Source organism: Gracilimonas sp., from assembly GCF_014762685.1.
GTDB lineage: Bacteria > Bacteroidota > Rhodothermia > Balneolales > Balneolaceae > Gracilimonas.
The window spans coordinates 288,358-345,835 of the sequence record NZ_JABURM010000006.1 but is presented as its reverse complement, the minus strand read 5'-3'; the positions used below and the strand labels follow the sequence as shown (position 1 = coordinate 345,835).

Sequence of the window (57,478 nt, the reverse complement as noted above, 5' to 3'; positions counted from 1 at the left end):
CGAACTCACCAATACGACCAGCCGGTACCTTAACGATCCTCTGATTATTGCATCTAACATAATTTAATTCCTTTCCTGATGATTAATGAGAGTGTCCGTGTGCAGGCGCTTCAGAGGACAATGAAGCCAATTTCACCTGGTACGCATTGGTTGTAACTACATGCTCGCCTTCTTCCAGGCCGGATGTCACTTCCACCCAGCCACGGTTTCTAATGCCCGTGGTTATTGCTCTTTTTTCGAACGATTCCCCGGCCACATGTATATACACCACAAAATTACCTTCCTCTTCAATCAGGGCTGTTTCCGGGATGGCGATCACGTTTTCTTTTTGATCGGTATCGATCTCGGCGGCAACAAAGAGTCCGCTATGCAAGCCTTCCTTATTGTCGATCTCATAAATCATAGAAATCGTTCGTGTTTCAGGATCTACTTGTTTTCCGACGCTCAGTAAGCGGCCATTAACCTCATCCATGCCATACATTTTCTCATTTCCCTGCACGTAAAAAACAGCCGCTCCGGGATTTTGAATAGCTATTCGTTCAGCTGCGGGAACGTGTACGCTCAGCCACATTTTTCTCATATTGGCAATACGCAGCAGCGGCTCACCGACTTTCACCTGCATACCCGGCTGTATATAAGATTCTACCACGGTTCCGGAGATCGGGGCTTTCATTTCAAAACGGTAGGATGATTCTGTGTCTCCATAGACATCTACGGATGAGGTGTCAATTTGAGCGATTTCATTAATCGTCTGAAATTGAGTGAGCGCCTGACGGTATTCAATCCGTGCTTTTTCCAGTTCTACTTCCGGAATCGCCTCTTTTTCAAACAATCGTTTCGATCGTTCTAAATTCTTTTTAGCCAAAGACAACTGAGACTGCGCATTGATAAACTGCTGGGCATAGTTTTCTCCATCCGCTGATTGAATGGAAGGATTCAGCTGTACCAGCGAAGTACCTTTACTGATATCCTGTCCTTCAACCGGCAGGCTTTGATTAGCACTGCTCAGTATGATCCCGGAAAAGGGTGCTGATACAATAACTTCTCTGCTTTGAACCGGCTTGAGCTCACCATGCGCATCTACCGTTTCTGATAGCGTATGTTGGCCGACTTTCTGCGTAGCAAAAGGGATCTTCCACTGCTGTTCTTTCAGAAAGGAAATCAAATTGGGATCTTCTTCCTCGTGAGCTGTTGGGACGTCTTCCGTGGAACTGTAAACCGGGATTCCGTTAACCTGGAGCGTATCATCAACCATCCCCTGAATGATAATCGTGAGATCATAACGTCCTGCACGTTCAAAGATAACATCCGGTCCGTAAATGCCCGGAATTTGAACTTCCGTTTCGGTGAGGGAGCCTTCATTACCCCGCTCAGAGCTGAACACAAACTGTACTTCGGATTCAGAAATGGGTTTGAAATCCGAAAGCCGGGTCAGGTGAACCGCAAAGGTGGCTTCCTGCCCTACGATCAGTTCCGGATACTCCATGAACAGTTCGGTTTTATCCGTCCATTGCGTGATCACTCCGGCTCCTTCCAGTTGGGAATCCTCTCCGTGACTATGGGTGTCTTCTCCCTCATGGGAATGGCTATCATCTTCCTGTGCTTGCTGAGCAGGTTGCTCGTGGGTATGGTCACCGTCTTCGCCATGGCTGTGGCTTTCATCACCGCCACCGCCGCACCCCATCATCAACAGGGATGTACTTAGAATTAGTAATGGTATTAGCTGTTTCATTGCTTCAAAATTTGATCATGATAAGTTTGTTGATTGGCTACGAATTAGTGACTGTGTTCTTCATCCCCATGAGAATGCGTCGAATCATCATCATGGCTGTGACTCTCTTCATTATCATGGGCATGGGTAGAATCGCCTTCTGTTGAATGGTCACCGCCTCCAATACGAACAGCATCGCTGTCCTCTGATGTGGATGCTTGGGCCGGTGCTTCATGGGTGTGATCTCCGTCTTCGCCATGACTATGCGTTTCCTGATCTGAGCCGCAACCGGCGATAATAAATGCAAGGCTTACAAAGAGTACTGTGAATAAATTTTTCATTGTTTTGAAGTGTTTTGAGTTGAGAATATTTTTCCTGAAGTGATGGTATCGAGTGTGAAAAGTGCTTGTTGGTAATCAGCGGTAATACGATGCTGAAGACTACGACCATCGACGTAAGCCTTGGTGGCATCCAGCAGTTCAACCAGCGAATAACGTCCTTCCTGATAAGCAGATCGTGATGTTTCCAACATTTCTGCAGAAAGTGGATTTTGTTGCATCTCTTGCCACTGAGCATACAAATTTTGAACACGACGGTAGCCTACACCCACCTGATTGCGAATGGTTCGCCTTTGGAGCTGCAATGATGTTTCCACACTGCGATATTCGGCTTCAGCCATGGTGATGCTTCCGCTGTTTCGATTGAAAATGGGCAGTTGTATGCCCCCGCCAATTACAAAACCTTCCGAGCCGTCCGACTGATTTTTATACCCAAAATTCACCTTTAAGTCTGGCATACGATCTCTTTTTTCGACTTTGTATTTGAGTCCGAGGGCCTCCGTTTCCAGTTCCATTGCCCGCAAATCAGCCCGGTGCTTCAGGGCATACTCTTGAAGCGTTTCTGAATCTTCCATGATCGGTTCTACCGGCAAATCAGCTTCCACCTTAAATTCAAAACCGGTTTCTTCGGAAGAAGTGATCATGGAGGCCAGTTGCTTGCCAACCTGCATCATTTTTAGTTCTACTTCATTTCTCTCGCGTAAGTAGCGGCTCTTTTCCACTGTAAAACGCTGCACTTGAAGTCCCGACTCTGTGCCTTCCGTTTGGCGAGCTTTGGCAGATGCCAACACCTGGTTAATAACTTCAAGCGCTTGGTCGTACACCTCCAGTTTATGCTGTAAAAACCAATATTCGGCATACAAACTTTTTACCTGTTGGATGAGCACCGAGCGATCGTACTGATAGCTCAATTCCGCTGCTTCACTGCTTTTATTAGCGCTCTTATTTCGGAGGAAGGGTTGTCCCAGCAGTTCAATAGGCTGCGAGATCTGATAGGTGGTTTCGTCATAATTGAGCGTACCGGCATTAAGCTGCTCGCTGAAGATGCTCACCTCGGGATTCATGTACGATTTATACTGTTGAGCCGCTCCCTGTTTTCGGAGCTTGTCAAGTTCTGCCAGCTCCTGTTGGAGGCTGTGTTGCTTGAACCGCTCAACAACCTCCTCTAAGGAAAGGGTTTGGGCGTGAATCTGAAATGGTACCCATAGGATTACCAAAAACAAGATCCAACACTTGGATGAATTCATAAATAGAATGTATTAATGGTTATAGAATGCTATTGAGATAGCGGATTAGAGATGCTATCTGGCAAAGGGATAGATTTATCCCAAGGGTGGGCCGCGAAGAGAATAAGAAGAGAAAGGATTGGACTGATATAGATGATCCGGCGGCGGCAGATCTAAATAAAGCAGGATCGGAGTTTGAGAGATCGAATAGTTGCTCAAAATCTCTGGAGAAGAAAATAGATCAGATTTTGTGGAAGCTTTATTTGTAGTCTTCTGAGTTAGTGTTCCTGTCAGGTCAATGGTAGCCGTTGGATGTTGGTGTGCGTCCTTATCGTCAACTGCTTCCGCGTGACTGTGGTTTTGATCCTGATCATCTGAATGGGAATGCACAAAGGCATGGACATCGCCATGGTCAAACACGTGATCAAATAGGCCATGAACATGGACACCATTTCCAAATAAAACGCACAGTACGCTGGCCACGATCAGTAGCCTGGCTGTTTGTTTAAATGCGAAATTTCGAAGTAAATTTATCACATATTTAAAATAGGCGCTGAACGGCTAAAACCAAAGCTTTTATTGTATCTGATTTGAAAGAGTAATTTTTGAGAGGAAAATAACGGACAACTAATTGGGTATTAATGGACATGTTGGATTTAGTAACTATCTGCTAATGTAAACCAATTATCGGCAAACAAATCTTTCATTTCCCTTCCCCGTATGTACTTTTAAGCCAATGGTTATTAACTGGTGGCTTTTTTTCTGTTGGTCTCTACATCTACTGACACACTCTCTGCTCTTTCCGTGTCAAAATATTTTGACCTCATTCCGCTTCATACTACGTAGTATAAACTGAGAGTATAACTATAAGGAAACATATTTCATCAAGACCACTGAATTTTCGGGGCTTTATTGAATAGTCCTATAGGCCTTCTCAAGTCAAATTAAATCAAAACTAATCCAGAGTATGAAGTATAGAATCGTTACAGCGTATTTATTTTTAATGACCATATTAATCTTTAATGGCTGCAGCAATAGCGGTACGGGAGCCAATAACAATAATACACCCCCTACCTTGGATGCCGTAATATCCCATTCACCGCAATCCCCTGAAACAGGAGAGCAGGTTACATTAGATGCCTCTAACTCTGTAGATAACCAAAATATTGGCTACGATGTCGATTGGTCATTTACCAATAAACCCTCAAACAGTACTGCTGCCATCCTGTCCTCAACTCAGATGACTACAACATTCACTCCTGATGTGGCAGGCGATTATGAGGTTTCATTGGAGGTCAGTAATTCTTCGGAATCAGTAAGCGACAATGATCAAATAACGATATCAGTAACAGCGGCAGCAAGTCAGGGGCCAAAGGAATTAAGTGGTTCCATCAATCAGGATTCAACGCTAACGGATATTTTTTCTGATCCTTCAGAACCGGATTACCTGGTGGTTGGAGATGTTGATGTAAGTGCACAATTAACAATAGATCCCAATGTTGTTATTCATTTTCAAGAAAACACGGGTCTGACTATTAATGGTGATGGCATCTTAGTGGCTGATGGCGAGGCGAATGGGAAGATTGTATTTACTGGCGAAAACCAAACGGTTAATGGTTTTTGGAGAGGAATCAATATCAATTCGAATTCTGTTGTAAATAGCATTAGTCATGCTGAGATCCGTTATGGTGGCAGCGCACCGGCCGGCACTTATTTTGATCCGGCTAACCTGACGATTGATCAGGCCAAAGTTCAGTTGTCAAATGTAGTTATTTCAAACAGCGGGCATTACGGAATACAAACCAGGAGAAGCGGTTCGGAATTTCCTATGCAAAGTATCCAGTTTGAGAATAATGATGACATGCATGCGTACGTACATATAAGCCAAATAGGATATTTTGATTCTCAAAGTGCTTTTGATGGGGGATATGTAACGGCATTCGGTGGGAGCACGACCGGTGATATGGTTATATCCGCGCTAAATGGGGCAAAATATCAAATCGTGGATAACGTGGAGTTTGCAAATGTTATTACGATAGACGCAGGCGCTAACTTTGAATTCGGTCCAGATGCAGGGATCAAAATACAAAGCAGTGCCGTAGTTAAAGCTGAGGGCACAGCCAGTAACAAAATTATATTTACCGGCGTGAGTAAAACCCCGGGTGCCTGGAGAGGTATTTTTGTAGGCTCATCTTCTGTAGAAAATATCTTTAAGCATGTGGAGATAAGTTATGGTGGAAGTATCAACATGGCTACGTACTTTGATAAAACGAATATGGTTATTGATCAGGCCAAAATAATATTAGATCATGTTTCTTTTACCGGAAGTGCGGGTTATGGAATACAGACCAGAAGAAACGGTTCGGAATTTAGCATAATAAACAGTGAGTTTAATAATAATGCCGACTCCCATATGCTTATTCATGCCACTCAAATTGATTTCGTTGACAATCTAACGAATTTTAATGGCGGTGATGTTGAAGTGTACCGAAGCAATACCGAAGCCAGCGGTTCTGAAACCTGGAGTAACTTGAATAACGGGACCTTCTATTTCGCCGGTTCTGTTACCATTGAAAAAGAAGTAACAATTGAGCAAGGAGCTCTTTTTGAAATGGGGACAGACGTGAAAATTATTGTAGCGACAAACACAGGACCGGGCATAATTAAAGCACTTGGAAGCAGTACCGAGCCCATCGTATTTACCGGTCGGTCTAAAGTTAAAGGGGCTTGGGGTGGAATTATTGTTATGACGGGTTCTGTTGAAAATGTAATGGATTACGTTGAAATAGAATATGGAGGAGGTACAGATTTAGACATCTATATGGCCGCAGGAAATTTAGGAGTACATAGCGATTCTTATCTTTCCATCTCAAATTCTACCATCGAGAACAGTGCTAATTATGGGTTAATTGTCAGAGAAAGCAGAAATGCGATCATAAACATAAGTAACGTAACCTATGCCAATAACGACAACACCGATTATTACACGTACTAGACCAACGGTCTGATACAATATTACGCAGCCTTTGATAGTGTTAAAAGCCCAGTAAGTTGTTTTGCTTACAGGGCTTTTTCTTTTCTACTGGTTGCAAACATTTTCGGAAAGCTGTGATTATTACATTTTATTTTTGTTAAAACTTATTTTTGCACATCTTAACACATATACTGAAGTGAATAGTAAGTTATGGGTAAGATCAAAAGCGTTACTTGTAAAGCATTAACGTTATATAGTGGAGTATTTGTGCTTTTGCTCGTCTGCAGCACGTGGCGGGGATATGCCTTTCCAGGACAATACTCAGCCGCTAAGGAAACCATAGATAAACAGGAACAGCCTTACTTTCATAAAGGAGATCCAATTTATGCAGATATTGATACTGCGAATCGAAGAGTATATGTGTTGCTGAAGGAGGGATTGTGGTGTTATGAGCTCGGATCGAAACAGTGGGCCTTGCTTGCTCACTATGATTCATACCCAGAGTCAATGTTTAATCTGGAGTTTGGTTTTGACCCTTTTAAAAATCGTCTTTTACTATGGTCGCGGGGAGTGGGAACAATGTATGAAATCAATATGGAGGACTATAATCTGGAAAGGATAGATCGCTCTTTCCCTCATAAGAACCAATTTGGGCATTTCCCCTTTTTCCATGATGGAGAGTTACATGCCTTTGGCGGCTATGGCTTTTGGGAAAATAAGGAGATCATCACTTTTTTTAATTCTTCCATAAAGGAATGGAATATTGTTACCGCATCAAAGAGTTCGGATTTCCCATATGAAAGACAACCGTTTACCGGAACTTATCTGTCTGATAAAGAAGAATTTTATTTTTTTGGCGGATCGTTATTCAAAGGTGGTCGCCCGGATGATAAAAATGTTATCAGAACTGCCAAAAATGATATCTGGAGGTTTAGCTTTCGAACGGCCACTTGGGAAAAAGTAGATGACCTTGATGGTAAATCCTGGAAATACTATCGAGCGGCAAGCTCCGGTAGATTTGGAAGGGTTAATTCTATTTCCGGATCTTTTTATAGTGATGAAACGGGAAACTGGTATTTACCGGTGGAATTAGAAGACAGCCCTTCCGGTATTTATTTCCTTATGCCATATAACATTAAACAACAAGCGGAATATAAACCGCTCGAGATTCCATTAGGAGACAGTAGGGAATTTATCATCTCCAATTACCTGTTTGATGACAAGAACAATCGCGTAGTACTCGTTGGCCTTGATCATCTTACAAATACCAGAACTTTACCGGTTCGTATCGTGACCTTAGCTGAGGATTCGTTGCTTACCAATTTGATAACCGATTCGGAAGAAAATATAACCTTTGTAATAGGATCCCTTTTTGCAGTGGGAGGTATTTTTTTTATTGCAATTTTGATTCTGAAAAGCCGGCCTTGGGAGCAACTTAAAAAAGAAAATAACCATGTTGATAAAGATAAGCTGCTCAGGCAAGACTGGTTGAATGGAACAGAACGAAAGCTTATAGAAGTACTTTGGAATGAGGGTACATTTTTAGAAACGTCCGAGTTGGAAGAGATGGTGTGGTCTGAAATTGAAAATTATGATTATAGAAGGAAGCTGAGAAATGAAACCATTAAATCTATTAATGAAAAGTTTAGCATGGAGTTTTCAGCGGAAGGCAAACTCATTCTTCGTAAAACCGATTCTGAAGATCAACGCCGTTTTCGGTATGGATTAAATGAAAAGGTTATAGGGAAACAGTTGTTTGACAAGAACATTTAGGAAGTAATGGTCTAACTTGATTATTTTATACCATCACTGCTTACATCATAAGTTTGTTCTAACATAAACTCTACAGCTCATTAATTACATTCCCTTATTCAATGTTGAACTAAATGACTAAGAAGATTTTGTTAATGAATGTTGATAACATTACCTCCGAAGCTGCTGTTAAAAAATTATTAAAGACCCAATCATCCCTTTTTTATGAAATCTCAAATTTAAACGAGAACGCTCACTCTATTGAGGGTTTGGCACAAAAAGCTGCAGATTTAATTGCTGATGTATGGGAGTTTCAGGGAGCGGTTTCAGCAGTTATCAGAATTGCAGGACAATCTTTTAAAAATACTGATTTTTCAGAATCTGAATGGTTTATTGAAACCTCTTCAGAATTGAGTAATGGAGAGTCTCTTTATTTACGCATATACAGCGAGGAAAAACGCTCTTTTATTGAAGAAGAGAAGGAACTTCTGACAGTAGTAGCACATAACCTTAGCGCCAAAGCAGAGCGCATTTATGCCCGGATTAAATTACAAGAAGAACAAGATCTGTTAGATAAAGCCTACAAACTTGCTCATATTGGAACTTGGGAATATGATATGATCAATGATAAGTTATATTGGTCAGAGGTTACAAAGGAAGTACATGGGTTCGGGAAAGATTATGAGCCAGATGTAGAAAGCACAATTGAGCTGTTTAAAGAAGGGTTCCATCGGGATACTTTTGCCAAGGCTGCTGAAGATGCCATCGAAAAGGAAATCCCTTTTGATCTTGAGCTTAAGATAATAAGCGGAAAAGGAGATGAGCGATGGATCAGGGCTACGGGAGAACCGGAATATAAGAATGGAGAATGCATTCGGTTTTATGGAATCAGTCAAAATGTAACTGAGCGCAGAAAAGCAGAAGAGGAAGTGGCGCTAAATGACCGAAGGTTTCGTGCAATGGTGAGGCACGGAATGGACCTGATAGCCATTTTAGATGAAGAGGCGAATTATAAATTTGCAAGCCCTACTTCAATGAAGGTTCTTGGTTTTCCACCGGAGTATTTTCTGGAAAAAAATGCCTTTGATTTTATTCACAGGGATGATAAAGAAAGAATACAAAAACAATTTTCTGAATTAGCTCCGCAGCAAAGCACCCAGTTAGCACCATTCCGGTTTTTAGATGGGGATGATCAGTGGCGATGGCTGGAAGCAACTATCACAAACATGATGAACGATCCCGCAGTTCAGGGCTATGTTTCAAATTCCCGGGATGTTACCGAGCGCCAAATTAAGCAGGAACAGATTATAGATTCTCTTAAAGAGAAAGAAACCCTGTTGGCAGAAGTTCATCACCGGGTAAAAAATAACCTTTCGGTACTCATGGGCCTGCTTCAGTTACAGGCAGCTGATGAGGAGAATGAAGAAGTATTGGCGCGCTTATTTGATAGTGTTGCACGGATTCATACTATGGCAAGTATTCATGAACAGCTCTATCAAACCAGTAATTTTTCCAGTATAGAATTGGGAGAACGTATTAAGCTTTTGGTGCTGGATATTCAGAAAAGTTTTCAATCAAAAACCAAGGTTGAAATAGATTTTCAATGTGAGCCGGTTGAACTTGAGGTGAGCCGGGCCCTTCCGTGTTCGTTAGTTGTAAATGAAGTAATTACCAATATTTTTAAGCATGCTTTTAAGGGTAAGGATAAAGGGAAAATTAAAATTGAGCTTTCACGCACCGATGTAAGTGATTTTATGAGGTTAGCTATTTCTGACAATGGAAGCGGGCTTCCTGAGAATTTCAATCCCGAAGAAAGTAATTCATTGGGCCTACGGCTTATTGATATGCTTTCAGAACAAATGAAATCAGAATATTACTTTGAAAACCTTAAAGAAGGAACTGCTTTTACCTTATTGTTCAAAACCATGTAGCAATTTCCAGGGGAGAAGGATTAAGGTATGAATATATGATCAACTGGCCCACAGACCAGCTGATTTAATGATTAAGCCAGTTTTTTGTCGAGAGAGTATTTGCCGCCACCGGTTAAAGCGATAACCACAAACAGCAGTAAAAATAAAAGACCCTTTTCCTTTGTGCCGAAAGGATCAGCAGCGTGGGCAAAGAAAACCACAACAAACATATTAATAGATAAAACGATAGAAGCCAGTCTGGTTCCAAGACCTATAGTGACTAAAAAACCACAGATACCTTCAGCAAATGCAGCCAATATCAGTGAAGCAGCAGCCCCAATGCCAATAGGGTCACCAAATGAAAAATCACCGGCAAATACCTTTAACAGCTTTGGCCAGCCATGAGTCAGGATCAAGAGACCTGCACCGACACGAAGAATAAATATGCTGAGATTAGTATTAATGAGGGCACTTATATCGGTAGAGAGTAACTTTTTCAACATAATCGATAATTAGGTTTTAGGGTTAATGGAAGAATACAAATTATTTGGTATAAACCATGTTTTAAAATGTCCGAATTATTGGAGGGGATAACGTAATTGCTTCAATAGGAATTATCTATTGCGGGAGGAAGAGTAAAGTTGTTATATTTAGTTTAACATTAAATTATTTAATATTAATCAATCATATTTATTATTATGGCAACCTGGAACATAGACCCCACACACTCTGAAATACAGTTCAAAGTAAAGCACTTGGTAATTTCAACAGTTACCGGATATTTTCGTTCGTTTAACGGTTCGATAGAAACTGATGGCGATTCCTTTGAGGGTGCAAAAGTCACTTTTGAAGCAGACATAGACAGTGTTGATACCAACAATGGTGATCGCGATACGCATTTAAAGTCAGATGATTTTTTCAATACGGAAAAATTCCCAAAAATGACATTTAAGTCCACTTCTTTCAAAAACACTTCCGGTGATGATTATAAACTGACCGGTAATCTTACCATCCGAGATATAACCAAAGAAGTGACATTAGATGTAACTCACGGTGGAACCGTAGGTGATCCATACGGACAAACCAAAGCAGGTTTTGAAATCAACGGAACTATTAACCGTAAAGAATTTGATTTGAAGTGGAATGCAGTAACTGAAGCCGGGAACGTTGTCGTTGGCGATAATGTGAAACTGCACATGAACGTTCAGGTAGTGGAAAGTACCCCGGTAGAAGCATAATTTCTTTTAACCATTTCTATTAAATCATTAAGGGCTGCCTGAAGGGGTGGCCTTTTTTATGCAAGCTTATATAGCAGATCCAGCGTTCATTGTATTATAATCCAGAAGTATACTTCTGCAGAAAAGATTCTTTATAGGATTTTCCAACCGGGATGGAATGTTTCCCAAGCATAATCATATTTCCTTGCAGGTAATCAATTTTTGGAAGTGACACGAGATAGGATTTATGGACCCGGCTAAATTGAGATTTCGGAAGTTGACTACAAAAATCTTTCAGAGTTTCATTGAAAGTAATTTTATTTTCCTCTGTATGAACTGTGATATAATCTCCTTGACTCTCAGCAAATAGAATTTGCTCAAAATTTATACGATATAGCTTTCCATCTGCCTTAATTGTGATGAATCCTTGTCCTTTGGCCGGGTATTCGGATTGTTCCCGGGCTTTGTCAACGGCTTTAATAAATCTTTCAAATGAAAAAGGCTTCAGGAGATAATCAACTACATTCAGTTCATAACCTTCAAGGGCGTATTCTGAATAAGCAGTGGTTAAAATTATTTTTGGCGGGTGGTTCAAGGTTTTTAAAAAGCTGATCCCGGATAGCCGTGGCATATTGATATCCAAAAAAATGAGATCAGCTTCATTGTCAGCCAAAAATTGTTTGGCTTCAAGAGCATCCTTGAAAATTCCGGCTATTTCAATTTCGGGCGTGTCGGAAATATATGCTTTCAAAATATCCCGGGCGGCGGGTTCGTCGTCTATAATCAAGCACTGTATCATTCTATCATCATTTTAAGAGTGGTTTCATATATGTTTCCCTTGCGGGAAATTTCTAAGGCGTGACGGTTTTCATAAGCCAGCTCCAAGCGCCGTCGGGCATTTTGAATCCCCATTCCAGTTGATTTTTCGTGGTTATTGTCTTCCACATATACCGTGTTTTTGCAATGCAATGTTAACTCATTTCCTTCTTGTTTCAGAAGGATAGAAATGACGGCATCTTTATCTGTTAGATCCGAGTGCTTAAAACAATTTTCAATAAAAATGATGAGCAAAAGCGGGGCTATTTCCATGTCAGAAAAGTTACCTTGAGTTTGAAATTCCACTTTATTGGGCTCATTTATTCGCTCTTTATGTAATTCGACAAAATGAGTTAGGTATTCAATTTCTTCTTGCAGTGCCACTCTTTCCTGATCCATTTTATCTACGACATAGCGCAACATATCAGAGAGCTTTAAAATCAAACGGGGCGCCTTATCGGTTTTTTTTAGAGCTTCGTTATAAATTGTATTCAGAGAATTAAACAGGAAATGAGGATTAACCTGGGCCCGAAGTGCCTGAAGCTCCGAACGCTTATTTTCCTTCTCTAACTTTGCGAGCTTCGTAATATCTTCCTGTTGCTGAAACCACCCTTTTGCGAAGTGCAACAAAGTGGTAAATGAAATATAAATAAATCCAATCCCCAGCATTTCATACCATTCGTAAACAGTTACAAAATAATAATCGGGAAAAATAATCGGTGCCAAAAAGTCAAAAGTAATGGGATAAAACTGCACAACGAGAAAAAGAGAAAAAAAGAAGCCGAAAGTAAAAATAATATATTTTTGCTTATTCAGGTATCGATTCAGAAAAAACTGGTTGGCCAGCACTCCTATAATTAATGGAAGATGAAATAGCCCCGTATAAATCAAATCAATAGTGCGGAGCTCTTCCGTGCGTGTGAATACACGTAGTACCACAAAAAATGAAATCGTCCAGAACAGTAAAGACTGAACCAGGCGATTTCGAAAAATTGATTTAAAAGAATCCATTTATTCTATCTTTTCAAGAGATGCAGGACTGTCATAAGCTTCTTCCATGCTTCCGTATTTCTTTACGAATTTTTGAAGCTCATCCGTTGATGCGGTTAAAAGCACCCCATCTTCCGTTTTTTCATGCTTAACCCGTACTCTGTCCTTTTCTATCAAGTCATTAATCCATGAATCTTTAAATAGCAATATATCCAATTCATTATCAGATTTCTTTATTTTAGAAAAAGTGTGTACCGGAACCAGATGAAAATCAATGAAAGTTGTAGCAGCAAACAACCCCTGATTTTTATACTGAGCAGGTGACGAAACCAGCGAGAGCGGATATAAGTCCATATAAACTTCCCCATTCAGCTTCACAAAAGTTGACCGGAAAAGCATGGAATCTATTCTTGTTTCTTCAATGGACTCTATAAGCGTTAAATATCCGGGCCCATCATGCGATAAGTCAATATCTTCCATGATAGCCTTTATTTGTTCATTCCCTTCTGCACTTCGAATGAACGTCCAGCGAGAATCTTCTTCTTCCCAGGTGCCTTCTAGCCCCGGAATTGAAATGGAATCCGAAGGTTTAACTAAGGGGTGAACCGATTTCAAAAAACACCCGCTTAATATGCTACTTACTACTATAAGTGATAATAATTGAATTTTCCGCTTCATGATTGTGTGATTAATTTCGATTGCAATGCAAAGAAACGAGTCTTTTTATTTAACCTGAAAATTTTTCGATGAACGGAGGTTTTTTATCGGTGAACGGGACGAGATTAGATAAAACGGAACGCTAAAAACCGTAAATGATGGAGTGAAAATTTTATTATGGGAAAATTCAGTAGTATAATCCCTCGAACCAAATAAAATTACTATGAGACGAATAACTACATTTTTTATACTTTCATTTTTTCTAATCTTATCAGGCTGTCAGCTGCAAGAAAGCCAAGTTGGTGAGCCTCCTCAAAAAGAATGGTCTATAGCCCTTCATGGCGGAGCCGGTTATGTGTCAAAGGATATGCCTGAAGATCGAAAAGAAGCCTATATGCAATCACTGGAAGAGGCATTGGCGATAGGATCTGAAATACTGGAAAATGGCGGAACTGCTTTAGATGCCATCGAGAAAACCGTCAACTATCTGGAAGATAATGAAATGTTTAATGCTGGAAAGGGAGCTGTTTTTACAGCAGAAGGCAAGAACGAACTGGATGCGGCCATTATGGACGGCTCAACATTAAATGCCGGGGCCATTACAGGAGTTACTACCGTTAAAAATCCAATTTCACTTGCCCGCAAAGTGATGACGGATTCCAAACATGTATTTTTTGCCGCAGACGGTGCGGAGACATATGCCGATCAAACGGATGTTGAACGTGTAGATCCCTCTTATTTTTATACGGAAAGACGCTACGAGTCTTTAAAAAGAGCGCAGGCGGAGGAGCAGTCGAGCAGCTTGATTGAAACCGATGATCAAAAAGCATGGAAATATGGAACTGTGGGCGCAGTTGCTAAAGATAAAAATGGAAATCTAGCCGCTGCCACTTCAACCGGGGGCATGACCAATAAAAGATATGGTCGTGTAGGTGATGTGCCAATTATTGGATCCGGAACTTATGCCAATGATCTGGTTGCCGTTTCAGCCACGGGCTGGGGTGAGAAAATCATGTTAAATGTGTCGGCCCATACCTTAGCTGCTTACATGGAATACAAAGGGGTTACGCTCCAGGAATCGATGAATTATTTAGTGGATGATGTATTGGAACCCGGTGATGCAGGCTTTATAGCCGTTGATAAGTATGGTAATTTCTCTATGAAAACAAACACGGGCTCAATGTTTCGTGCGGCTGCCGATTCCGAGGGCAATAAAGAGGTGGCAATCTGGGAGTAGCGGTGTTTGGGTGCTTTAGTGTTAAGGTATTGAGAGAAATACCATAACACCTTAACACCCTCACACTATAACACGTTTACTCTAACCCTAATTTGAATTGGTCTCTCAGCTCCTGGATATAAATCCCAATATCATTGCGGAGTTCGAACAAACTTGCGTGCAGTTCCTGATATTGCTTTTTGGTAAAGAAGTTTTTCTTTTTAAAGCCCTGGAGTAGCTCTAAACCATGATTTGCACATTTTAGGGCTTTTTTGGAGTAGGCAATATTAGCCCCTATATAATCCTGATCGAAGCCGAAAGAATGCCCGCCGGCAATTTTAGCTCCAATCTTAAGCGATTCGTCCACAAAATCCTGAAACTCGGAGGATTGCAGTTTAGGATGTATGGTTTCAGCCCATTTCAAAATATCAACTGCCAAGTCTTTAGCGTCCAGAAAAATATCCAGGTTATCCAATTCAGCATAATCGGAGTATACGTAATCGTCACTGAGGCTTTTCCATTCTTCACCTTCATCAAAATCGTCAAAGTCATCTTCGTCTAAATGATCCGGGTATCCGTCTTCCGATAAACCAAACAGGAAGTCCTCATCATCCCAATCATCCTCTTCTTCTTCATCCCAGTCATCTTCATCTTCAGGGAAATAAGCTTCATCCATCAGCAGTTCTTCCTCTACGTAGGCTTCGAAAGCATCGTCTTCATTTTGGCTTTCCTGTAATAAAGTAATCCATCGCGGAGTATTACCTTTTGGGTCGGAGGCGATAAATTTACGAAGTTGTTCGCTCTTTTTTTCAACTTCATTTAAGTGAGCTTCCCACTTGAATTCGTCCCACTGTTCGTTATCGAATCCATCAAAATGCATGTGCATATTAGGCAGGCTATTGGTTGCTGTTTATTATAAAAAAGGAATTGTCAGGAGTAATGCAATACTTTGTGGAAAAGTAACGCTTTTTGTGGAAAAAAAGTTGTTATAAGCGTTCCAAAACTTTAATAATTACTTGGGTCATTTTAGGCTCGGCCATGGCTGCCGCGGCCAATACATCTTCAATGTCTACCGCTTGTAAGGCATCCGGGAAACATTCATCCGTAATTACTGAGATTCCCAACACATCCATTCCCATGTGTACGGCAGAGATTACTTCCGGTACGGTGCTCATTCCCACAACATCAGCACCAAGCTGACGCATATATCGATATTCCGCTTTTGTTTCCAGCATCGGACCTGTTACCGCCAGATATACTCCCTGATGCATTTTAATGGAATTTTCCAGGGCTACATTTTCAGCCAGTTCCAGTAACCGCTCGGTATAAGGTTCACTCATGTCAGGAAAGCGTGGACCGAGCTCATCATCATTGGGTCCAATCAGAGGATTATCACCAAGAAAGTTGATATGGTCGGTGATAAGCATAATATCTCCCCGGCTGAAGTTGGGGTTCAGACCTCCACATGCATTGCTTACAAACAGAGATTGAGCGCCGATGGCTTTTGCAACACGAACCGGAAAGGCAATTTGTTGCATGGTATAGCCTTCATAGTAATGGAAACGTCCCTGCATTGCTACTACTTCTTTTCCACCTAATTTTCCGAAGATAAGTTTTCCTGCATGCCCTTCCACTGTAGAAACCGGGAAGTTAGGGATATCACTGTAGCTTAAAATATGCTCCGTTTCAATTTCATCGGCCAACTGTCCCAAGCCGGTTCCTAAAATGAGTAAGTATTCAGGTTGAAAGCTTGTTTCTCTCTTAATAAGGTTAACCGCTTCATCTCTTTTGGATCGAAATTCTTCAACCGTATCGTATTTCATAAATTTAATCTAAAGAAGTGGCGAGTATTTTGAGGTGCAAAAATACGGTATGTACTAATCTATTTCATCTAAAATGTCGTCGAGACGATCACTTCCGGGAGGAAATGCGTGATCTTCTTCTTCGGTTTTTGCCTTTTTCTTAACATTTTCTTCCTCACTTTCATCGGCATTTTCGTCAAGCACAAATTTAGCTGTGTTTGTTTTTTTTATAGCTTCTTCCAGGTTTTCTTCTTTGGGAAGGTTAAACACTTCCATTTCATCTTTACTGAACTGGTCGATAGATTTTTTAGCGTTTTCAAGGTAGGACGTAATCCCATTGATGATCTCTTCACGCCGATCCAGCAGCCTCAAGATGCTTTGGCGAATTTGCTGTCTGTTGTGATTCGCTTGTTTAATTATGGCATCGGCTTCCATTTCAGCCTTTTCGATCGTGCTTTTAGCCTCCTGTTTTGCCCCGGTCATTTTTTGTTCAACCGATTCTTTTGCGGTTTGAAGCGTTTCGTGAAGCGCATCCTCCACACGTTCGTAATGTTTTACGCGATCTTTCAGTTTATCAATTTCTTGCTCTAGCTCTTTGTTTTTGTTGAGCAGGTGTTCAAATTCATTTGATACCAAGGTAAGAAAGGTGTGTACGTCGGCGGTATCGTATCCCCGTAGTCCTTTTTCAAAAGTCTGTTGTTTTATTTCAAGCGGAGTGAGTTTCATAAATAGATGTTTTTAGTCGTCCTTAAAGCTTATTTAAAATAACATTTATTCATTTAACATGTTACGCAGATTTCCATCATTGTCTTTTCCTTTTTTTGATGATGAACGAACCTCTTCCTCTTCTATTTCAATATCTCCCATAGTTTCTTGATTTTCATCGAGCCGATACCGCTCTTCTTCTAAATCAGATACAATGGCTTCAAGATTAGTGATGCGCCGCTCAGTGTTTTTCTTAAATTCCCCAAGTGCTTTAAAAAACTGAGGATTAATATCTGAACTTCCGCTTTTTCGGTTTATCCATTGCCTGATCAGGCTGAATACATTCCAAAAAAGGAACCCGGCAAAGCCAAGCCCTCCAATAATTGCAACAATAGCTATGACGAACTCTTCAAAAACCATAATTCATGACTTTAGTTACGACTTTTACTTTTCTGTGAGACAGTATCGGAATTTTGCTCTTTAACTTCATCTTCAATTTCGATCTCACCCAAGGGATTAGCGTCTTTCTTTGAAGATTCCCTGGAGTCTTCTGTGACAATTGCTTCCAGGTTTTCAACCCGGGATTTCAGGTTATGGACCACTTGACGCATTTCGTGCATCTCGCGGGAGTTGGCCAGTCTTTTCCCTTCCATTTTCAATTCTTCTTCTTTGTATGCATAAATCAGCCCGCCGGCAATGGCTACAATAGCTACAATGGCAAACCAAGGAAGTCCGAAAAACATAATGCCCTCAAATTTGTAGGTTATTATTATTTGATAGTATTAAAGTGAAGAATATTACGCAACATCTTATCCATAGTTTCGCTCTCCGAAAATGGCACTTCCAATTCGAACCATGGTAGCCCCTTCTTGTATGGCAATTTCCATATCATTAGTCATCCCCATGGAAAGGTGCTCCAGCATCACACTTCCTTTGTTGTATTTTTGATGAGAATCGAACAGTTCTTTCAGTAATTTGAATTCCGGCCGAACATCTTCGGGGTTATCTGCAAAAGTAGCCATTCCCATGAGTCCTTTTACTTTAACAAACTTGTAGTCTTGAGCAGACTCTAAAATTCCGGCAAGGTCATCAGGTTTGCACCCGCCCTTTTGTTTTTCATTACTGATGTTCACCTGAACCAATGCATTTATCACCCTGTTGTCCTGCTTGGCTCTTTTATTAATTTCTTTAAGATATTTTGCTTTTTCTACTGAGTGAATCCAGTTAACACGATGAGCTATATATTTAATTTTGTTGGTTTGAAGATTACCAATGAAATGCCAGATAACATCCGGGTTTTCTATAGACGACATCTTGTCTTCCAGCTCTTTCATTCGGTTTTCACCAAAATGAAGCTGCCCGGCAGTCATAGCTTCCAGAATATCTTTATCAGGTTTGGTTTTACTTACAGCAACCAGGGTGATTTCTTTGGAATCACGCCCGGCATTCTCACTGATTTGTTCAATTTTTTGTTGAATGGAATTGAGGTTTCCGGCAATATCTTGGTCACTCATGGTAAAAATTGTGCTTTTTTACTAATTCTATACAATAAACCATAAGATAAGCTTTTATCATTCATCAATAAGCCTTATTTTTGGAAGCTCTAAAGACATCGTAATTAATGGTTATTTATTGAGATTGATAATACTCAAATTCATAATTCTGCTTTCGACGATAAAGTCGGATTCAAAAAAACGAGGGGATAGATAGCATGTCAACCCGAATCCGGCAAATATCTACTTTCCTCAATCAGTGGGCGCCACCCAAAGTAAAAATGGATTACGATAATGTCGGATTACTTGTAGGAGACCCGGAAGCAGGTGTCACCTCCGTTCTCACTTGTCTGGATGTAACCGATGCTGTTGTAGCCGAAGCTATTGAAAAAGGCTGTGAACTGATCGTTGCTCACCACCCGCTTATTTTTAGCAAGATTGGAAGCATTAACCCGACCAACGAACAAGGAAGAATCATTTATAAACTAATTAAAAATGATATCGGATTGTTGGTGGCCCATACTAATTTAGACGCTGCTCTGGATGGGGTTTCTTTTGTGCTTGCCAATATTCTTGGATTGGACAACTTGAGATTCTTAGACAAAAATTATTCTATCAGTCGAAAAATCCGGTTGATTACTTCTCACGATGACAGTGAGGCGGTCCTCAAGCTTTTGAACTATCACTCGGCCGAGGAAGCTCATTATTTTGATGTACATAGCCGTGAAGACGGACTTAAATGCTTTGAAGCCATCATCGATCAACATAATGTTTCCGTATTGGAGAAAGCCCTGAAAACCGAAGGGATGTTAAAAGAAGGAAGCTTTCAGGTAATAGACCTTGCTTCTACCTCGCAAAATTTTGGAATGGGTGTAATTGGAGAATATCCGGATGATGGAATTGGAAAAAATGAATTTTTACACCTGGTTTCCAAAGCGTTAAATGTGAAAGCGATTCGGTATTCAGGAGATGTGGATCGTATCCAAAAAGTAGCCGTATGCGGTGGTGCCGGAGTATTTTTAAAAGATAAAGCCATGAGCGCCGGAGCCCATGCTTTCGTAACGGCCGATATTAAATATCATGATTACTTCACTGAAAAAGATAATTTTCTTTTGGTGGATGTAGGCCATTATGAAAGTGAATTTCCTGTAGCTGAAGCTTTAAAAAACGAGCTTTCTGAAGCGTTTGAAGGAATTGATATATCTGTAACCCGAACTGTAACCAACCCGATGCATGTTTATGTATCGGATCCCGAACCAAAAACTATTCAACCAAGCTGAACCTCACTCCATGAATGAAGTATTACAAAAATTAGCGAATCTGCAATATATTGACAGCCGCATCGACGAGCTGAAACAACTGAGAGGTGACCTTCCCGAAGAGGTGCTTGATCTTGAAACAGACATTGCCCGAAAAGAAGCACGCCTTAATAATCTTGAAGAAGAAGAAACAAATCTTACAGTAGAATACGATAAACTGAAGCTTGATCTTCAAAGTTCTAAAGAAAAGATAGAGAAATACGAAGATCAGCAGCTGAGTGTTCGTAATAATCGCGAATATGATGCCCTTACTAAAGAAATTGAGGCGCAGAAGCAAGTTATCGAAAATGCTGAATCCCGCTTAAAAGAAATTGAGAAGCGAAAAGAAGAAATAGGTCCTGAGCTCGAAGAAGCTAAAGAAGAATTGGAAGCTGCTCAGAAAATGTACGATGAAAAGAGCAAGAACCTCGATAAGGTGGTCAAATCTACTCAAGATGAAGAAGATGAATTGCTGAAAAAACGCAAAGAAGTTGAAGAGGAGATTGATGACCGATATATGAGAAGTTATAAACGTCTGCGAGAGGGCTTGAACAATGGCATGGCCGTTGTTGCCATGGACCGTGGCGCCGCTCTTGGAATGGCTCTTCCGCCCCAGGTACAAGTTGAAGTACGCCGCAAGAATAAAATTATAGTGGATGAAAACAGCGGCCGCATAGTTGTAGACCAGTCTTTCTTCGATAAGGCCAAGGAAGAATTATCCATCTGATTTTTTGATCAGTACATTGTTTATGAAAAGGGAGTCCGGGAAGGGTTCCCTTTTTTAGTTTAAGGGGTGTTTAGACATCTGTATATATCATATCGTCAAAACCCTTATCTTTAAAGCACAGGAAAGCCGGGTAATCGCTTCGTACATTCATTGTATGGGGAGGAAAGTCCGGACACCAACAAGTACCGCGCTCCCCGATTCGGTTCAGCCGGCGAAGGGGAGGCTTGGTAAGAGGAATCTTGCCATGACAGACAGTGCAACAGAAAACAAACAGCCTCCAGCGCTCCGCGTTGGCGGTGATGGTGAAAAGGTGAGGTAAGAGCTCACCGCTCCAAGGGCGACTGAGGAGGCACGGCAAACCTCGCGGGGTGCAAGTTCATGCAGATGGTATGCGCCGCTTGTCGCCACGCCATCGGGTGGAACGCGACAGACAAATGATTACCCTCGACAAAATCCGGCTTACAGGCTTTCCTGTTTGAAATTATATCAAGGCCCTGCTCTTAACTGAGAGTGGGGCTTTGTTTTTTATGCATTCCGACGGACAGGGTGGTTGGAAACGAGGACAAAGGATTTCCGGCCAGCTTTCCTGGCAAGCGTTTTCATTTATATCTTTTCAAGGATTGGATCAATATTTTCTTGGCTTCGGTCACTAGATTTTGATAAGGCCAAAAGCCATATATTTCGTCAAATTCAATTTTTCGTATTTTCTTTTTGATTCCCTCAATGTCTTTTATGGGTAATGGAATCCTATTTGGGTAGCTGTACATGACCGAAAAATGTTTCATACTCAATGAAAGATTAAAGGTATCCCCACATAACATTATTCCTTTTCCGTTTAATTTCGGAAGCCACAAAATACTGCTTCCGGGGAAATGCCCCCCAATTCTTATCAATTGAATATCTTCCCAAAAATCTACTTTATCGGCTGTCCAAAATTGGATCTTATCCGTTGAGTTAACTATAAAATCCTTTTCTGATTTGGGCAAAAGGATGGGGCAGTCAAATGTTTCTGCCCAATCTTTCATATTGCTATAATAATGTGGATGGGAGATGGCAATGGCTTGTATACCTCCTTTTCCCCGGATAAACTCAATTACATTTTCATCAAGCAGAGGAATACAATCCCACAGAATATTACCTGATTTTGACAAAACCAATATAGCACGTTGACCAATGGCAAAAACCGGGTCAACAATCAATTCAAAGACATTAGTTTTTAGCTGCTTGATTTTTACTCTGTGCTTTTGAGCCAGGTCAGAGTCTGAGGTCCATTTTTGTCCACCAAACGGCACATACTGCCTGTCATCTTCGCAAATCAGGCACTGTTCTTCGTTGAAATCTGCCGGATACTTTGTACCGCAGGTTGCACAAATTCGTACCTTATTCATTTTCCTGAATTAAGATTACTTCTTCCGGTACAGATAAAAACAACACACATCCGGTTTTGGTGGTGACACTGTGTTTTCCTGTCGGGGGTGTATACAGATAATCTCCCTGGAACAATGTTTCGTGGTAGATTTCACAGCTTCCTTCCAATACCAAAATTTCTTCACCGGCAGGATGAGTGTGATAAGGATATGAGGCCCCTTTTTCAAACTTCAATAAAATGGCTTTTGAGCGGTTTGTGGCTTTGTCAAAATGCAGGGATTTCACGGAGATGCCTTCATAATGTATCCCGGCTTCAACCAGGGGTTCCCAATTCATGCTATTACTTTTTGTGATATAATCTTTAATGTTCATTTTAATTTAGTTTGTGGATTAGTAATTCGTCCTCTACTTGTTTTCTCTGGGTGACCCCGGCCATTTTTCCCAACAGTTCCAATGATGCCAAATAGCTTACGAGGTTACCATTGGATGAAATAATGTTGCCGTCGGATACCACCGCATTTACACTATCATCTTGAATCAGCAGGGATGGATATTCTTTTTGAAGCGTTTCCCCGCCGCCGCAATAAGTTACCACCTGTTTCCCATCGGCTACACCGGATTCTCCCAGCAGGAAGGCTCCTGCACAATGACTTGCAGTATATTCGGTTTTTTGACTTTGTTGCCTGATAAAGTCCATGAGCGTTCGGTTTTGTGTTTGGTTGTCCGGGTTCATTGCACCCGGTACTACCAAAACATCCAAATCCGGACAATTTGCAATAGTAAGGTCTGGGACAACTTTTAAACCTTCTTCACTCACATAAGGATTGGTGGTTTCCGCAATCAGAAGCACCTTGAATAAAGGTTTTCCATTATCATTGGCCTTGGTGAATACATCCAAAGGGGCGACTATTTCGTTGGCCAAAAAGCCTTCAAACACGAGTACCCCAATCGTTGCAGGTTGTTTTATATCTTGATTTTCCATTTTACTTTGAATTTTAGACAGGAGCTTTTGACAAGCTGAACTTGCCAAACCATCCCGTTATTATTGATTTCATCTTTAAGAAATTTGATGAACCAAAGGTGGGAAATGGGGGCAAGCTAAAAAATGGAAAATCCCGTGTTTATGATGTAATATTTACTAAATTACCTCTTTTTGATACTCGGAAGGGGATAGATCGGTGTGGTTTTTAAAAAACTTCGAAAAGTAATAAGGGTCTTTAAAACCCAATTCAAATGCTATTTCTTTGATGATTTTATCCTCGTAATGCAATTTACGTTTTGCTTCGGATATCACTAATCCATAAATAATATTTTGAGCGGTTTTACCGGCGTGTTGTTTGGCAAGTTCATTTAACTTCAATTCAGTAGTTTGCAATCGAAGGGCTATTTCTTTCAGAGAAAAGTTGTTTTCAAAATTGTTGCGGACGAATTCCAAAAACTGCAAAAACAGAGCTTCCGGTTTCCAAACTTCTCCGCCATTTGTAATTTTTGAACGGTTTACCTCAAACAGCAACAGTTCAATACGTGAATGAATGGATTCCAGGTATTGAAATGGTTTTTGGTTCAGCTCCTGCTCAATCTTTTGCAGTTGTCGCTCAATTACACCGGGGTTGTTGATGGTAATGATTTCGTTGTAATCGAAATGGCAGAAAAGACTATTCTGAAAAATAAGTTCAATGTCCTTTTCTGTTTTGCATATATAGTCGAGCGTGAAATCAAGTAAGTAGCCTTTTCCCTTTTGAGTGTTTTTAAAACAATGGTATTGCCCGGAAGTAATAGTCAGAACCTGATTTTTTGCAATGACTAATGGTTTATTGTCTACTTCAATGGCAACAGAACCCTTATTACACCAAAGAAATAAGTATTTTTTTATTCGCTTTGGTTCAAAGTCCGAAATCGTTTCTATTTTTTGAATTTCTACCATAGGGTTTAGTTGCGATAAATGACGGCGGATATTGGTCTGTCCGAAACGCTATTACTGTTATTCTTAAAATACTGAAGATCCATTGAAAAAATAGGATTTACCTCATTCATTAACCCTGTTGTTGAAAAAACCGCCATCAATGTTCCCCTGAAAGAACAGGTTTTATATCGATCACAGGGGTACCGTCGAGTGCTTCCAGGGGACTTACTTTCAGACGCACCGGTTCTGCAATCTCCAGCACCTGCACGCGGTGCAAACCAATGGGATTGGGCCGGTCGGGCGCCCGGGTAGCGAAGACTCCCTTCAGGGGATTGCCGGGATTGTATCGGGGATGAACCTGTAAGGTGTTGCGGTCGCTTCGGTGAAGCCATGTAAGCAGGATGATTTCGCTGCCGGCCATGATTCCGTCAATGGCCGGTTTAAATTCTTCCCTGATCTCTATCCACGCTTCCGGGGCCCCTTCAGATCCTTGATCGGGAGCGTCCTTTCTGTCGGCCAGTTGCGAGTGAACCCTGCCGATGGGGCGTAATGAATAGGGAGTTGTGGAGTTCATTGAGTCTGTATTCTTATATAAAGCTGTAATACGGCCTTGCCTGAGAATGTATTATACCATGTCAGGAGTTCGCGGTTTTTTCGTTTGCCGGTTCATAGTAAAGTGTTACTGCACCCCCGCTAAAGGTTTTAGTCTTTATGAGTTTAAGAATTGTCCTGTCGTTTATATCTTCAAATAATGGCAAACCGCTTCCTGCAACAACAGGATGAACACAAAATTGGTATTCATCAATCAAATTAAGTTTCATCAGCTGTATAATTAAGCTCGGACTGCCGACAAAAATGTCTTTATCCCCGTCACGGCGGGATTGCTTAAGTTCTAAAACCGTTGCTTTTAATTCACGCTTTGCTATGGTTGCACTTTCCCAAGCCACATTTTTAAGCGTACGGGAGAAAACTATTTTCGGAATTTGGTCTATAGCCTTGGCAAATTCATTCATTGATTTTTCTTCGGAAGGGTTTTCCAACAGGGTTCGCCAAAATTCCATAAGTTCATATGTGGTCCTGCCATATAGGATTGCATCTCCCTGCCTTAATAATTTTGTATAATGCTGATGTATTTCTTCATCTGGAATTCCTGCGGTATGGTCGCAAATTCCGTCAAGTGTGGTATTGATTGCGGCAATTAGTTTTCCCATACTATTTCATTCAATTTAGATTATCATTGCTTCAAAGAAATTGGACGTTTTAATTATATCAGCTGGATAAACCAATCGCATGGGGGAATTACGACTTTACCACAGGGCAAATAAGACAATTTCTATTATTGAAATATTGTCAAGCTCTATATTACGGCCCGGGGATTATGATTTGGCAGAAGTAGCGAAATTAATACCATACAAACAAGTTTCATCGACCCCAACGTCTGATTTAAAGTATCTTAAGGCATAAAAGCAATGCGGATCAATTAGTTAGTTGAAAATTGGAATGACATTCCCTTAAACAAACAACCAAACACTCAACACCCCGCCGGTCGAGATAATCAAAATCATCCAGAGGAGTTCAAGGCTTCTCTTCCATCCCACCCAGAAAATAAAGAGGCCGGCTTTAACTAAGGTGTTGGATATAACAGCTATCACAATGCCAAGGGTAGCTACCGCGGCTGTTATTTCCGTCTGAGCCATCCTGGAAAGAGAAAGGGTGATAGCATCCACATCCATCAAGCCGGAAAGCAGTGAGAGCAGGTAAACGCCCTGGTCTCCAAACCATTCCTGAAGTGCAGTTGCCAGAACCAGGATTATCGCCAGCAACGCCCCGAATTTAAGAGCCGTAGGCAGTTGCAGAGGATTACCTAAATCCAGCGTGGGATTTGTTTTGGAGGACTCATCCTCAGATTTAATCCATAGCCAAAGTACACATCCAATAGTCAGAACCAGCATCACGGCCAGGGGAATCCAAAGCGGGGTCAAAAGCGCAGGATTTACCACAGAAACTTCTATAAAAACCCGAATAAGCATTATTGAAGATGCAATCAATACCCCTGCCACATAAATATGAGGCTTCCCTTTGTGATGTTGTTTGGCAAACTGCGCGAGGCTTAAAGTAACAGCTGTGGATGAAGCCAGTCCGCCAATAATCGAGGTTAATAGTGTACCCTTATCCTCGCCTGCATATTTCACCAATATAAATCCCAGAAAGGAGAGCCCGGAGATGAGTACCACCATCCACCAAATCCAATAAGGATTCAGTGAATTCCATGGGCCATAACCCTGGTTGGGCAATAACGGGAGCAGAATAACGGAAATAATCAGCAGCTTGATACCTGCATAAATTACCTCCACATCAATTTTTTGGAGCCAACTATGCAATACCGGCTTAATACTTAAAAGGGTGGTAACGACAACGGCGGTGGCCAGGGCTTCAATCTGGTATCCTAAAGCAGCCCAAGATCCAAGCGTAAAGGTGAGCAACAAACCTACTTCGGTGGTAATGCCAATATCCTGTTCCTCGGGCACTTTTTGTTCAAAGACATAGGAGGCGATAATCAAACCTGTAAAAGCGATAAAAACCAACCCTAAAATCCATTCGCCGGTGTAAGGAATCAGTATGGCCCAAATACCCCCCAACAAGCCGGAAAGGCTAAAAGTGCGAATTCCTGCAACCCGGTCTCCCTCATCTTCGGTTCGGCCATGCCAGCCCCGCTCAATCCCAATGAGTAAACCGATTGCCAGGGACGTGCCTAATTTCCATATGAGTTCTAACTGCGGATCCATGGCTTATTATAAGGAAAGCAAAAGAACTTTGAGCAAAGATTTATTCTACATATTAATCTTGTAATTTCCCTTCACATTTCGCTCGATTTGTCGCTTCACATCTTTTTCTTTGATGGAATCTCTCTTGTCGTATTGCTTTTTCCCCTTAGCCAAACCAATCAAAACTTTCGCGTTGCCTTTTTTAAAGTACAGTTTTAAAGGAACGATGGTATAGCCCTGTTGCTGAGTTGCTTTATCAAGGGCACGGATTTCTTTTTTATTAAGAAGTAATTTTCTTGGTCGGATTGGATCGTGATTATAATAGGATCCATGCTCATAAGGCTTGATATACAACTCCCTCAACCATACTTCGCCATTTTGCAAGTACGCAAAAGAATCCGTAAAACTGGCTTTCCCTTGACGCAGGGATTTTACCTCGGTTCCTTTCAGAACCAGTCCGGCTTCAAAGGTCTCCTCGATGTTAAAATCGTGGCGCGCCTTTCGATTGTTAATGGTTGGGGTATTGTTTTTGTTTTCGCTCATTTGAGCATGAATTTGTGATATTGCTGTTTTTTAAAATTTAAATTCGTAGGGGCGTATCGCGATACGCCCCTACGATAAAATTCTAAATCTCAAATCCCATTTCTTCTAATTTCTTTAACACATCTTCGGCCGGCTGGCGGTCGGGAAAGGTACGATAGATACTCAAAATCTGTTCTGTTTCAGCAATCGCTTTTTCATTATTCGGGTTGATTTCGAGTACAGCAATAAACTGGCGGAGGGCACTGTTGGCGTTTTCACGCATATCAGTAGGTTCGGCGCTGTAAATTAAATGAATGCCGTATTGCAGGTGTACATTCTCTTTAAGAGCCGTTACTTCTTCCGATTTTGCCTGGTCTTCAACTAACGCCAAAGCCTCATCAAATTTATCCTCAGCAATCAGGTTTTCCACTTGCTGATCGAGTGATTGTGTTGATTCGGAGCAGCCGGCAATCAAGCCGAATGCTAAAATACTAAAAAGTAATATTCTCATAGTGTTCATTAATTCATATAAATTGGGTTGGGACTGATACAGAGAAGAAAGATAAGCATACTCAGCCACCCTATCACGCGCCGACCGGGAGATAATTCTTCTTCAAAATCTACGGGAGGATGTTCTACTTTTACTATAAAAGCAATAAAAAAGCTCCATATCAGCCAAATAAAGGATGCTTGCCCCGGATCAACGGCTCCAAAAACAAAATTGTGGCCGGCAGTAAGAGCGAGAGAAGTAATTATCATAGCATTGATCCAAAGTTGATCTGTGCGAAAAGCCTTGGTCATAAGGAGGTATAAAATAAAGCCCCAAACAAACCATTCTGCGAAAGGAAGGGCCGTATACTCAGCAATGAAATCCCGCAAAAAAGGGATCATCTCAATTCCTGCCAGGGCTGTAATACAAGCAAAGAAAACGCGGGCTACAATTTTATGCTTCCGATAACCGATCAGGGAATAAAGAATATGTCCGCCGTCCAACTGGCCTACAGGCATCAAATTAAGGGCAGTGAAGAATAACCCAAGCCATCCGGCAAACAGAAAAGGAAAGTGATACATTTCCCACATTGGAGGGACGTTATCAAACATAGAGGCTAATACGGTATAGAGCAGTGTATTCCCTACCGTAAGCACGCCCTGTTCAGTTTCGTCGGTAATAAAATCAGGATAAGCATTGTTTTGTGTAACATACTCTTTTAATTCCTCGTGTCCTGCAAATTGGTGAACATATTCGGGTTCGGGAAGTGTGGCAAACCCAATCAAAAGGGCTGCCAGTGCAACTATAAATCCGGCAACAGGACCGGCGGCACCCACATCAAATAATTTGTGCATGCGGGTAATACGTTCTTTAATTCGGATCACGGCCCCCAATGTACCGATGCCTATCGGAATGGGGATATAGTAGGGTAAAGAAACTTTGATATTGTGATATACAGCAGCAAAGTAATGACCAAACTCATGAACGGTTAAAAAACCCAGCAATAATCCTGCAAATAGAAGTCCACGCAGCATATCCACAGTATTGGGAATGGCAAAAGGAAATAATACGGGGTCAAAACCTACAAAATTAGCACCGGTCATGGTCACAAAAAACAACGTAAGCAGAAATAAGCCCAGGTGTTTTAGAATGGTGCGGGAGCCCGGTTTGTTTTTTGGGTCTTCGTTGGATGAGAGCACCTCAAAGTCTGTTGTAACTTCCTCTTGAAATGTGTTTTGGCTCAATCGTCTCTATTTTTTGTGGTTAATGGCTTTCTTGATATTGGCATTGTCATACATCGGGCTCCACCTCGCCCTCTACACAATTCATGCCCCTGAAAACTAATGGCAATTTTTTGGCCGTCAGCGGGATTAAAATCTTTATTCTTGTATTCTTCTACAAATTCAAACTGGGTCATGAGGTTGTAACCGTGATCTACCAGTGTGTTAAAAGTGTTAGTGTTACGTTCGTAACCTATGATTATTCCCGGCGCGAGGGCAAAAACGTTGGCCCCGTCAGTCCATTGTTCACGAAATTGATTAGTGCGGTCTTCTCCTCCACATTTTATAAAGTTAAACTCCCGGCCGGTACTTTCTTCGAGTGCAGCTTTTAAAGAAACACGGGTTTCTGTTTTAATGGATTCACCATCTTTAAACAGAGCTACTACATTGTCTTGCTGCTCCAGGATAGCTGGAGGAAAAACGATGCATTCTGAATTATCAGAGAAAGTGAAAATGGTATCCAGGTGCATGGATGAACGCTGCTTGGGAATATCTACGGCCAGTACGGTTTCAACTCCCCGGTTTAATAATCCTTCGGTTCCTTTCATTAATCCGCTGAAGGAAGTGCGCTCACTCATCCCAATTAAAACCAGTTTCTCAGAAACAACCAAAACATCCCCGCCTTCTATCGATTGATGTCCGGAAATACGAATAGCATTTTCACGAACACTTTCGAACAATGGGTGGAAATGAACCAGGGTTTCCATCAGTAAAGACTCCCGAAGCCGGGCTTTCTTGGCTGCGCGGGAAACAAGAATACTGCTACCAACAACAGCAGCAAGATCGCGGGTAAATAATAAATTAGGAGAGGGGTTCAGGGTAAAACCTTTGGAGTTTTTTATGTATCCCTGGATGATAAAGGTCAGCAAGTCGTGGGTATCGAGCTTGTGTAATTCCTTTTTGATAACGTGAAGGTTCTCTTCAGGAAACTCCTTGATCAGCTGCTCTATGAAATAAGCCCGTGCATCTTCCTGCTGGAATACTTCAATAAATAAGTCAACAATCTCAATTACCTTGCCATCGGAGGGCATGGCTGCCTTAAATACATCCAGCATATCAAGATGTTCAACCCGGGCGTCCTCCTCAAAAATAATATCGTCAAACAGCAGCTCGTCTTTAAGCTCAGGGTTTACCAGGGAAACCTCATGTCCGGGAGTGTGTACAATCACCCCTTGCAGGTGTCCAATTTCAGAAGAAACATTAATGTTCATAAAACAGTCATAAAGTTGGTTTAACAAAGCTGTGAAATATACAGGATAACGGGCGGATTTATAAGCGGTAATTGGTTGACTGAATCAATATCTTAAACCGCCAAAGCAAATGAAATCAAATTATGACTTCAAAAACAGAAATTGAGTCGTTGCTTTACTTAATGGACGATCCCGATCCGTTTGTGCAACAAAGTGTAGAAAACCGCTTAGAGGAACTGGGCGAAAAAGCCGTGCCGCTGCTGGATGAGTATCGTGCCGAGGTTAACAGTGAAGAAGCCAAATGCAGGGTGAATAACGTCATCCACAAGCTTACTTTCGGTACGCTGGAAGCTGATTTCATTGAGGTGCTTGAAAGCGGGTTGAAAACGCGAAAATCGCTGGAGGAAGCCATATTTACTTTGGCCCGGTTCGACAGTCCCACCCTTCGGATTTCTGACTATCAAAAAAAATTAGATCATTTTGCAAAAATGGTTGAACCGCAAATAAAGTACAGGCTTGATGAAAAGCGAAAAATGAAGTATTTGCTTAAATTTATTTTTGAAGATCTCAATTTTCGCGGTGATTCCGAGCAATATCATGCACCTCAAAATTGCTTTTTAAACCAGGTGATAGACCGTCGAAAAGGACTTCCTATTTCTTTGAGTTTGATTGTGATGTTTATCTCACGCCGCCTCGAAATGCCTTTTTTTGGCATTAATATGCCTATTCATTTTATGTTGAATTTTGTGGGTGATAAAGAGGAATTATTAATTGACCCGTATGATAATGGGGCCATTGTAACTTATGATCAGTGCTATTTCTTTCTGAAGAAAAACAACATTGAGCCCCGCCCGGAACATTTCCAAATCGCCACGAACCTGGATATTGTACTGCGATGCATCAGGAATCTCATCCACAGCTACGAGCGGAAGGAACAGCTTGAACGTGTGACAGATTTGAAAAAATTATTGAACCTGGCGGAAATGTATGAGTAATCACTTACTCTGTTTCTGGTTTATGGGAAAAGTGAACATGAAGGTCGTACCTCTGCTATTTGTTTCGATTTCCATTTGACCATCAAGTTGTGCGGTAAACGTGTGGATAAGCATAGTTCCCAAGCTTTCATCCTTTTTTTGGTCAAATTTTTTCGGAAGACCGGGGCCGTTGTCGGAGACCGTTAACAAAATATGTTCATTTTTTGTTTTCAGAGTGAAATGAAGCGTCCCTTTTTTGCCTTTGCTAAAGGCATGTTTAAAGGCATTTACAACTAATTCATTAATGAGCAGTCCACAAGGAATAACACGGTCTATATCGAGTTCAACTTTTTCCAGATCAAATGAAAGTGTTACGTCTTTTTTGTAATCATTGAATGTTCTGTGTATTGCCTCAACAAGCTCCTTGATATAATTATCCAGCTCAATCTCAGAAAGTGATTCTGTTTGATAGAGTTTTTCATGGATCAAAGCCACAGAGTGGATACGTGCTTGACTATTTTGAAGTATGCTACGTGCGTCTTCATTGTTTGTGCTTTCCAGTTGCAGTTCAAGCAGTCCCGAAACGATCGAAAGGCTGTTTTTAACACGGTGGTGAATCTCTCGAAGAAGCACATCTTTCTCTTTCAGTGAATGCTGAATCTCGGATGTTTTGGAATCAACCCGATGCCTGAGAATAATTACCCAGCCAATGATAACAAAGCTGCCAACCACAACTCCACCAAAGAGCAGGTACAGGTAATATTGTGGAACAGAGGCATACCGCAGGTCATCGGGGGTTCGTAAGAATAACTTGTACGTTCGTTCATTTGGAAAGTCAGGATTATACTCCGTGATAATTCCTTTGACTGATATCTTGTCTCCTATGCGTAAGATATCAAAGTCAAAATCTTCATACAGGTGATGAAAGTTAGATACATAAACCATCATACTTCCCTGGCTATTTTCCTGAGAAATACGCACAAACTTTCCATTAAAGGTATTTCCTTTCTCAATTACATTTCCTTCCCCTTCTACCAACATCCCGAGATATTGAGCGGGATTAGTAATTGCAGCAGAAAGTGGTTTGGGAGTTGGACGGGAACGGGTATTTTTAAAAACCTGATAAGAATCGGCACTAACCTCTGCTAAGCCGTTATACCGCTGTATTTTCCCTCTAACTACTAAACTGTCACCAACCTGAAAAGGGGTGTCTATTTGCATAGCAAAAATAGACATCCCTGCGGAGTCATTTTGAACGAATGCCTGTAAATAATGCTCATGCAGAAGTCCGCTGTTAATGTTGGCTGTACCGGTGATAAAAACTTCATTACCGAGGTAATCCAGCGTATCGTTATCATCAACATCAGCTCTTATTTTGGAGTAAGGCCAGAGGGAGTCGGAATGAACCTGCCCGAAAGCGGAATGGCTGATGAATAAAAAAAGAAGACATAACGAAGCTATGCTTTCAAAAATTTTAAAGTAGTAAGATTCCTTCATCAAAAAGCCGGAATTTTGTGCTAAGCTCACACTTTAATAGAGAGTTTAAAAAATAATACCCTTTATCAAAGTTACTTTTATTTAATTTACTGATAATTTAAACCCGAAGTCTGTTCTATTCGGATCTCGGGTTTCTTGATTGTGCATTTAATTTTTTTGGGGCTAAATACGCCTTACCACTGCCCAGACGAGTACGAATCCGCCAAGCAGGAAGCCGACTCCCGCAGCTATATTTCCGAAGAAGATTTGCCCCAGTCCATATAGGAAAAAGAAAATAGCACCGATGGAGAAGGCAATATTGAGCAAAGAGGGACGCAATCGGTCTTCTGATTCCTTGCCATCTGAAAAGCGTGCCCAATTTCCCATTGGGGTAACTTTAGCATAGAACTTTCTTAAAGTTTGATCAGATTCAGGTTTGGTTACAAAAGTAGCAATCAGCCAGATGATGGTTGAAAAAGAAGTGGTAAAAATCATTCCCCCGGCAAAATCATAGCCCATGTATTTTGAAAAGGTGGCTCCGATAAAAGCAGCAATCATGGCGGTAATTTCACTCCAGGCATTTATACGCCACCAAAACCAGCGAAGCAGAAGTACGCCACCAATACCGGCGCTGAGAGAAAGAATAAATTCCCATCCCCCCGACACCGAATCAAAGAAATAAGAAACGCCAACACCCAATGCGGCCATTAAAAGCGTGGCAATTCTGGAGATGAGAACGTAGTGGTTTTGAGCTTTTTCTTTAGTTTCAAACTCATCCGGGACTTTAATGAAGCGCTTGTAAAAGTCATTAACCACATAGGATGCCCCCCAATTCAACTGGGTTGATATGGTAGAAACGAAAGCAGATAAAAAGGCGACCATCAGCAAGCCCATCCATCCCACGGGCAATACTTCCAGCATCATTAATGGGTATCCGGTTTCGGGGTCTTCAAGGTTGGGAAAAACAACCATGGCAACCAAGGCTACTAAAATCCAGGGCCACGGTCGAACGGCGTACATCAGAATATTAAAGAGCAGTGTTCCGCCAACGGCATTTTTCTCATCTTTGGCTGAGAACATACGCTGAGCAATATACCCTCCACCGCCCGGTTCGGCCCCCGGATACCAAGCTGCCCACCAGTTCATTCCTATCCAGATCAATGCTGTTGTTAATGCTATCTCAGGGTTGGTGAATGGATTAAAGCTTAGTACATCATAATCTACGGCATTGCTTAACTGGGTTTTTAGCTCAGCCAAGCCGCCAACATGATCAACAGCAAAATAAGCAAGGGCAATGGTTCCGGTCATTGCTAAGATAAACTGAACAAAGTCGGTGACCATCACGCCCCATAATCCCGAAATAGCAATATAGATGGCAATCAGGGCATATAAAATCAGGATCACAACCCACTGATCGGCTCCGGTTACTACAGTCAGGATTTTGGCCATTCCAACCGTAACCCAACCCATAATGATGCAATTAAAGGGAAAAGCAAAATAAAGGGCTCTAAATCCGCGGAGAAAACTAGCCGGCTTGCCGCCATAACGAAGCTCAATGAACTCTACGTCCGTTAATACTCCTGCCCGCTTCCAAAGTTTAGCGTAAATAAAAACTGTTATGATCCCCGAAATCATCCAGTTCCACCAAAACCAATTTCCGGCAATCCCCTGTCGGGCTACGATTCCGGTAATGGCAAGCGGAGTGTCAGCTGCAAAAGTGGTGGCCACCATGGAAACCCCAACCAGCCACCAAGGCAGATTTTTACCACCGGCGAAAAAATCATCCAGCGTTTCTTGACCACGGACTTTGGCTGCCCAGGCTACGCCAATCATCAATAAAACATATCCGGCAACAACGAGGTAATCGAGAAGTTCAAAGGGCATGTTAGAAATAGGAAGTAAAGAATTAAGAATTAAAATTTGGTGCCTGAGTATAATAAAAAAACTTAGTTAAATGCTTTTTCTGAAGAAGAAAATGAATTTTATTATTAAGTCTTTCTTATAAAATGGAAATAGTGGCGCAGTTCTGTTATTCTGATCTGGTTTTAAAAATAGGTTGGACTTCAGCGTTAAAAGGAATAAATGAGCGAAAAAAACAACTTCGCAAAGAATACGTTTAAGCGGCTCCATGTCGACCGTAAAATGATCAGTATTTTGATAGTTTTTACTGTACTGGGCATTTTTTTGGCGATTTCCATGGTTGTTGCTACTAATTCTTTGTCCGGCCTTAGGGGATACGCCACCTTCCAAACAAATTGGACGGAAGCGCGTAAGGAAGCAAGCTTCCAACTGGTTAATTACGTCAAAACAAACGAAGACCGTTACCTGGCACGGTTTGACAGCGCCCTTCATCTACTCAAAAGTGCCGAAGAGATCCGTCGTGAACTTTTAGGGGAAGGGGCAGATATGGATTCAGTACGACAATTGTTTCTGCAGACCCATTCCAATCCGCAGGATATTGACAACATGATTAATACCTTTGTCTGGTTCCATTCTTTCCCCGACTTTGAGAATGCTATTGAGGAATGGGTAAAGTCTGATGAGATAATTGCTGAAATGGAAGCTCTTGCTGCAGAAGTTCGGGAGTATATCCGCAATAATTCTCTTTCTGAATCCCAACAAGAACAATATGTTGCGAGCATACTGAGGCTAGACAGGGAACTAACCAGTACCAAACATGGACTGGCCTCAGCCCTGGCATCAGGAACTCATTTTTTAAGTTCTATTATGCTTTGGGTTGCCATCTCACTTGGCTTTATTTTGCTGGCAACGGGGGGTATGCTCTCTTTTCGGTTTTTGAAAAGTATAAAAAATTGGAGAAAAGAGATTGAAGTCAGTGAACAAAGGTATCGATCTTTATATGAGCAAAACCCCAACGCCGTTTTTTCTGTGTCTTGCAATGGCCATTTTACGGATGTTAATAGCGTGTTTGAAGAAATGATTGGTTATTCGTTAGAAGAACTCAGAGGCGTTACTTTCGATAAATTTGTTAAACCCTCGGAGCTCGAAACAGTTCGGGAATATTTCCAAAATGCCCTGGAAGGAAACCCGCAAACTTACGAGACAATCGGGATTTTGGAGCATGGTGAATTGTTTTATGTTGAGGTTACGAACCTTCCTATTTTTGTGGATGGGGAAATTATTGGTGTTTATGGAATAGCTCATGATATAACGTACAGAAAGAACGCGGAACAAAAGATAAAAGAGCAATTGGAAGAGAAAACTCACCTTTTGTCTGAGATTCATGACCGGGTAAAGAACAATATGGCCCTGATATCGAGTTTAATTCAGTTGCAACAGGAGATGTCTGATTCAAATGATATGGACAATTATTTTGAGAGTACGGTCTCTCGTATTCATTCTATGGCATTGGTGCATGAGAGACTCTATCATACTGAAACATTTTCCAGTATCCGGATGGACGAGTATGTGAATGAGCTTATAGAGTCGGCACGAAAGAAATATTGTTCCAATTCTGAAGAGCTAAGGGTAATGGTAGATAGTCGGCCGGTGACGTTGAGTATCAAGCAGTCCATTCCCGCCGGATTACTTTTAAATGAATTATTGATAAATGCCTTTAAATATGGTTCCAAGGATGGTAAAGGAAAGGTTAAGGTTTCGTTGTACCAAAATAAGAATGAAGTATTCATAAAAGTATCTGATAATGGCCCGGGTTTTCCGGATGGTGTTAAGTTTGAAAATCCAAAAACACTTGGAATGACGCTGATTTCATCCCTGATAAAACAACTGAATGCCACCTACGAATTAACAGTTGAGGACGGAATTTCATTTAGCATACGTTTTAAATCTTGTGCAAAAATGTCTAAAACGGCCTGAACGTTAGTTTTTTTAGTTCGGAGATTAAAAAACGAAATAAAAAAGTCCGCCTCAGTAATCTGAAGCGGACTTAAAAGTAAAAGTACAGTGGAGGTTACTTTTTTTCTTTCTCCTGAATTTCAGGACGTTTCAGATAGGGTAACCCACTTTTGATCCATTCTGGTGCTTCTGCATCTTTCAGGAAGTGTTCGTGCCACTCAAAGGCGCGGTTGGCATAATCAATTTGATTTTCCTTGCGCCGAAGACCGTGATTTTCCCCCTCGTATACGAGCATCACATATGGTTTTTCCATTCTGCGCATGGTATTGTATAGCTCAACACCTTGATTAAAATCTACGGCTCCATCATCTGTGCCGAACTCAACAAGAAGCGGAGTGGTATTATTTTCCATATTAAAGATGGGGGAGTTTTCAATAAATTTATCCCAGTCGTTCCAATATGGTTCAGGGAAACGCCCTTGGCTAACTTCAAAAATTTGAGCATCCGGAGTTCCGGAATTCCAGTATACGGAATTATACATGCTTACCATATTTGTCAGTGGGGCTCCGGCAACAGCAGAGTTAAAAATGTCAGTTTGGGTGATGATGAACGCTGTTTGATAAGCTCCCCAAGAGTGCCCTGTTAACCCGATTTTGTCCTCGGCAATCATTCCGGTTTCCAATACTTTTTTGACGGCAGGAACCACACTTTCAACAGCGGATATGCCCGGATCTCTGAGTTCATAATTGATGTCAGGCTCAAAAACAAAGTATCCTTCCGAAGAATACCGCCTCATGTTGTATGGGCTGGTTCGGGAGGGGATGGTATAATTATGCATGCTTTGCGAGCGCATCTCATAGATATAGGTAATCATCGGGTACTTTTTGCCTTCTTCATAGTTAGCCGGGTATAAAAGACGTCCTTGTAATTTATCGCCGCGCGCATTGGTGAAAGTTATGAGCTCGTCATCAGCCCAATAAAATTCTTCTTGTTGCGGATTGGTATTTGTAATCTGATCCGGATTCCTGAAATTAGCGTTTACATGGTAGAAATTTGGAGATTCCGTTGCGCTTTCTCTCAGGAACACAAATTTATTTGCTGAATCTGCTTTGTTAAGCCGACCAAACATTTTAGAATCGTAAACGAGCTCTTGCAGACGGTTTCTATTATCAAGCCGGGCATATCCGCGATCCTTGGTATAATATCCATACTTGGAAAAATAGATAGGATCGCCTTTGGAGATAAAGTTATTTTCGTAATCCAGTCTTGTTTGCCGGTATTGGATTTCGTCTTCTGTTCCGTTTGTCAGGTTTTCGTATTTACTGCCGTCAGCCCAAACTCGGTACGCATCGTATTCATCATAAATAAGCAACCATTCATCCCCTTCAACCCATTGTCCGGTTCCGAAAGGAGGGAAATTTTCCCGACCGCTGATTCTTTTAAAGTTTTCGAATCGCGTATCAATAGCTCCGGTTATGTTGTTGTGTTTGTTGTTTTTAATGCTGTAGGTCCACCAATCAGTATCTTTAAAATAAAGAATGTATTTACCTCCGGGACTGCCGCTTGCATTTTCGTGCCGTTCAAGAATTCTTGTGCGTTTGCCTGAATTTGCATCAATCACGTAGATATCGTTCCAACTTTCCCTAAAGGCAGGCTCGTAGGGATGGGGATCATAACCAATAGCATATTCTTCTTTTCCGGTTAGATTTACGTTTTCAATCTGATCATCTTCCAGTTGTACAAAGGAATTATTATTAAGATGCCAGGCCGACAGGAAATTAGCTTCTTTTTTTTGGTTCAGTCGAACTTGCTGTTGAGGTTGAATTTCAGCATCTCTCCAGTGCCATACTTCAACATTAGTTGGGTCAAGATCTTTGTTGAGCTTAGCAATGGCAGAAGTATCTTTGGGTTCGTCCTTTTCTTTGAGTTCCCATTCTTTGATTCCGAAAAAGACCGTTTCTACATCTTCTGCCCATCTTAAACCAACAAAATCAACTACACGATAATTCTCTGGTAAAGAGTTGTTTTCCGATTGGTCAAATACTTTTAGGCCGGATGGATTAGTAACATCGGGATAAGCATAGACTAAATGAGTTTCGTCTTTATGAACGGTATCACTTTGGGTTTTCATGAAGGCCAAGGCATTTTTTTCATTATGCCAGGTTAATCCTTTATAAGTTTCCGTATCGCTGTCCAAAACAGAAATGCTGTTATTGGCCAAGTTAATAAGCTGTACTCCGTTCCCCAATTTTTCGGAAGCATCTATGGTGAACGCAAGGTGAGTTCCGGCATCGTTAAAGGCGTAATCGGAGACATTCCCTATTACCTGGTTTGTCTCGGAATCCAGATTTCTGAGAATTATATCAGTCCCCGCTGTTTTTACTTCATCGGCCTTGTATTTTTTCATTAACAGGTGACTTCCGGATTCAGAGAATTCAAATCCTTCAATAGTTTTAAAAGTATCTGTTTCAGCCGTAGCCAGGTTCATTAGCCCGAGATCAAAGCGCACTTTTTTATCTTGTTCTTCCAGTTTGTTTGCTTCATCTTCAGAAACACCAATTCTGAAAGCGAACCATTTATTGTCTTTAGAAAAGAAAGGCTCCACCCCGTGCATAAATTTGTATTCATTGTTGTTTTCCACGTTGGTGAGCATAAGCCATCCGTCACCTTCGACTAAAGAAATTTGATAAGAAAACCAGTTGCCATCATCTGAGAAAGTAGTGGAATAAATGCTTTGCCACTGAGCGTAGTCAGCAGGTTTTAAATCCTTTTTTTGTGCCTTCAATGGACTTGAGAGTAATAAAATTAGTGTAAAGACCCCAAGAACAGTTAGTTGTTTTTTCATTTATACGTCCCGTTTATTCAAGATTGTGTGCAATACAGTAACATTTTTAATACAAAATTGCATAATTAGGTGATTATACTTTTAAAACCGAGAGTTAAGCCTCATGTATATATAATATTTGAACGGTAATTTTAAATTCAACTTAAAAGCTTAAATTCCCCCATGCTTTAATATTCTTAATGAATGTGTTCGTGAGCAAAACTGCGATGCCATATCATCTTGGTTGTACAGTCTGGAGTCTTCCGGAATGGAAGGGTACGTTTTTTACCGATGATGCCAAGCAGGAAAACTTTTTATCGCAATATGCTTCTGTCTTTAATTCAGTAGAGGGTAATACCACATTTTACAGTACCCCCACTCCTGATGTGATTAAACAATGGGGCGACAAAACCCCAAAAGGATTTAAATTTTGTTTTAAGTTTCCGCGCTATATCACTCATGAAAAGCGAATGTATAATGTGAAGGGGGAGGTGCTTGATTTTGTTAAACTATTCGAACCTATTCGGGAAAAAATTGGGCCTTTTATGATTCAGTTTCCAGAGTCATTTTCACCCTCAGAGCTTTATCGGTTAGAGGAGGTTTTTTCCATTCTCCCCAAAATATTTAGCTACTCTGTAGAAATGCGGCATAAGGATTTTTTTGATCATGGGAAACACGAACGGAATCTCATCTCTTTGCTGAAAAGCTATGATGTGGACCGTGTTATCTTTGATACCCGGAAGCTGTACTCTGTAAAATCTCAGGACCCGACTATTTTGGAGGCACAAAAGAAGAAACCAAAAGTGCCTGTTCGTTTTGATACCACTTCATCACGGCCGGTGCTCCGCTTTGTAGGAACTAATGATATCATAAATAATGAGCCGTATTTAAAAGAGTGGGCAATTATTGTAGCAGAATGGATTGGAGAAGGCTTACACCCGTATGTTTTTATACATGCACCAGATAAGATAGAGCAGCCCAAGCTTTGCCGGCATTTTCATCGGTCCCTTTCTGAATTAATGGAGTTACCGGAACTTCCGGAATGGCCGGTGAATAAGGAAGACACTCAATTAGGGTTGTTTTAAGTAAGAGTTCATTCATTTCGTATTTTTACACTTTAACAGGAAAAATCGCCTTTGGTATTGGTTTTTCAGGGATATTTGTCGTCCTTGTCTGCTATAATTTTTTGACACTTCAATAAGGATATGTAATATGGCTCACTTTGATGTTGTTTTGCTGACAGATTCCAGATACGTTAATCCGGTTTCACCGGGTGAGTACGTACAGAATATTTTGACTGAGGACCAAATAGTAAAGGATGCATTAGAGGGTGAAGGGTTGCGTGTGGAACGCAAAGATTGGGCCGACCCGGATTTTGACTGGGGGAGTACTAAAGCGGTTCTATTCAGAACCAACTGGGATTATTTTGATCGTTTTTCAGAGTTTAAAAGATGGGTGAATAGTACTTCGTTAAAAACTAAATTCATTAATACCATAGATTTAATAACCTGGAATGTTGATAAACATTATTTAGCTAATCTCAGCAGTGAAAATATTCGAATTGTACCAACTCGATATATTCCGCGCGGCTCACTTTTAACGTTGGAAGAGTTGCATGATTTGACGGGATGGGAGGCTACGGTAATTAAGCCTACTATTGGCGGAGCAGCACGCCATACCTATAGCATCACTCCGGAAAACCTTCACACCATTTCAAACAAGCTCTCAGGGGTGATGCAGAAAGAAGATTTTATGCTTCAACCTTTTCAATATTCAATTCCGGAAAGAGGCGAGCTGTCTCTGATGGTTTTTGGTAATCAGTTTAGTCATGCTGTTTTGAAAAAAGCAAAGGAAGGAGATTTCAGGGTTCAGGATGATTATGGAGGAACGGTCCATGAACACCATGCTTCTGATGAAGAGATAGCTTTTGCATTAAAAGTAGTTGGGGCATGTCCGGAAGAACCTGCCTATGCCAGGATCGATCTCTTGCTGGATAATGACGGAGAGCTGGCTGTTTCTGAACTTGAGCTTATTGAACCCGAACTTTGGTTTCGTCATAACCCGAAAGCAGCATCGCTTCTGGCAAAAGAAGTGATAAAAAGATTAGACTAAGCCGGGATTAGTTTTCCAGTTCTTTAAGATAAGCTCGAATTCTTTTAGCGTTTACGCCCAAGTCTCCACGGCCAATTCGGGATTTTGAGCGTATATCTATTTTGGTACCTGCACCATCGCTTGTGGTATCAACCCGAATTACAACATCATCGATGAAGCCAAACCAGGCTAATTTTTCAAAAGCTTCAATACGCCCTTGTTCCCTGTTTTCATCTACAATTTCCCATGGCATATCCCGGGCCGCTTCCAAAGCCCGGTTATAAGCTTCATCGTATTCAAAGCCAACAGTTACAGACTCTAAATCGGGATAGAAGCTACGCTGGATTTCTGCTGTTTCTTCCCCGGCATATTCTACAGGGTTGGGTGCGTCTGCACGGAGAGGAGCGATAGCATTAAACTCCGGCGGGTCCTCCAAGTCAGTCGAAATGTCATGAATAGGAGGATACCCCTGTTGAACCTCATTGTACCAATAGGCGATATTTCCCAATGCGGCTAAGGCTAATACGATTCCTAAAGTGCCGGCGATAACATAATTCTTGGTTTTCTCTGACATTCGGAATAATCCAATGGCCGCTATGAGCCCCCCGACAATTGCTCCGCCAGTTCCCCATGGTATCAGGCTAAACCCAAAACTGAAATGCCACCAACCCCATTGATATGCGTAACCGGATAAAATCACCATTAAAGCGCCAATTACGGAGAGAACGGTTCCCCATTTAACTAAAGCAAAATTCAATTTTCCCGATGATGACATATACGCCCTGTTTAATTAAAGGTTCGTTTAAATATACATCAGAAATTGACATTATCGTTCCGTGGAAATTGAGACGGTTAGGATAATGCAGCTTTAATGCGTTCGAATATCTCATCAATGGTGCCAGAACCATCAATTTCCTGCACCTTGTCCTGTTTCTTGTAATGCTTTATTACCGGTTCGGTTTCCTTGCGATATACATTGAGTCGTGTTCTTATTTTTTCCTCAGTATCGTCAGTACGTCCTTCTCCGCGAGATAAAATTCGTTTTATAAGCTCATTTTCAGGAACGGAAAGCGAGATAAAGGCATCCAGGTTGTCATCATTTTTATCAAGAAAAGCATCAAATGCCTTTGCCTGTACTACCGTACGCGGGAATCCATCCAGGATATATCCATATTGATATTTTTCTTTATGAAGTTCATCAGCTACTAAATCTACTACGGTTTGATCAGGCACCAATTCGCCCGAATCCAAAATGGATTTAACTTTTACACCAAGCGGTGTTTCATTTTTTATAGCTGCCCGAAAAATATCTCCGGTAGAAAGGTGAGGTATGTTGTATTCGTTTTGTAATTTTTTTGCTTGAGTTCCTTTGCCTGCACCCGGAGGCCCGAACAGAATAATATTCATTACGAAATAGTTTGGTTAAAACTGAGTTGTATTCAATTACCCGCCATTGAAATAGTCAATGACAAAAACCTTAATAGTATTCTAAAGGAAGATGAAGAAGCAATCCCCATAAAAGAGCATTGAATGCTAAGTTATTTAGAGATTGCCCGTTGTTGACACCCGAAAATACGTTGAACGGGTTAAAGTAATCGGATAGATTACTTTTTTTCTCCTTTTTCCTGAATACGAGCTGCTTTTCCACGAAGATCTCTCAGGTAGAAAAGTTTTGAACGTCTTACTTTTCCTTTTTTCTTCACTTCAATTTTTGCAATAAAAGGAGAGTTCAAAGGGAAAACACGCTCAACACCAACGTTGCTGCTGATCTTACGAACAGTAAAAGTTTTATTTGGGCCACTTCCACGCTCAGAAAGTACGATGCCTTCATACTGCTGAATACGTTCTTTTTCACCCTCACGTACACGATAGTGTACATTTACCGTATCGCCGGCAGTAAACAGAGGAATTTCCTCATTTATTAGGCTTTGCTCTACAAGTTTTAGCTTATCCATGATTTCTAAATTTAATCCCGACAGCGGCCGGAATTGTTGTTAATGTTCTTTCTTAAATTTTTTGTACAAATCTTTTCTTCGTTCTTTGGTTCTCTTTACGGATTGTTCATGTTTCCAATCCGCCACTTTTTGGTGGTTTCCTGAAAGCAATACATCCGGAACCTTTAACCCTTTGAATTCTGCTGGACGCGTGTAAACAGGGGCTTCCAGCAGGTTGTCTTGAAATGAATCATTTAATGCGCTTTCTGCATCTCCCAACACACCGGGAACAAGGCGGACAACGGCATCAGTAATTGCAAGTGCCGGAATTTCTCCGCCCGAAAGCACATAATCACCAATGGAAAATTCTTTGGTGATGAGTTCATCTCTAACTCGCTGATCGACGCCTTTATAATGGCCACATAAAATGACAATGTTTTTTTTCAGTGACAGCTGGTTTGCATGCGATTGTTTAAAAACTTCACCATCGGGTGCCGTAAAAATCAGTTCGTCGTAATCGCGCTCGGATTGTAATTGCTCGATGCAACTGAAAATGGGTTGCGGAGTCAATACCATGCCGGGCTCACCGCCGTATGGATAATTATCTATTTTATTATGCTTGTCTTCGGTATAGTCCCGAAGATCGTGGACATGAATTTCAACCAACTTTTTATCAATAGCGCGCTTTACAATACTGTGATTCAGCGGGCTTTCTAATAAAGCGGGAACAGCGGAAATGATGTCAATCCTCATTTAAATTCCCTCCAGTTCATCCAGGTTTTGGCAATAGATGTTACCGTCACTAGTGGTTTTTACAAAATGATCGACGTATGGAATAAGCCTGCTTCCCGAAGTAGTTGCAACTACCAAAATAGGGTGTGCCGGATTATTCATCACATCAATCACTAAGCCGATTGATTCATCATCATCAAAAACTTCATGATCAACTAATGAATCTTCGGTTTCACTGTTTACTTTTAAAAAAGGCTCGGCATTTTCAACTTCAAGGAAAATACCGCGGTTTTTTAAAGCTTCAGCACCGGTGCGATCAGCGATATGGTCAAATTGTACAAAGAACGAAATATCATTTCTTTTTCCCTCAACACGCATATCTGTAATACGTGCAGGGTAGAAGTCACCTCTGTCATTTCGCAAATAAACCAGCTTCAGGTTTTCAATTTCCTGAGGATCACTCACATCAAAGAAAACTTTGAGTTCGCCCTCAAGTCCGTGGGAACGTAATACATGTCCCACCTGAATAAAGCCCGGTGTATTGGCGTCCCGATTCATAGGCGCCGGATATTAAATTATCCTTCTTGTTTACTTTCCCAGGCACGCTGAACCGTTACACGGTCTTCATCGTCTGGTACAAATCCTTTTAGGTCTTCCAAATCTGTATCCTTGATATGGTCGATAGCCTCTTTTGCAGTCATATCAGTAGAAACCTGTCCGGATGTTTCTTCGGCTTTTTCTTCAGCCGGTTCTTCATCTTTGGTTTCTTCTTCTGCGTCATCAGACTCTTCTTCGGCAGCTTCAGTTGTTTCTTCCTCAGGTTCTTCTTCTTTTTTGTCTTCTTCCTGAGTTTCTTCTTTAGCTTCAACCTCTTCTGCTTTATCTGAAGATTCTTCTTCGGCTTCTGCCTCGGTAGTTTCCTCTTCAGTTTCAGTAGCTTCCGTTTCCTCGGCCTCTTCAGCAGCTTCGGCTTTTTCTTCTTTAGCCTCAGTCTCTTCTGATTTGTCGGCTTCAGCACCTTCTAAAGCGGCTTCAATTTCTTCAGCTTCCGTTTTTGGAGCTTCTTTCTCTTCAGCTTCCTCGGCTGCTTTTTCAGCTTCTACTTCTGCAGCAGCTTGCTTGGCTTTTTTCTGAAGCTGTTCTTTGTATTCTTTCTCTTCAGCAGCAAGTACGGCTTTGTAATCTTCTTTTCGGCTGGCGGCGTCTTCTTTTTTGGAATCTCTGTATTCTTTCCATTCCGCTAATGCAGCTTCAACTTCTTCTTCACTTTTGCCCCAGTTTATGAGATGGCGCTTGTATAAAATACCTTCGCGACGAAGAATTTTACGTACAGTGTCGGTTGGTTGAGCTCCGGTATCTAACCAATAAAGAATGCGGTCTTCGTTGAGTACCACTTCTTTTTTCTCGGTTACGTTGTCATAACGACCCACTTGCTCTACAATTCGGCCATCACGGGCATAGCTTTTTTCCGCAACTACAATATGCCAAATTGGGCGTTTCTTACGTCCTTTGCGTTGTAATCTGATTCTTAACAATGATGTTCTCCAATATGTGTGTTTTAATTATAAGTTCTTATCGGCCGATAGGCAGATTTTTCAGTCCTTGAAGAGCACGTCCGGCTTTACCCATTTTCGACATGGTCTTCATCATTTTTTTCATTTGATCGAACTGCTTCATGAGTTGATTGATCTCATGAACTTTGGTGCCAGAACCTTTTGCTATACGTCGTCTTCGACTTCCATTTAATAGCTCGGGATTCTGACGCTCCTCCGGCGTCATTGATAAGATTATAGCTTCAATCGGTTTGAACGCATCATCGTCGATTTCTGCATTATCCAATGCTTTGCTGGCGCCGGGTATCATAGAAACAAGATCACCGAAGTCTCCCATCTTCTTGATCTTTTGAATTTGCTCGAGAAAATCATTCAGGTCGAATTTATCCGACTTAATTTTCTTTTGAAGTTTTTCAGCTTCATTCTCGTCAAATTCTTTTTGAGCTTTTTCAACAAACGAAACCACATCTCCCATGCCCAAAATACGCTGGGCCATTCGGTCGGGATAAAAAGGAGAAAGAGCATCCAGCTTCTCGCCGGTACTCACAAATTTGATGGGTTTATTTACAACGGTCTTGATGGAAAGGGCAGCACCACCGCGGGTGTCACCATCCAGCTTAGTTAAAACTACACCGTCGTAATTAATACGTTCGTTAAATTCTTTGGCTGTGTTTACAGCATCCTGTCCGGTCATGGAATCGACCACAAACAGAATCTCATGAGGATTTACGGCTTTCTTAATTTCCGCAACCTCATTCATCATCTCCTCATCTACATGCAAACGACCCGCAGTATCAATAATAACCGTGTCGAGCGCTAAACTTTTAGCCATGGAAACGGCTTCTTTGGCAACGCGAACGGCATCTTTCTGTTCGATGGAATACACCGGAACATCAATTTGAGATGCGAGTATCTTAAGCTGGTCAACAGCGGCAGGGCGATAAACATCGGCGGCAGCAAGAAGAGGATTCCTTTTATGCTCCTGCTTTAAGTATCGGGCTAACTTACCAACGAAGGTAGTTTTACCCGAACCCTGAAGTCCGGCTATAAGAATTACTGTAGGAGGGATGTCGGCCTGTGCGATATCGACCCGTTCACCACCGAATGTTTCAACCAGCTTGTCGTGCACAATTTTTGTGAACTGTTGGCCGGGATTAACACTGGTAAGTACGTCGGAGCCGAGCACCTGCTCTTTAATATCATCCGTAAACTGGCGGGCTACCTCATAATTAACGTCAGCATCCAGCAATGCACGGCGAATTTCACGGACAGTCTCCGCGATATTCACATCCGTGATGCGAGCTTCCCCCTTAAGGGATTGAAACGCTTTATCTAATTTTGAGGATAAATCTTCAAACATTTTGTTAAATCAGTTTTTCTCCGCCAATTACAGAGCCTGTAAAAATACGGCATCTTTTCAGGCTTATCAACAGCTTTGTGGATAATTATTTTTGCGAGAGTTGACAGTTGATAAGATGAGAGTTGAGGATGGTTGATTCGGCTTTTTAGACTTGAATAGAGTGATAGAGTTTCCGCCCAAATTTTGAAAAAAATGAATAACTCTGTTTTGAGCTAACGAAAACAGGAGGAAAAAGCTACTTACAGTCTGCAAATCTTGAAGGGGTTGTACAATGAATTTACCCCTGAGCATATCACTTAGCCTTTGTGCACTCAATTGGGAACATTCTTTCAAAAGTAATAGTAAACATTACAAACCTTGTAATAAAAATTAACGGTCATGATGAGAGAATTTACGCTACTGGTATTGCTCGTTGTATTTACAGGAGCATGTGCAAGCACAAAGCCCCCAACACAAGAGATTACCCAGGTTGAGTCGTATATCCAGCAAGCGGAACAAGTGGGAGCGGATGATTATGCTCCTTTGGAGATCCGGGAGGCTCGAAAGAAACTGGAAAAAGCAAAGGCACAAGTAAGCCAGGAACAGTATGAGGATGCTGAATTAACAGCCGAGAAAGCTATGGTGGATGCTGAGCTTGCGCAGATTAAAACGCTGTCAGCTAAATCTCAACGAGCCGTACAACAGCTTCGGGAGAGCATAAAAGCCCTTCAGGAAGAAATTCAAAATAATCTAAATAAAGAGAGAGGTTAAGTATGCGAACGGTTACCCATGCATTAATACTTGGATCGGTACTGATTTCATTTGTATTAGCCGGTTGTGGCGGGCCTCCTCAGAATAATCCGTTGTTGACACAGGCTGAGCAGGAATATCAACAAGCAGAAAATGATTCCTTAATAGTTTTAAAGGCCCCCGTTGCACTTAAGGAAGCAGAAGAGGCGCTGGGGCAAAGCCGGCAAATCTGGCAAGATAAAGGAGACAAGAAACTAATTGAGCATCATGCGTATATCGCGCAACAAAAAACGAAGATAGCCACAGAAACAGCCCGGTTAAATGCTGCCCAGGATGAAGTGGAACGAGCTGAGGCTGAACGTCAGCGCGTGTTAATTGAAGCAAGAAAAGCGGAAGCCATAGCGGCAGAGCGTCGTGCGGAAAAAGCCCTTGAGCAGGTTCAGGAAGAGCGGGAAGAAGCATTAAGAGCTCGTCGTGAAGCCGAGGAGCTGGCCGGAAGGCTTTCTGAAATGGAAGCCCGCCAAAGTGAACGGGGAATGGTGCTAACCTTAAGTGATGTATTATTTGATTTTGACAGCGCTACCCTGAAACCGGGAGCTTCCAGAGTTGTGAATGAATTATCAAATTTTCTAAAGGAGTATCCGGAAAGAAAGGTGCAAATTGAAGGTTTTACGGATAGTGTCGGGTCAGCTGAATACAACAAGAACTTATCCCAAAGAAGGGCGGATGCTTTAAGATCTGCCTTGATTCGCGCCGGGATATCTTCCCAGAGAATTCAAACGGTCGGATATGGGGAAGAGTACCCTGTGGCGACGAATGAGAATGAGGCCGGACGACAGCAAAACCGACGGGTAGAAGTTATTATATCAAACGAAAATGGAGTTGTTACGCAGCGCACGCAATAACTTCTTAGGCAAAGAGAGAGGCCTGGCGGGAAATGAGTAATTTCCCGCCTTTTTTATTCAAGCTTGTAACTTTCTGCAAGGATTAAAGTGTAACAGGTATCCTATCCAAAAAGCTGCTTCGGGTGAAAATCAAAGATTTATACTCCGGGGCGGCTTTTTTATTTCCAGTATGAAGGTGTGACTCTATAATTTAAACTCACAATCTTTCCTCAGCGCTTCATTCAGCATTTGCTCGTAATCTGAAGCGTTAATTTCAACACAGCCGAATTGGGCAAGGTGGTCGGTGTAGAACTGAGTGTCCCAAAGTAGAAAACCATTATTTTTGAGGATTTCGTGGCAGTAATATAACGCTACCTTATCTGCATATTTTGCTTTCCTGAACATGCTCTCTCCGAAAAAGGCGGCTTTTAATTTCACGCCATATAAACCTCCGACTAATTTTCCTTCCCGGTAACTTTCCACGCTGCAGGCATTTCCATGCTGATTCAGAACATCGTAAGAATTAATTATCAAATCATTGATCCATGTGGAATCCCGGTTGGCGCATTGGGTTACCACTTCCCGAAAATTGCGGTTTACCCTTATTTCAAAGCGCTCCTGGCGAATGATCCGGCTTAAGTTTTTTGAAGTGTGAAATTCCCCGATTGGAATAATGCCTCGTTTTCGAGCCGTGTACCAATCCACATCATCGGAATCTTTGCTTTCCGCCATGGGGAAGATTCCCCGGGCATAGGCTTCGAGCAGTTTCTCAGGTGGGAGGATGCGCATAATAATAACAGCACCTTGCACACAGCACATCGCGCAAATGCTGTGCTGTGTGCAAAGTGCCCTGTGTTTTAATTAAAACTCACAATAAAACATCCCACCACTTCCAATCGGAGAACCGGGAGGCGGGGCGGGGGCATCTTCAACTTCAAACTCTTCGGGATTGGTGAAGAACTGAGCGATTAGATGAGCGCCATACTGACTGTCGGCATCCTTATTTCTGGACAGCTTAGACTGTAGATCCTTGAGCTTTTGATGCATAATTGCTTTGGTTACAGGGTTGGCCCGACTTGATGCTGCTAACTCGATCATATTCTTCAAAGCTACATGCTTAGTGACACGTTGAACTGATCCGAGATAACCGGGCTGTAGTTTGCGGTCCCAGGTATGACTCACCAACCGGTCGATTACATTTTCCAGACTCAGGTTTCCTTGACGGGCAGAATATTCAACCAGTCTGTTGGCACGATCCGCATTCAGGATTAAACTAACGGAAAGGTCAGCAGCCGTTTCGGCAATGCCCAGAGCATCCATAGCAGGGCCGGTATTTCCATTGAATAATTCACGGGAGTAACCAAGTCCTGCAGGTCGGGGAGGGATAATCTCCAAGAGATCTTCCGGCAGTGCCAATGCTTCAGGAGAAATGGTTGCAAGCATTTCATTCAGTGCTTTTTCCTGAGTGGCTCGATCTACTATTTCAGGATAGGCCTGATTGTCACCTTTCACCTTGTAGGTGTAATCGAGTCCGCCAATAAGTTTTACGGTAGCTTCCACCTGGTAGCGGTGGAACAGGTAGATTGGAACGAGTACATCGTGTAGTTCAGCAAGTGGCCGGCCGGCTTTCAGATTAGCTTCCCCAAAATTCTCAAGAGCTGTTCTGCGGATTTCCATGATTTTAGGAAGTTGTGCTACCGGGTCATCTCCAAATTCCCATAAGTGTGCATCTGGATGAGCACCGCTCTGCGGGCGAGCATCCTGATCAGAAATATATTTCAAGCCTGAACCATAGCCTTCTTCCAGGACTTCATTCAACGCAGCTTTCTCATCGGTTCCTTCAGGGAAATCTTGATAGCCATAGGCCACGGCCAATTTATCCCACTCACCAATTCCAACGTCATATGGATTGGAAAGATCAATTTCTCCATTTACAATTTTAGGCTGGGGGTGCGGGTAATCCATTACGGAAGCATCATCGGTTACGCTGGCAGCAAAATTGTGCGCAATCCCGATAGTATGGCCAATTTCATGGGCTGAAAGCTGACGAATTCGGGCCAGCGCCATTTCCTGCATCATGGTGTTTTCTTCGGATTCATCCGCATAAGGAGCAAGAAGTCCTTCTGCGATCAGAAAATCCTGGCGAACACGGAGTGAACCGAGGGATACATGTCCTTTGATAATCTCACCCGTGCGTGGATCACGAACTGACGATCCATACGACCATCCACGTGTTGAGCGGTGGATCCACTGAATTACATTATATCGAACATCGAGAGGGTGAGCATCTTCGGGCAATACTTTTACAATGAACGCATCTTTGTACCCGGCGGCTTCAAAAGCTTGATTCCACCAACGTCCGCCTTCTAATAAAGCGCTGCGGACAGGCTCCGGGGTTCCGTTATCCAGATAATATACAATCGGCTCTACCGGCTCACTGACTTCTGCACCAGGATTTTTCTTTTCCAACCGGTGCCGGGAGATAAAACGTTTTGTCAGAGATTCATCAATGGGAGTTCCATAGTCTTGATAAGATATACCAAAGTATCCGGCCCGAGGGTCGTATTCTCTTTTTTCATATCCGTCATCCGGCAATTCAACAAAGGAGTGATGCTGCCGAACCGTGATGGCTTCAGGAGTAGGAACTACGGAACGTACATACCCACCGGGATTATTCCCCTGAAAGGTAAGCGTAGCTTCAAATTCTGTATTTTTTGGGAAGTTTAAAATCGCTTCTTTATAAAGTGCAGAGCGATTTTTGTCCAAACTATAAGAACCTTGATTACTTCTTTGCAAGGTTTGGGTTACTCCGTGTGCGTCCTGCAATAAAAATGGGGTGAGGTCTATCAATAGTTTTCCGTCTTCCTCGGCGGCTATTTCAAAACCGGCTAAAATTGAAGAGGCAAATGCTTCATTTACAGATTTTTGTTCGAGCGGATTATCTGTTTCTGCACGGTAACCGTAATTAGGCTGAACCATCATTACTTTGGGACCCCGGCGCTCAAAATAGACAATACGGGTGTCACCCAATTGCCCGCGATCAAGTCCGATATCATTGGAGCCAATTCCCGCTGTAAGTGAATTCACATAGATAAATTCGGTATCCAGTTTATCAATCTCGAGCCAAAGTTGGTCTTTAGCTTCATCATAGTAATAATCAAAAAAGCCTTCGGTTTTATCAATCCCTTCAGTTTTTTCAGAAATAGTCGGGATTTGTGCTGTGGCGTGTACCGCCAAAAACGTCAATAAAGAAAAAAGTATCGTTCGTTTCATAAAAGTTGGAGATTAGGAAAGTTGGATTATATTATGGTAGATAACAGTTAGAGCCAATATGTGAAAGTAAAGGGGATAAGAAAAATGTTAAAGTTTGAGATTGTTTAAGTGACTTAACTTCAGGGTATTATCACGATATGGTTTTTACAAAAATTAAATTATGTAACAAAAAACCTTTGAAAAGCTTTTACTGTATAGTCACTAAGACAAAAGTGGCGAACAATATCAGAAATCTTGAGTACTAACTAACTGATTATTTGTAACAAAAACCGAATAATATGAACAATGATACAGGTACTATAGCTAAAATTGTTTTTTCAATACTACTTTTCCCTACTTTTTTTCAGGAAGAGTTTTTGGCTTTTGCATGGGCAGCAAGCGATCCTTTATGGGCGATGTCATTAAAGCGGGTATTTTTATTGTTACCTGTTTTGACATTTATTTTAGGTGCTTGGGTTACTATACCAACGGTTTTGTCTATTATTTTCAGGCATAATCGAAAGGAGTATACACTCTCTTTGTTTACCACATGGTGGGATTTAGGAAAATCCATCGCTTATTTTTGGGCGGGATTGGCCAATTTCTTTTTTTACTTGGTGGTATATTTATTAGGGATGATAAAAATGTTGGTTCTCGGAGTGATGGCCGTACTGCAAACTATTTTATTGATGCCGTTTCGATTGCTCGGTTCTGCGGGGAAAAAAGTTACCGGGTCATCCATTCCGTTAATAGCAGTATTTCTAACGCTTTTTTGGGTGTTGATTGAAGCGACCATTTTCACCTATGTAACTACCCCTCTTGTTCTTGATACCCTATCTAATATTACCGGGGAAACTATTGATATAACGCTGATGCGAATAGCTCTTTTTACTTTCCTGTTTTTTATTGTTTTGGGAAGTTATGCGGTACTTTCAACTTTTGTAGATTCAGTAAAAGAAAAAAACATATCACATATCATTGGTATTGCTGCCATTGAAGTGATTGTGTTGCTGGTTGAGGTATTGTTTCTTTACAGAGAGTTTGTGGATGCCCTTATACCTTGGTTCGCAATGTATGCGGAAGACTTTCAGATAGGTATTTTAGGTATTCTTGCCATTTCAACATTTGTTTGGTTTGGGATTCGAAGTTTATCGTGGTTTCTATTTGCCTCGTATGGAACGCCTACAATTATGGCAATCATACAGGGTAAAGGTATTGAAGGTGCGAAAAGTAAAGAACCGTCAGAAGCTTCAAAGAAACTTTCTGCCCAAATATTTGATACGGATGAGTACATGAACGGCATCAAAGAGAATATTGACTGGGTGCAACAAAAAGGAGATGAATTGATAGAGGCTTTTATGTTGCCTCCCTTACAATTAGTGGCCTCCGCCATAAATTTCTGTACTCTTCTGGTGGCCGGTAAACATATGTTTGATTTACCCTTGACCGATATGGAAAGCCTCAAGAAGACCGGGGGTGTCAACACCGGTAATGAGAAGAAAGCGGAATTATCCTCCGACAAAGCAGCAAACGCAAATTAAGAATAAGAGACTATACTATGATTAAATTAATGCGATTTATTTTGCTTTTTGGGGCACTGACCCTGCTAAGTTGTACGACCTCTGACGAACCTAATCCTCGCCTCTCTTTATTTGTAGGTGTAGATGTAAGTGGTTCATATATAGACAGCGGGCATTTCGATAACTCATTAGAATTCCTTTCTCACTATATATATGCCCACCTTAACGGGATAGGAGAATTGGAAAAGCCGAATGTGCTGTTCGTTAGTTCAATCGGGGGATCTGAGAACAATGAACCGAAAACCTTCTATCCGATTCAAACTTTTGAAAACAGGAGTGTGGAGGAAATTGAAGAAAAACTTCATGAAATATTCCCAAAAGAAGAGCAGAACCGTTTCACTGATTTCAATGCTTTCTTTGAACAAATAGCACTAACTATCCGGAACAAAAACCTTCTTTTGCGACCTGTTTCGGTGGTAATGCTGAGTGATGGCATCCCTGATGCCCCCGATGTAATGAGGGATGGGACAACAGATTATAGCAGCATTGACTTTTCCCCTCTCGAAAAGCTATCCCGAAATATAACTATACGTCTACTTTATACGGATGCTACCACGGGCAGAAGCTGGCAAACAGAAGTGCCTCGGCGAAGAGTTAAGGTTTGGACTCAGGATGCAAATGTAATGACTGCTTGGAATGATTCTACTCTTTTCATCCCCAATAAGCCACTAAAAGAGCAGGATCGCTTTATTGAGTGGGTTGAGGATAATGTAGATTTCGGCGTTCGGGCACGAAGGGTGAATTAGAAAATTGGGATTACAGTATCCAATTAATAAAAGGGTGCGAAGGTGAAAGGTCGATTTAAGGTCTTGGCGGCGATCCTTGCACCTTTTGTATGGTGGTGAAATTTATTTTTTCAAATACTCTGTAAACTCTCCGCTTCGAACCCGTTTGAAATAGCTTTTGGAAGCCTCACGGACTTTAGATGATAGCATGAGTGCTGAAATCATAGTGGGAACAGCCATCAAAGCAAACATGCCGTCAATGAGATTGATTACAGCATCCAGAGAAGCGACAGCTCCAAAAATAATGGAGAAAACATAAAAGTAATTGTATAAATACTGCCGTTCTGCCCCAATCATGAATCCAAGACATTTGGTTCCATAATAAGAATAAGAAAGCATGGAGCTCACACTAAATGTGAAGACCGAAATCAACAGCAAGTAAGTTCCAAACGCTGGCAGGGCTTCGTTAAAGGCATTCAAGGTTAAAGTAACACCATTGGCTTCCGTAGTTTGCCATACACCTGTTACCAGGATTGCAAGGGCCGTCATCGTACAAACTATAATAGTATCGATGGCAGGTTCCATCATAGCCACCAGGCCCTCGCGAACCGGTTCTTTGGTTTTGGAAGCTCCGTGTGCCAGCGATTCGGTTCCAATACCGGCTTCATTAGAAAAAGCGGCTCTTTGAACTCCAATTATTATAAGTTGACCGACAGCACCGCCCATTACCGCTTTACCGGTGAAGGCATCCGTTACAATTAACCCAAGGTAATAAGGGATGTCTCCTATATGTACTGCTAAAATAAAGAGAACAGACCCGACATAGATTAAAACCATGGAGGGAACCAACTTTGCAGCTACTTTTCCAATTTTAGTAATCCCGCCAAAAATGACCAGTGATACTAGTCCAACCAATGCTATACCGGTAAGGAGGTTTCCTGTAAAAGCACTGTCTGCTTCAACTAACCCATTTGGGATGTAAATCAAATCCCTTAAAATTTGAACTAATTGGTTGGTTTGAAAAATGGGAAGCGGTCCAAATAATCCGGCAAAAGCAAATAAATAGGCCAATGGCATCCATTTTTTATTTAAACCCTCGCGAATTACATACATCGGGCCGCCCTGAATTTTACCTTCAGTATCTTTTCCGCGATACATGATAGACAGGGTACAGGTAAAAAATTTGGTAGCCATTCCCACAATTGCACTCATCCACATCCAGAATAAAGCACCGGGCCCTCCCATAAAAATTGCAACTGCAACACCGCTGATATTCCCCATTCCAACCGTCGAGGCCAGAGCCGTAGAGAGTGCTTCGAAGTGATTGATGTCGCCTGGATCATCGGGATTATCATATTTTCCACGAACCAAATCGATGGCGTGGAAGAAAAACCGGAAGGGGGTGAAGCCGGAAGAGATAAGGAAGAAGAGTCCTCCACCGACTAATAAAAAAACGAGCGGGTATCCCCACATAAAAGATGAAAATGCTGCAAGAAATTCTTCGACGAGTACCAGGGTATTGTCCGTTAATTAAACTTTAAGCGAAGAAACTAATGAATAGAAAGATTAATTGTGCAGTGTACGCAGAAAAAATATGAAATCAGTTCCGGGAGGGCTTGTACCGGCCTTTCTTAAAAGCTTTGCTATTTGCGCCCGGTGATGTTGCCCATGAATCGTTAAGTGCATTAATATTTCTTCAACTGAATTTTGGAATTTTTCTCCCCGTGAGTTTTTATAGGTAATAAGAGTATCTTTGCGTGATATTAGGTTTTTAAGCTTTTTGGGATTTTCGTTCATGAGTGTTTCAGTTTCATGGATTGATAAATCCGGCCAAATAGCCAGCTTACTGGAGTTCCCGGTAATTCGGCTCATCCAAACTATTTGCGTTGCCAGCAGATGGGCAAACTGCTTGTATAGTTCGGCTTCATAACTTTCGGCTTCTAAACCTTTAATGGCATTAAAGACTTTACGGTTAGCCCATTCGTCATAGTCGATAAGTGTTGTGATATCCATTATCCTATTCCAAAAAACTTAGATATGCCATTTATAACAAATTGAACCCCAATCGCTAAAACAATGAATCCCATCATCCGGGTGATGACTGTCATGCCTGTTTTCCCTATATATTTTACCAAGGCAGGGGCTACTCTTAAAATCCCATATGCAAGCAAAGCCGTCATAAAAACGGCTATCCCATGCACGAGGTAATCTGTAGCACCTTGAGTATCTGAACCAAACCCAATCACTACAGCTATACTTCCCGGCCCTGATAATAATGGAAGCGCAAGCGGACTGAATGATACATCTTCTTTTTCCATAGCGGCTTCCTGGTCTTTTTTGGTAAGTTTTTGTCCGCCATTGTCAGGATTCAACATCGAAAAACCGGAACGAACAATAATTAATCCACCTGCTATTTGAATCCCCGGCAGACTTATACCAAAAAAACTTAGAATGAAAGTACCTACCAATAAAAAAGAGATGAGCACAAAAAACATGTAGGTTGTAGCCTTGCGGGCTGTTCTTATTTTCTCAGCATCCGTATGCCCTTCCATTAAAGAAATGTAAATAGGCATGGCGGCAAAGGGGTTGACCACAGAAAATAATGAGGAAAAGCTTGCAAAAAATAGCGCAGCTATGCTCATAAATACTGTTGAAAAGGGGAGGATGTCTCTAAAAAATTCTTCCATAATTGGCCAAAGATACGCACCTTTTTATCAAATTTTGGTTGTGTTTTTTACTTTAATTAAAGCTTAACTTTTATATCATCAATATTATATTATTTTCTACTCCACAAAAATATTTTTCTTATGAGCACTGCCCAACTTATTTCTTACGATCAATTGATTTCCGACACGGAAGACATCTTAGAACGAAAAGTAACCCGTGATGAAAAGCTTTTTGCTATTTGTGAACTTTTGGCGGATGAGATAAATACGTTTAGCTGGGTAGGATTTTATTTGCCGGATCCGGCCGGAAAAGAAGAGCTTGTACTTGGTCCGTTTGTAGGCCCCTCAACCAATCATACCCGTATTCCTTACGGCCGTGGCATATGCGGTCAGGTAGCACTCAGTCATGAAACATTTGTTGCTCAGGATGTTCATAGTGAGGATAATTATCTTGCCTGCAGTGTAGACGTTAAATCAGAAATTGTAGTGCCAATCATGAAAGAGGATGAATTTGTAGGGCAGTTGGATATAG

General features: G+C 41.5%; 57 protein-coding genes and 1 other RNA gene (2 of these 58 running past the window's edge). 17 read left to right on the top strand and 41 right to left on the bottom strand.

Annotated elements, in window-relative coordinates:
* The 5 genes from HUJ22_RS11100 to HUJ22_RS11080 all read right to left on the bottom strand — a co-directional run.
* On the bottom strand, positions 1–60 hold the 5' portion of the coding sequence (locus tag HUJ22_RS11100; RefSeq protein WP_290877398.1) for an efflux RND transporter permease subunit. The gene continues 3,018 nt to the left of window position 1, outside the view; only the first 60 of its 3,078 coding nucleotides appear in the window; its start codon is at positions 58–60; the stop codon falls past the left edge of the window.
* Positions 61–82: 22 nt separating this feature from the next.
* Positions 83–1,732, bottom strand: coding sequence for an efflux RND transporter periplasmic adaptor subunit (locus tag HUJ22_RS11095; RefSeq protein ID WP_290877395.1), 1,650 nt, complete (start codon positions 1,730–1,732; stop codon positions 83–85).
* 44 nt (positions 1,733–1,776) lie between these two features.
* Positions 1,777–2,052, bottom strand: coding sequence for a hypothetical protein (locus tag HUJ22_RS11090; RefSeq protein ID WP_290877391.1), 276 nt, complete (start codon positions 2,050–2,052; stop codon positions 1,777–1,779).
* A complete protein-coding gene (locus HUJ22_RS11085; protein WP_290877388.1) occupies positions 2,049–3,296 on the bottom strand; it encodes a TolC family protein in 1,248 nt (415 codons plus the stop codon). Before HUJ22_RS11085 ends, HUJ22_RS11090 begins: the two co-directional genes overlap by 4 nt.
* A 75-nt stretch (positions 3,297–3,371) precedes the next feature.
* On the bottom strand, positions 3,372–3,695 hold the full coding sequence (locus HUJ22_RS11080; RefSeq protein ID WP_290877386.1) for a hypothetical protein: 324 nt from the start codon (positions 3,693–3,695) through the stop codon (positions 3,372–3,374).
* 583 nt (positions 3,696–4,278) lie between these two features.
* Here HUJ22_RS11080 and HUJ22_RS11075 point away from each other — a divergent pair.
* The 3 genes from HUJ22_RS11075 (at position 4,279) to HUJ22_RS11065 (ending at position 9,932) form a co-directional block, all read left to right on the top strand.
* Positions 4,279–6,270: a PKD domain-containing protein gene (locus HUJ22_RS11075; RefSeq protein WP_290877383.1), complete on the top strand. Its 1,992-nt coding sequence runs from the start codon at positions 4,279–4,281 to the stop codon at positions 6,268–6,270.
* 189 nt (positions 6,271–6,459) lie between these two features.
* Entirely contained in the window at positions 6,460–8,022 is a 1,563-nt protein-coding gene (locus tag HUJ22_RS11070) for a kelch repeat-containing protein (RefSeq protein ID WP_290877380.1), read from the top strand.
* A 113-nt stretch (positions 8,023–8,135) separates the two neighbouring features.
* Positions 8,136–9,932 (top strand): histidine kinase dimerization/phosphoacceptor domain -containing protein, encoded by a 1,797-nt coding sequence (locus HUJ22_RS11065; protein ID WP_290877377.1) that lies wholly within the window; start codon positions 8,136–8,138, stop codon positions 9,930–9,932.
* Between the two features lie 71 nt (positions 9,933–10,003).
* Here the strand turns inward: HUJ22_RS11065 and HUJ22_RS11060 are convergent, their stop codons facing one another.
* Positions 10,004–10,414, bottom strand: a complete 411-nt coding sequence (locus tag HUJ22_RS11060) for a DoxX family protein (protein WP_290877374.1) — start codon at positions 10,412–10,414, stop codon at positions 10,004–10,006.
* Positions 10,415–10,609: 195 nt separating this feature from the next.
* Between HUJ22_RS11060 and HUJ22_RS11055 the strand changes: the two genes are divergently transcribed.
* Positions 10,610–11,149, top strand: coding sequence for a YceI family protein (locus tag HUJ22_RS11055; protein WP_290877372.1), 540 nt, complete (start codon positions 10,610–10,612; stop codon positions 11,147–11,149).
* A 94-nt stretch (positions 11,150–11,243) separates the two neighbouring features.
* Here HUJ22_RS11055 and HUJ22_RS11050 read toward each other — a convergent pair whose 3' ends face one another.
* From HUJ22_RS11050 to HUJ22_RS11040, 3 genes are read right to left on the bottom strand one after another with little or no spacing between them, the layout of a single operon-like run.
* Positions 11,244–11,927 carry a LytTR family DNA-binding domain-containing protein gene (locus HUJ22_RS11050; RefSeq protein WP_290877369.1) on the bottom strand — a complete coding sequence of 228 codons (684 nt, stop codon included), beginning with the start codon at positions 11,925–11,927 and terminating at the stop codon, positions 11,244–11,246.
* Positions 11,924–12,955, bottom strand: a complete 1,032-nt coding sequence (locus HUJ22_RS11045) for a histidine kinase (protein WP_290877366.1) — start codon at positions 12,953–12,955, stop codon at positions 11,924–11,926. Before HUJ22_RS11045 ends, HUJ22_RS11050 begins: the two co-directional genes overlap by 4 nt.
* A complete protein-coding gene (locus HUJ22_RS11040; protein WP_290877363.1) occupies positions 12,956–13,549 on the bottom strand; it encodes a hypothetical protein in 594 nt (197 codons plus the stop codon).
* Between the two features lie 265 nt (positions 13,550–13,814).
* Here HUJ22_RS11040 and HUJ22_RS11035 point away from each other — a divergent pair, with 265 nt between their 5' ends.
* A complete protein-coding gene (locus tag HUJ22_RS11035; protein WP_290877360.1) occupies positions 13,815–14,828 on the top strand; it encodes an isoaspartyl peptidase/L-asparaginase family protein in 1,014 nt (337 codons plus the stop codon).
* 76 nt (positions 14,829–14,904) lie between these two features.
* On the opposite strand, the gene HUJ22_RS11030 is transcribed toward HUJ22_RS11035, so the two are convergent.
* The 6 genes from HUJ22_RS11030 to HUJ22_RS11005 form a co-directional block, all read right to left on the bottom strand.
* Positions 14,905–15,687 (bottom strand): hypothetical protein, encoded by a 783-nt coding sequence (locus tag HUJ22_RS11030; RefSeq protein ID WP_290877356.1) that lies wholly within the window; start codon positions 15,685–15,687, stop codon positions 14,905–14,907.
* Between the two features lie 106 nt (positions 15,688–15,793).
* On the bottom strand, positions 15,794–16,630 hold the full coding sequence (locus HUJ22_RS11025) for a purine-nucleoside phosphorylase (protein WP_290877353.1): 837 nt from the start codon (positions 16,628–16,630) through the stop codon (positions 15,794–15,796).
* Between the two features lie 54 nt (positions 16,631–16,684).
* Complete coding sequence (locus HUJ22_RS11020; RefSeq protein ID WP_290877350.1) at positions 16,685–17,335, bottom strand: DivIVA domain-containing protein; 651 nt, start codon at positions 17,333–17,335, stop codon at positions 16,685–16,687.
* A gap of 45 nt (positions 17,336–17,380) precedes the next feature.
* Positions 17,381–17,734, bottom strand: coding sequence for a hypothetical protein (locus tag HUJ22_RS11015; protein WP_290877347.1), 354 nt, complete (start codon positions 17,732–17,734; stop codon positions 17,381–17,383).
* Between the two features lie 11 nt (positions 17,735–17,745).
* A complete protein-coding gene (locus tag HUJ22_RS11010; RefSeq protein ID WP_290877344.1) occupies positions 17,746–18,057 on the bottom strand; it encodes a hypothetical protein in 312 nt (103 codons plus the stop codon).
* 66 nt (positions 18,058–18,123) lie between these two features.
* Entirely contained in the window at positions 18,124–18,828 is a 705-nt protein-coding gene (locus HUJ22_RS11005) for a YggS family pyridoxal phosphate-dependent enzyme (protein ID WP_290877341.1), read from the bottom strand.
* Positions 18,829–19,025: 197 nt separating this feature from the next.
* On the opposite strand from HUJ22_RS11005, the gene HUJ22_RS11000 reads away from it, so the two are divergent.
* The 3 genes from HUJ22_RS11000 to rnpB all read left to right on the top strand — a co-directional run bounded on the left by HUJ22_RS11000 (position 19,026) and on the right by rnpB (position 21,310).
* Positions 19,026–20,087, top strand: a complete 1,062-nt coding sequence (locus HUJ22_RS11000; RefSeq protein ID WP_290877338.1) for a Nif3-like dinuclear metal center hexameric protein — start codon at positions 19,026–19,028, stop codon at positions 20,085–20,087.
* A gap of 10 nt (positions 20,088–20,097) precedes the next feature.
* Positions 20,098–20,832 (top strand): hypothetical protein, encoded by a 735-nt coding sequence (locus tag HUJ22_RS10995; RefSeq protein WP_290877335.1) that lies wholly within the window; start codon positions 20,098–20,100, stop codon positions 20,830–20,832.
* A gap of 118 nt (positions 20,833–20,950) precedes the next feature.
* Positions 20,951–21,310: RNase P RNA component class A (gene rnpB / locus HUJ22_RS10990), an RNA gene on the top strand.
* Positions 21,311–21,431: 121 nt separating this feature from the next.
* On the opposite strand, the gene HUJ22_RS10985 is transcribed toward rnpB, so the two are convergent.
* From HUJ22_RS10985 to HUJ22_RS10935, 11 genes are all read right to left on the bottom strand, one after another.
* Positions 21,432–22,220, bottom strand: a complete 789-nt coding sequence (locus HUJ22_RS10985; protein ID WP_290877332.1) for a hypothetical protein — start codon at positions 22,218–22,220, stop codon at positions 21,432–21,434.
* On the bottom strand, positions 22,213–22,536 hold the full coding sequence (locus HUJ22_RS10980) for a cupin domain-containing protein (protein ID WP_290877329.1): 324 nt from the start codon (positions 22,534–22,536) through the stop codon (positions 22,213–22,215). Before HUJ22_RS10980 ends, HUJ22_RS10985 begins: the two co-directional genes overlap by 8 nt.
* A 37-nt stretch (positions 22,537–22,573) precedes the next feature.
* Positions 22,574–23,182: a DJ-1/PfpI family protein gene (locus HUJ22_RS10975; protein WP_290877326.1), complete on the bottom strand. Its 609-nt coding sequence runs from the start codon at positions 23,180–23,182 to the stop codon at positions 22,574–22,576.
* 156 nt (positions 23,183–23,338) lie between these two features.
* Entirely contained in the window at positions 23,339–24,124 is a 786-nt protein-coding gene (locus HUJ22_RS10970) for a helix-turn-helix domain-containing protein (protein ID WP_290877323.1), read from the bottom strand.
* A gap of 136 nt (positions 24,125–24,260) precedes the next feature.
* Positions 24,261–24,677 (bottom strand): tRNA (N6-threonylcarbamoyladenosine(37)-N6)-methyltransferase TrmO, encoded by a 417-nt coding sequence (gene tsaA, locus HUJ22_RS10965; RefSeq protein WP_290877320.1) that lies wholly within the window; start codon positions 24,675–24,677, stop codon positions 24,261–24,263.
* A gap of 61 nt (positions 24,678–24,738) precedes the next feature.
* Complete coding sequence (locus HUJ22_RS10960) at positions 24,739–25,314, bottom strand: dihydrofolate reductase family protein (protein ID WP_290877317.1); 576 nt, start codon at positions 25,312–25,314, stop codon at positions 24,739–24,741.
* Positions 25,315–25,614: 300 nt separating this feature from the next.
* The gene (locus HUJ22_RS10955) at positions 25,615–26,889 is read right to left on the bottom strand and encodes an MgtC/SapB family protein (RefSeq protein WP_290877314.1); all 1,275 of its coding nucleotides are present in this window, start codon (positions 26,887–26,889) and stop codon (positions 25,615–25,617) included.
* Positions 26,890–26,934: 45 nt separating this feature from the next.
* Complete coding sequence (smpB, locus tag HUJ22_RS10950; protein ID WP_290877310.1) at positions 26,935–27,411, bottom strand: SsrA-binding protein SmpB; 477 nt, start codon at positions 27,409–27,411, stop codon at positions 26,935–26,937.
* An 82-nt stretch (positions 27,412–27,493) separates the two neighbouring features.
* A complete protein-coding gene (locus tag HUJ22_RS10945) occupies positions 27,494–27,901 on the bottom strand; it encodes a hypothetical protein (RefSeq protein ID WP_290877307.1) in 408 nt (135 codons plus the stop codon).
* A gap of 8 nt (positions 27,902–27,909) precedes the next feature.
* The gene (locus HUJ22_RS10940) at positions 27,910–29,124 is read right to left on the bottom strand and encodes a site-2 protease family protein (protein WP_290877304.1); all 1,215 of its coding nucleotides are present in this window, start codon (positions 29,122–29,124) and stop codon (positions 27,910–27,912) included.
* Positions 29,121–30,371, bottom strand: coding sequence for an arginine deiminase family protein (locus HUJ22_RS10935; protein ID WP_290877301.1), 1,251 nt, complete (start codon positions 30,369–30,371; stop codon positions 29,121–29,123). The genes HUJ22_RS10940 and HUJ22_RS10935 overlap by 4 nt, the downstream gene beginning before the upstream one ends.
* A 122-nt stretch (positions 30,372–30,493) precedes the next feature.
* Between HUJ22_RS10935 and HUJ22_RS10930 the strand changes: the two genes are divergently transcribed.
* A complete protein-coding gene (locus tag HUJ22_RS10930; protein ID WP_290877298.1) occupies positions 30,494–31,345 on the top strand; it encodes a transglutaminase-like domain-containing protein in 852 nt (283 codons plus the stop codon).
* Here HUJ22_RS10930 and HUJ22_RS10925 read toward each other — a convergent pair whose 3' ends face one another.
* Together HUJ22_RS10925 and HUJ22_RS10920 are read right to left on the bottom strand one after the other, a co-directional pair.
* On the bottom strand, positions 31,346–32,821 hold the full coding sequence (locus HUJ22_RS10925) for a histidine kinase dimerization/phosphoacceptor domain -containing protein (protein WP_290877294.1): 1,476 nt from the start codon (positions 32,819–32,821) through the stop codon (positions 31,346–31,348). It lies immediately after the preceding gene.
* Between the two features lie 162 nt (positions 32,822–32,983).
* A complete protein-coding gene (locus HUJ22_RS10920; RefSeq protein WP_290877291.1) occupies positions 32,984–34,684 on the bottom strand; it encodes a sodium:solute symporter family protein in 1,701 nt (566 codons plus the stop codon).
* Between the two features lie 198 nt (positions 34,685–34,882).
* On the opposite strand from HUJ22_RS10920, the gene HUJ22_RS10915 reads away from it, so the two are divergent.
* A complete protein-coding gene (locus tag HUJ22_RS10915) occupies positions 34,883–36,637 on the top strand; it encodes a sensor histidine kinase (protein ID WP_290877288.1) in 1,755 nt (584 codons plus the stop codon).
* Positions 36,638–36,731: 94 nt separating this feature from the next.
* Here HUJ22_RS10915 and HUJ22_RS10910 read toward each other — a convergent pair whose 3' ends face one another.
* Complete coding sequence (locus HUJ22_RS10910) at positions 36,732–39,461, bottom strand: prolyl oligopeptidase family serine peptidase (RefSeq protein WP_290877285.1); 2,730 nt, start codon at positions 39,459–39,461, stop codon at positions 36,732–36,734.
* A 191-nt stretch (positions 39,462–39,652) separates the two neighbouring features.
* Between HUJ22_RS10910 and HUJ22_RS10905 the strand changes: the two genes are divergently transcribed.
* Both HUJ22_RS10905 and HUJ22_RS10900 read left to right on the top strand, forming a co-directional pair.
* Positions 39,653–40,525, top strand: a complete 873-nt coding sequence (locus tag HUJ22_RS10905) for a DUF72 domain-containing protein (protein ID WP_290877282.1) — start codon at positions 39,653–39,655, stop codon at positions 40,523–40,525.
* Positions 40,526–40,652: 127 nt separating this feature from the next.
* A complete protein-coding gene (locus HUJ22_RS10900; protein ID WP_290877279.1) occupies positions 40,653–41,552 on the top strand; it encodes a hypothetical protein in 900 nt (299 codons plus the stop codon).
* Positions 41,553–41,559: 7 nt separating this feature from the next.
* Here the strand turns inward: HUJ22_RS10900 and HUJ22_RS10895 are convergent, their stop codons facing one another.
* The 7 genes from HUJ22_RS10895 to ffh form a co-directional block, all read right to left on the bottom strand.
* Positions 41,560–42,306, bottom strand: a complete 747-nt coding sequence (locus tag HUJ22_RS10895; RefSeq protein WP_290877276.1) for a DUF1499 domain-containing protein — start codon at positions 42,304–42,306, stop codon at positions 41,560–41,562.
* 77 nt (positions 42,307–42,383) lie between these two features.
* Positions 42,384–42,938, bottom strand: a complete 555-nt coding sequence (locus HUJ22_RS10890) for an adenylate kinase (RefSeq protein ID WP_290877273.1) — start codon at positions 42,936–42,938, stop codon at positions 42,384–42,386.
* A 197-nt stretch (positions 42,939–43,135) separates the two neighbouring features.
* Positions 43,136–43,486: a 50S ribosomal protein L19 gene (gene rplS / locus HUJ22_RS10885; RefSeq protein ID WP_290877271.1), complete on the bottom strand. Its 351-nt coding sequence runs from the start codon at positions 43,484–43,486 to the stop codon at positions 43,136–43,138.
* Between the two features lie 39 nt (positions 43,487–43,525).
* A complete protein-coding gene (trmD, locus tag HUJ22_RS10880; RefSeq protein WP_290877269.1) occupies positions 43,526–44,218 on the bottom strand; it encodes a tRNA (guanosine(37)-N1)-methyltransferase TrmD in 693 nt (230 codons plus the stop codon).
* Positions 44,219–44,755, bottom strand: a complete 537-nt coding sequence (rimM, locus tag HUJ22_RS10875) for a ribosome maturation factor RimM (protein WP_290877266.1) — start codon at positions 44,753–44,755, stop codon at positions 44,219–44,221.
* Between the two features lie 17 nt (positions 44,756–44,772).
* Complete coding sequence (rpsP, locus tag HUJ22_RS10870) at positions 44,773–45,732, bottom strand: 30S ribosomal protein S16 (RefSeq protein ID WP_290877263.1); 960 nt, start codon at positions 45,730–45,732, stop codon at positions 44,773–44,775.
* Positions 45,733–45,769: 37 nt separating this feature from the next.
* On the bottom strand, positions 45,770–47,110 hold the full coding sequence (gene ffh / locus HUJ22_RS10865; protein WP_290877260.1) for a signal recognition particle protein: 1,341 nt from the start codon (positions 47,108–47,110) through the stop codon (positions 45,770–45,772).
* 378 nt (positions 47,111–47,488) lie between these two features.
* Between ffh and HUJ22_RS10860 the strand changes: the two genes are divergently transcribed.
* Positions 47,489–47,860 carry a DUF4398 domain-containing protein gene (locus HUJ22_RS10860; protein WP_290877257.1) on the top strand — a complete coding sequence of 124 codons (372 nt, stop codon included), beginning with the start codon at positions 47,489–47,491 and terminating at the stop codon, positions 47,858–47,860.
* Positions 47,861–47,862: 2 nt separating this feature from the next.
* Positions 47,863–48,744 carry an OmpA family protein gene (locus HUJ22_RS10855; protein ID WP_290877256.1) on the top strand — a complete coding sequence of 294 codons (882 nt, stop codon included), beginning with the start codon at positions 47,863–47,865 and terminating at the stop codon, positions 48,742–48,744.
* A 183-nt stretch (positions 48,745–48,927) separates the two neighbouring features.
* Here HUJ22_RS10855 and aat read toward each other — a convergent pair whose 3' ends face one another.
* A complete protein-coding gene (aat, locus tag HUJ22_RS10850) occupies positions 48,928–49,512 on the bottom strand; it encodes a leucyl/phenylalanyl-tRNA--protein transferase (protein ID WP_290877253.1) in 585 nt (194 codons plus the stop codon).
* A gap of 72 nt (positions 49,513–49,584) precedes the next feature.
* Positions 49,585–51,996 carry a zinc-dependent metalloprotease gene (locus HUJ22_RS10845; protein WP_290877250.1) on the bottom strand — a complete coding sequence of 804 codons (2,412 nt, stop codon included), beginning with the start codon at positions 51,994–51,996 and terminating at the stop codon, positions 49,585–49,587.
* A 278-nt stretch (positions 51,997–52,274) separates the two neighbouring features.
* On the opposite strand from HUJ22_RS10845, the gene HUJ22_RS10840 reads away from it, so the two are divergent.
* Both HUJ22_RS10840 and HUJ22_RS10835 read left to right on the top strand, forming a co-directional pair.
* Complete coding sequence (locus HUJ22_RS10840) at positions 52,275–53,516, top strand: hypothetical protein (RefSeq protein WP_290877247.1); 1,242 nt, start codon at positions 52,275–52,277, stop codon at positions 53,514–53,516.
* Positions 53,517–53,533: 17 nt separating this feature from the next.
* Positions 53,534–54,301, top strand: a complete 768-nt coding sequence (locus tag HUJ22_RS10835; RefSeq protein WP_290877243.1) for a hypothetical protein — start codon at positions 53,534–53,536, stop codon at positions 54,299–54,301.
* A 102-nt stretch (positions 54,302–54,403) separates the two neighbouring features.
* On the opposite strand, the gene HUJ22_RS10830 is transcribed toward HUJ22_RS10835, so the two are convergent.
* The 3 genes from HUJ22_RS10830 to HUJ22_RS10820 all read right to left on the bottom strand — a co-directional run bounded on the left by HUJ22_RS10830 (position 54,404) and on the right by HUJ22_RS10820 (position 56,922).
* Positions 54,404–55,753 carry an alanine/glycine:cation symporter family protein gene (locus tag HUJ22_RS10830; RefSeq protein ID WP_290877240.1) on the bottom strand — a complete coding sequence of 450 codons (1,350 nt, stop codon included), beginning with the start codon at positions 55,751–55,753 and terminating at the stop codon, positions 54,404–54,406.
* Between the two features lie 93 nt (positions 55,754–55,846).
* On the bottom strand, positions 55,847–56,293 hold the full coding sequence (locus tag HUJ22_RS10825; RefSeq protein WP_290877237.1) for a DinB family protein: 447 nt from the start codon (positions 56,291–56,293) through the stop codon (positions 55,847–55,849).
* Positions 56,293–56,922, bottom strand: coding sequence for a MarC family NAAT transporter (locus HUJ22_RS10820; RefSeq protein WP_290877234.1), 630 nt, complete (start codon positions 56,920–56,922; stop codon positions 56,293–56,295). The genes HUJ22_RS10825 and HUJ22_RS10820 overlap by 1 nt, the downstream gene beginning before the upstream one ends.
* Before the next feature lie 165 nt (positions 56,923–57,087).
* Here HUJ22_RS10820 and HUJ22_RS10815 point away from each other — a divergent pair, with 165 nt between their 5' ends.
* Positions 57,088–57,478, top strand: partial view of a GAF domain-containing protein gene (locus HUJ22_RS10815; protein WP_290877231.1) — the 5' portion only. Its footprint extends 83 nt past the window's final position; 391 of the gene's 474 nt are visible here — the first part of the coding sequence; the start codon lies at positions 57,088–57,090; its stop codon lies beyond the right edge, outside the window.

What these genes read in the sequence shown, in the direction of transcription:
- HUJ22_RS11075 (WP_290877383.1), top strand. Translation starts at nt 4,279, where the DNA reads ATGACCATATTAATCTTTAATGGCTGCAGCAATAGCGGTACGGGAGCC.
- HUJ22_RS10820 (WP_290877234.1), bottom strand. Translation starts at nt 56,922, where the DNA reads ATGAGCATAGCTGCGCTATTTTTTGCAAGCTTTTCCTCATTATTTTCT.
- HUJ22_RS10835 (WP_290877243.1), top strand. Translation starts at nt 53,534, where the DNA reads ATGATTAAATTAATGCGATTTATTTTGCTTTTTGGGGCACTGACCCTG.
- HUJ22_RS10930 (WP_290877298.1), top strand. Translation starts at nt 30,494, where the DNA reads ATGACTTCAAAAACAGAAATTGAGTCGTTGCTTTACTTAATGGACGAT.
- smpB (WP_290877310.1), bottom strand. Translation starts at nt 27,411, where the DNA reads ATGAGCGAAAACAAAAACAATACCCCAACCATTAACAATCGAAAGGCG.
- rplS (WP_290877271.1), bottom strand. Translation starts at nt 43,486, where the DNA reads ATGGATAAGCTAAAACTTGTAGAGCAAAGCCTAATAAATGAGGAAATT.
- HUJ22_RS10925 (WP_290877294.1), bottom strand. Translation starts at nt 32,821, where the DNA reads ATGAAGGAATCTTACTACTTTAAAATTTTTGAAAGCATAGCTTCGTTA.
- HUJ22_RS11065 (WP_290877377.1), top strand. Translation starts at nt 8,136, where the DNA reads ATGACTAAGAAGATTTTGTTAATGAATGTTGATAACATTACCTCCGAA.
- HUJ22_RS10960 (WP_290877317.1), bottom strand. Translation starts at nt 25,314, where the DNA reads ATGGGAAAACTAATTGCCGCAATCAATACCACACTTGACGGAATTTGC.
- HUJ22_RS11070 (WP_290877380.1), top strand. Translation starts at nt 6,460, where the DNA reads ATGGGTAAGATCAAAAGCGTTACTTGTAAAGCATTAACGTTATATAGT.
- HUJ22_RS11090 (WP_290877391.1), bottom strand. Translation starts at nt 2,052, where the DNA reads ATGAAAAATTTATTCACAGTACTCTTTGTAAGCCTTGCATTTATTATC.
- trmD (WP_290877269.1), bottom strand. Translation starts at nt 44,218, where the DNA reads ATGAGGATTGACATCATTTCCGCTGTTCCCGCTTTATTAGAAAGCCCG.
- HUJ22_RS11060 (WP_290877374.1), bottom strand. Translation starts at nt 10,414, where the DNA reads ATGTTGAAAAAGTTACTCTCTACCGATATAAGTGCCCTCATTAATACT.
- HUJ22_RS10945 (WP_290877307.1), bottom strand. Translation starts at nt 27,901, where the DNA reads ATGAGAATATTACTTTTTAGTATTTTAGCATTCGGCTTGATTGCCGGC.
- HUJ22_RS10980 (WP_290877329.1), bottom strand. Translation starts at nt 22,536, where the DNA reads ATGAATTGGGAACCCCTGGTTGAAGCCGGGATACATTATGAAGGCATC.
- HUJ22_RS10975 (WP_290877326.1), bottom strand. Translation starts at nt 23,182, where the DNA reads ATGGAAAATCAAGATATAAAACAACCTGCAACGATTGGGGTACTCGTG.
- HUJ22_RS11085 (WP_290877388.1), bottom strand. Translation starts at nt 3,296, where the DNA reads ATGAATTCATCCAAGTGTTGGATCTTGTTTTTGGTAATCCTATGGGTA.
- HUJ22_RS11055 (WP_290877372.1), top strand. Translation starts at nt 10,610, where the DNA reads ATGGCAACCTGGAACATAGACCCCACACACTCTGAAATACAGTTCAAA.
- HUJ22_RS10825 (WP_290877237.1), bottom strand. Translation starts at nt 56,293, where the DNA reads ATGGATATCACAACACTTATCGACTATGACGAATGGGCTAACCGTAAA.
- rimM (WP_290877266.1), bottom strand. Translation starts at nt 44,755, where the DNA reads ATGAATCGGGACGCCAATACACCGGGCTTTATTCAGGTGGGACATGTA.
- HUJ22_RS11000 (WP_290877338.1), top strand. Translation starts at nt 19,026, where the DNA reads ATGTCAACCCGAATCCGGCAAATATCTACTTTCCTCAATCAGTGGGCG.
- HUJ22_RS10855 (WP_290877256.1), top strand. Translation starts at nt 47,863, where the DNA reads ATGCGAACGGTTACCCATGCATTAATACTTGGATCGGTACTGATTTCA.
- HUJ22_RS10995 (WP_290877335.1), top strand. Translation starts at nt 20,098, where the DNA reads ATGAATGAAGTATTACAAAAATTAGCGAATCTGCAATATATTGACAGC.
- HUJ22_RS11030 (WP_290877356.1), bottom strand. Translation starts at nt 15,687, where the DNA reads ATGCATTTTGATGGATTCGATAACGAACAGTGGGACGAATTCAAGTGG.
- ffh (WP_290877260.1), bottom strand. Translation starts at nt 47,110, where the DNA reads ATGTTTGAAGATTTATCCTCAAAATTAGATAAAGCGTTTCAATCCCTT.
- tsaA (WP_290877320.1), bottom strand. Translation starts at nt 24,677, where the DNA reads ATGAACTCCACAACTCCCTATTCATTACGCCCCATCGGCAGGGTTCAC.
- HUJ22_RS11010 (WP_290877344.1), bottom strand. Translation starts at nt 18,057, where the DNA reads ATGTTTTTCGGACTTCCTTGGTTTGCCATTGTAGCTATTGTAGCCATT.
- HUJ22_RS10955 (WP_290877314.1), bottom strand. Translation starts at nt 26,889, where the DNA reads ATGGATCCGCAGTTAGAACTCATATGGAAATTAGGCACGTCCCTGGCA.
- HUJ22_RS11020 (WP_290877350.1), bottom strand. Translation starts at nt 17,335, where the DNA reads ATGAAACTCACTCCGCTTGAAATAAAACAACAGACTTTTGAAAAAGGA.
- HUJ22_RS10915 (WP_290877288.1), top strand. Translation starts at nt 34,883, where the DNA reads ATGAGCGAAAAAAACAACTTCGCAAAGAATACGTTTAAGCGGCTCCAT.
- HUJ22_RS11045 (WP_290877366.1), bottom strand. Translation starts at nt 12,955, where the DNA reads ATGGATTCTTTTAAATCAATTTTTCGAAATCGCCTGGTTCAGTCTTTA.
- HUJ22_RS11015 (WP_290877347.1), bottom strand. Translation starts at nt 17,734, where the DNA reads ATGGTTTTTGAAGAGTTCGTCATAGCTATTGTTGCAATTATTGGAGGG.
- HUJ22_RS10860 (WP_290877257.1), top strand. Translation starts at nt 47,489, where the DNA reads ATGATGAGAGAATTTACGCTACTGGTATTGCTCGTTGTATTTACAGGA.
- HUJ22_RS10830 (WP_290877240.1), bottom strand. Translation starts at nt 55,753, where the DNA reads ATGTGGGGATACCCGCTCGTTTTTTTATTAGTCGGTGGAGGACTCTTC.
- HUJ22_RS11050 (WP_290877369.1), bottom strand. Translation starts at nt 11,927, where the DNA reads ATGATACAGTGCTTGATTATAGACGACGAACCCGCCGCCCGGGATATT.
- HUJ22_RS11035 (WP_290877360.1), top strand. Translation starts at nt 13,815, where the DNA reads ATGAGACGAATAACTACATTTTTTATACTTTCATTTTTTCTAATCTTA.
- HUJ22_RS10895 (WP_290877276.1), bottom strand. Translation starts at nt 42,306, where the DNA reads ATGTCATCATCGGGAAAATTGAATTTTGCTTTAGTTAAATGGGGAACC.
- HUJ22_RS10910 (WP_290877285.1), bottom strand. Translation starts at nt 39,461, where the DNA reads ATGAAAAAACAACTAACTGTTCTTGGGGTCTTTACACTAATTTTATTA.
- HUJ22_RS11005 (WP_290877341.1), bottom strand. Translation starts at nt 18,828, where the DNA reads ATGAGTGACCAAGATATTGCCGGAAACCTCAATTCCATTCAACAAAAA.
- HUJ22_RS10935 (WP_290877301.1), bottom strand. Translation starts at nt 30,371, where the DNA reads ATGAACATTAATGTTTCTTCTGAAATTGGACACCTGCAAGGGGTGATT.
- HUJ22_RS10845 (WP_290877250.1), bottom strand. Translation starts at nt 51,996, where the DNA reads ATGAAACGAACGATACTTTTTTCTTTATTGACGTTTTTGGCGGTACAC.
- HUJ22_RS10900 (WP_290877279.1), top strand. Translation starts at nt 40,653, where the DNA reads ATGGCTCACTTTGATGTTGTTTTGCTGACAGATTCCAGATACGTTAAT.
- HUJ22_RS10985 (WP_290877332.1), bottom strand. Translation starts at nt 22,220, where the DNA reads ATGAATAAGGTACGAATTTGTGCAACCTGCGGTACAAAGTATCCGGCA.
- HUJ22_RS10920 (WP_290877291.1), bottom strand. Translation starts at nt 34,684, where the DNA reads ATGCCCTTTGAACTTCTCGATTACCTCGTTGTTGCCGGATATGTTTTA.
- HUJ22_RS11025 (WP_290877353.1), bottom strand. Translation starts at nt 16,630, where the DNA reads ATGAAATACGATACGGTTGAAGAATTTCGATCCAAAAGAGATGAAGCG.
- aat (WP_290877253.1), bottom strand. Translation starts at nt 49,512, where the DNA reads ATGCGCATCCTCCCACCTGAGAAACTGCTCGAAGCCTATGCCCGGGGA.
- HUJ22_RS11095 (WP_290877395.1), bottom strand. Translation starts at nt 1,732, where the DNA reads ATGAAACAGCTAATACCATTACTAATTCTAAGTACATCCCTGTTGATG.
- HUJ22_RS10890 (WP_290877273.1), bottom strand. Translation starts at nt 42,938, where the DNA reads ATGAATATTATTCTGTTCGGGCCTCCGGGTGCAGGCAAAGGAACTCAA.
- HUJ22_RS10840 (WP_290877247.1), top strand. Translation starts at nt 52,275, where the DNA reads ATGAACAATGATACAGGTACTATAGCTAAAATTGTTTTTTCAATACTA.
- HUJ22_RS10970 (WP_290877323.1), bottom strand. Translation starts at nt 24,124, where the DNA reads ATGGTAGAAATTCAAAAAATAGAAACGATTTCGGACTTTGAACCAAAG.